General features: G+C 45.0%; 38 protein-coding genes and 1 pseudogene (1 of these 39 only partly in view). 31 read left to right on the forward strand and 8 right to left on the reverse strand.

The genetic code is table 11. The features are described 5' to 3' along the window. The first annotated feature begins 145 nt into the window (after positions 1-145). Both AC1DM9_RS05355 and AC1DM9_RS05360 read left to right on the forward strand, forming a co-directional pair. Positions 146-3,370 (forward strand): glycosyl hydrolase, encoded by a 3,225-nt coding sequence (locus tag AC1DM9_RS05355; protein WP_477578943.1) that lies wholly within the window; start codon positions 146-148, stop codon positions 3,368-3,370. Between the two features lie 165 nt (positions 3,371-3,535). Beyond that, the gene (locus AC1DM9_RS05360; protein WP_477578945.1) at positions 3,536-4,969 is read left to right on the forward strand and encodes a cellulase family glycosylhydrolase; all 1,434 of its coding nucleotides are present in this window, start codon (positions 3,536-3,538) and stop codon (positions 4,967-4,969) included. 138 nt (positions 4,970-5,107) lie between these two features. Here AC1DM9_RS05360 and AC1DM9_RS05365 read toward each other — a convergent pair whose 3' ends face one another. Next, positions 5,108-6,112, reverse strand: coding sequence for a LacI family DNA-binding transcriptional regulator (locus tag AC1DM9_RS05365; protein WP_339203713.1), 1,005 nt, complete (start codon positions 6,110-6,112; stop codon positions 5,108-5,110). Between the two features lie 517 nt (positions 6,113-6,629). Between AC1DM9_RS05365 and AC1DM9_RS05370 the strand changes: the two genes are divergently transcribed. The 14 genes from AC1DM9_RS05370 to hisC all read left to right on the forward strand — a co-directional run bounded on the left by AC1DM9_RS05370 (position 6,630) and on the right by hisC (position 27,161). Next, positions 6,630-7,991: an ABC transporter substrate-binding protein gene (locus AC1DM9_RS05370; RefSeq protein ID WP_477549974.1), complete on the forward strand. Its 1,362-nt coding sequence runs from the start codon at positions 6,630-6,632 to the stop codon at positions 7,989-7,991. A 202-nt stretch (positions 7,992-8,193) separates the two neighbouring features. After that, complete coding sequence (locus AC1DM9_RS05375) at positions 8,194-11,097, forward strand: extracellular solute-binding protein (RefSeq protein WP_477550051.1); 2,904 nt, start codon at positions 8,194-8,196, stop codon at positions 11,095-11,097. Then, positions 11,097-12,020 carry a carbohydrate ABC transporter permease gene (locus AC1DM9_RS05380; RefSeq protein ID WP_076266687.1) on the forward strand — a complete coding sequence of 308 codons (924 nt, stop codon included), beginning with the start codon at positions 11,097-11,099 and terminating at the stop codon, positions 12,018-12,020. Before AC1DM9_RS05375 ends, AC1DM9_RS05380 begins: the two co-directional genes overlap by 1 nt. 4 nt (positions 12,021-12,024) lie before the next feature. After that, positions 12,025-12,891 (forward strand): carbohydrate ABC transporter permease, encoded by an 867-nt coding sequence (locus tag AC1DM9_RS05385; RefSeq protein ID WP_076266688.1) that lies wholly within the window; start codon positions 12,025-12,027, stop codon positions 12,889-12,891. Positions 12,892-12,901: 10 nt separating this feature from the next. Further along, the gene (locus AC1DM9_RS05390; RefSeq protein ID WP_477549975.1) at positions 12,902-14,401 is read left to right on the forward strand and encodes an NHL repeat-containing protein; all 1,500 of its coding nucleotides are present in this window, start codon (positions 12,902-12,904) and stop codon (positions 14,399-14,401) included. Next, positions 14,398-15,018 carry a Yip1 family protein gene (locus tag AC1DM9_RS05395; protein WP_339203708.1) on the forward strand — a complete coding sequence of 207 codons (621 nt, stop codon included), beginning with the start codon at positions 14,398-14,400 and terminating at the stop codon, positions 15,016-15,018. The genes AC1DM9_RS05390 and AC1DM9_RS05395 overlap by 4 nt, the downstream gene beginning before the upstream one ends. A 14-nt stretch (positions 15,019-15,032) precedes the next feature. Beyond that, complete coding sequence (locus tag AC1DM9_RS05400) at positions 15,033-17,609, forward strand: DUF5696 domain-containing protein (protein ID WP_477578947.1); 2,577 nt, start codon at positions 15,033-15,035, stop codon at positions 17,607-17,609. Then, entirely contained in the window at positions 17,609-18,508 is a 900-nt protein-coding gene (locus AC1DM9_RS05405; RefSeq protein WP_441881623.1) for a carbohydrate ABC transporter permease, read from the forward strand. The genes AC1DM9_RS05400 and AC1DM9_RS05405 overlap by 1 nt, the downstream gene beginning before the upstream one ends. A 26-nt stretch (positions 18,509-18,534) precedes the next feature. Beyond that, positions 18,535-19,539, forward strand: coding sequence for a carbohydrate ABC transporter permease (locus AC1DM9_RS05410; RefSeq protein ID WP_441881620.1), 1,005 nt, complete (start codon positions 18,535-18,537; stop codon positions 19,537-19,539). Between the two features lie 61 nt (positions 19,540-19,600). Beyond that, a complete protein-coding gene (locus AC1DM9_RS05415) occupies positions 19,601-20,635 on the forward strand; it encodes a glycosyl hydrolase (RefSeq protein WP_477578949.1) in 1,035 nt (344 codons plus the stop codon). A gap of 55 nt (positions 20,636-20,690) precedes the next feature. Continuing rightward, a complete protein-coding gene (locus AC1DM9_RS05420; RefSeq protein WP_477578951.1) occupies positions 20,691-21,791 on the forward strand; it encodes an SGNH/GDSL hydrolase family protein in 1,101 nt (366 codons plus the stop codon). Next, entirely contained in the window at positions 21,788-23,266 is a 1,479-nt protein-coding gene (locus AC1DM9_RS05425) for a glycosyl hydrolase (protein ID WP_477578953.1), read from the forward strand. Before AC1DM9_RS05420 ends, AC1DM9_RS05425 begins: the two co-directional genes overlap by 4 nt. Before the next feature lie 37 nt (positions 23,267-23,303). Further along, positions 23,304-25,853, forward strand: a complete 2,550-nt coding sequence (locus AC1DM9_RS05430) for a beta-mannosidase (protein WP_477578955.1) — start codon at positions 23,304-23,306, stop codon at positions 25,851-25,853. A gap of 198 nt (positions 25,854-26,051) precedes the next feature. After that, positions 26,052-27,161, forward strand: coding sequence for a histidinol-phosphate transaminase (gene hisC / locus AC1DM9_RS05435; RefSeq protein WP_441881606.1), 1,110 nt, complete (start codon positions 26,052-26,054; stop codon positions 27,159-27,161). Positions 27,162-27,247: 86 nt separating this feature from the next. On the opposite strand, the gene AC1DM9_RS05440 is transcribed toward hisC, so the two are convergent. After that, positions 27,248-28,012: a CAP domain-containing protein gene (locus AC1DM9_RS05440; RefSeq protein WP_441881603.1), complete on the reverse strand. Its 765-nt coding sequence runs from the start codon at positions 28,010-28,012 to the stop codon at positions 27,248-27,250. A gap of 279 nt (positions 28,013-28,291) precedes the next feature. Between AC1DM9_RS05440 and AC1DM9_RS05445 the strand changes: the two genes are divergently transcribed. Both AC1DM9_RS05445 and AC1DM9_RS05450 read left to right on the forward strand, forming a co-directional pair. Next, on the forward strand, positions 28,292-28,492 hold the full coding sequence (locus AC1DM9_RS05445) for a cold-shock protein (RefSeq protein ID WP_054024035.1): 201 nt from the start codon (positions 28,292-28,294) through the stop codon (positions 28,490-28,492). A 125-nt stretch (positions 28,493-28,617) separates the two neighbouring features. Then, positions 28,618-28,809, forward strand: a pseudogene (locus AC1DM9_RS05450) (hypothetical protein); the annotation flags it as partial. Between the two features lie 33 nt (positions 28,810-28,842). Here the strand turns inward: AC1DM9_RS05450 and fabV are convergent. Continuing rightward, on the reverse strand, positions 28,843-30,033 hold the full coding sequence (fabV, locus tag AC1DM9_RS05455) for an enoyl-ACP reductase FabV (protein WP_477578958.1): 1,191 nt from the start codon (positions 30,031-30,033) through the stop codon (positions 28,843-28,845). Between the two features lie 204 nt (positions 30,034-30,237). Next, positions 30,238-30,447, reverse strand: coding sequence for a small, acid-soluble spore protein, alpha/beta type (locus AC1DM9_RS05460; RefSeq protein WP_477578960.1), 210 nt, complete (start codon positions 30,445-30,447; stop codon positions 30,238-30,240). A gap of 133 nt (positions 30,448-30,580) precedes the next feature. Between AC1DM9_RS05460 and AC1DM9_RS05465 the strand changes: the two genes are divergently transcribed. Further along, a complete protein-coding gene (locus AC1DM9_RS05465) occupies positions 30,581-31,222 on the forward strand; it encodes an ATP-dependent DNA ligase (RefSeq protein WP_477578962.1) in 642 nt (213 codons plus the stop codon). A gap of 386 nt (positions 31,223-31,608) precedes the next feature. Beyond that, complete coding sequence (locus tag AC1DM9_RS05470; protein ID WP_477578964.1) at positions 31,609-36,174, forward strand: LamG-like jellyroll fold domain-containing protein; 4,566 nt, start codon at positions 31,609-31,611, stop codon at positions 36,172-36,174. A 210-nt stretch (positions 36,175-36,384) separates the two neighbouring features. Here the strand turns inward: AC1DM9_RS05470 and AC1DM9_RS05475 are convergent, their stop codons facing one another. Together AC1DM9_RS05475 and AC1DM9_RS05480 are read right to left on the reverse strand one after the other, a co-directional pair. Further along, positions 36,385-36,870, reverse strand: a complete 486-nt coding sequence (locus AC1DM9_RS05475) for a C40 family peptidase (protein ID WP_477578965.1) — start codon at positions 36,868-36,870, stop codon at positions 36,385-36,387. A 165-nt stretch (positions 36,871-37,035) separates the two neighbouring features. Beyond that, entirely contained in the window at positions 37,036-38,016 is a 981-nt protein-coding gene (locus tag AC1DM9_RS05480; protein ID WP_441881586.1) for an aldo/keto reductase, read from the reverse strand. 243 nt (positions 38,017-38,259) lie between these two features. Between AC1DM9_RS05480 and AC1DM9_RS05485 the strand changes: the two genes are divergently transcribed. The 7 genes from AC1DM9_RS05485 to AC1DM9_RS05515 all read left to right on the forward strand — a co-directional run bounded on the left by AC1DM9_RS05485 (position 38,260) and on the right by AC1DM9_RS05515 (position 51,884). After that, positions 38,260-39,048 (forward strand): alpha/beta hydrolase, encoded by a 789-nt coding sequence (locus AC1DM9_RS05485; RefSeq protein ID WP_441881583.1) that lies wholly within the window; start codon positions 38,260-38,262, stop codon positions 39,046-39,048. Between the two features lie 181 nt (positions 39,049-39,229). Next, a complete protein-coding gene (locus AC1DM9_RS05490; RefSeq protein WP_441881580.1) occupies positions 39,230-40,723 on the forward strand; it encodes an alpha-N-arabinofuranosidase in 1,494 nt (497 codons plus the stop codon). A gap of 14 nt (positions 40,724-40,737) precedes the next feature. Then, positions 40,738-41,010 carry a DUF6171 family protein gene (locus AC1DM9_RS05495; RefSeq protein WP_441881577.1) on the forward strand — a complete coding sequence of 91 codons (273 nt, stop codon included), beginning with the start codon at positions 40,738-40,740 and terminating at the stop codon, positions 41,008-41,010. Positions 41,011-41,246: 236 nt separating this feature from the next. Continuing rightward, a complete protein-coding gene (locus AC1DM9_RS05500) occupies positions 41,247-42,239 on the forward strand; it encodes an S-layer homology domain-containing protein (RefSeq protein WP_477578968.1) in 993 nt (330 codons plus the stop codon). Continuing rightward, on the forward strand, positions 42,236-42,832 hold the full coding sequence (locus AC1DM9_RS05505; protein WP_477578970.1) for a TlpA family protein disulfide reductase: 597 nt from the start codon (positions 42,236-42,238) through the stop codon (positions 42,830-42,832). The genes AC1DM9_RS05500 and AC1DM9_RS05505 overlap by 4 nt, the downstream gene beginning before the upstream one ends. Before the next feature lie 88 nt (positions 42,833-42,920). Continuing rightward, entirely contained in the window at positions 42,921-47,303 is a 4,383-nt protein-coding gene (locus AC1DM9_RS05510; RefSeq protein ID WP_477578972.1) for a beta-L-arabinofuranosidase domain-containing protein, read from the forward strand. A gap of 78 nt (positions 47,304-47,381) precedes the next feature. Next, a complete protein-coding gene (locus AC1DM9_RS05515; RefSeq protein WP_477578974.1) occupies positions 47,382-51,884 on the forward strand; it encodes a PA14 domain-containing protein in 4,503 nt (1,500 codons plus the stop codon). A 100-nt stretch (positions 51,885-51,984) separates the two neighbouring features. Here AC1DM9_RS05515 and AC1DM9_RS05520 read toward each other — a convergent pair whose 3' ends face one another. Beyond that, positions 51,985-52,758, reverse strand: coding sequence for a cupin domain-containing protein (locus AC1DM9_RS05520; RefSeq protein WP_441881790.1), 774 nt, complete (start codon positions 52,756-52,758; stop codon positions 51,985-51,987). Between the two features lie 142 nt (positions 52,759-52,900). Then, positions 52,901-54,199 (reverse strand): alpha-glucosidase/alpha-galactosidase, encoded by a 1,299-nt coding sequence (gene melA, locus AC1DM9_RS05525; protein ID WP_441881563.1) that lies wholly within the window; start codon positions 54,197-54,199, stop codon positions 52,901-52,903. A gap of 148 nt (positions 54,200-54,347) precedes the next feature. On the opposite strand from melA, the gene AC1DM9_RS05530 reads away from it, so the two are divergent. The 4 genes from AC1DM9_RS05530 to AC1DM9_RS05545 all read left to right on the forward strand — a co-directional run. Further along, on the forward strand, positions 54,348-55,202 hold the full coding sequence (locus AC1DM9_RS05530; protein WP_477578977.1) for an AraC family transcriptional regulator: 855 nt from the start codon (positions 54,348-54,350) through the stop codon (positions 55,200-55,202). Positions 55,203-55,326: 124 nt separating this feature from the next. Next, the gene (locus tag AC1DM9_RS05535; RefSeq protein ID WP_477549988.1) at positions 55,327-55,884 is read left to right on the forward strand and encodes a hypothetical protein; all 558 of its coding nucleotides are present in this window, start codon (positions 55,327-55,329) and stop codon (positions 55,882-55,884) included. A 212-nt stretch (positions 55,885-56,096) separates the two neighbouring features. Then, entirely contained in the window at positions 56,097-57,038 is a 942-nt protein-coding gene (locus tag AC1DM9_RS05540) for an aldo/keto reductase family protein (protein WP_339203683.1), read from the forward strand. A gap of 15 nt (positions 57,039-57,053) precedes the next feature. Next, positions 57,054-57,671 carry the 5' portion of an NAD-dependent epimerase/dehydratase family protein gene (locus tag AC1DM9_RS05545; RefSeq protein WP_477578979.1) on the forward strand. The gene runs 231 nt beyond the window's last position, so only the first 618 of its 849 coding nucleotides appear in the window; it begins with the start codon at positions 57,054-57,056; its stop codon lies off the right edge, out of view.

Raw genomic sequence — 57,671 nt, forward strand, 5'->3', positions numbered from 1 at the left:
GTAACTTAGCTACTTACGTCTACTAAATGTAGAAAGGAGGTGATTCATTTTTGAAAGCGTTTTCTGGCGGGCTGATTATACTATCGCAAGGCGGCACGTCCCAAAAGCATAGCTTCATCATTATGAATTAGAGGTGACGAATGAAATGGATTTTAACTACCGATGGGGAACACGCAAGGTTTTGTTTTATGCTTTGATCCTAACGTTTGTTATGGGGGCCATTCCTCTCTACCCTTATGTAAACGCGACTGCATCTGCTATTAAATATGAAGCAGCTAGTGCAGAAGTAGAGGGCGCTGCACAATTTTTAACTACAACTGCAGAAGGTGACATTCAATATATTGGAAACGGTTACATTTCATTTTTCACTGGTGATCCGGGAGCTGCCACCTTTCATGTTCAAGCAGCAGCAACTGGCTTATATAAGCTGAACATTGGTTATTACTCGCCTTATGGACGGAAGGTAACGTCGCTGCTCGTAAACGGTCAGAGCAACGGGGAGATTGAGCTGCCTGCAATTGCGGAAGCTGGCTCTGTTTCATCAGAAGCTTCCGCAGGGAGAGTTATGCTGAAACAAGGTGACAATACGATTCGCTTTGAAAGAGGCTGGGGTTATTATGGCATTGAATACATTACGCTTGAATCCGCGGATACCGTTACTGTGCCAGATACCAGCCAATATGAAGCGGAAGCGGGGATTTTGGCGGGTGGAGCAGAAATACGCGCTACTGGAAACGGCTATTCCGGCGACGGTTATGTTTTTATTCCTGGAGGATCTGTTCAGATAGATGTATCGGCTTCTGCTGAAGGTTTTTATACGCTGGATTTTGGTTACAGAGCTTCTTACGGCTTCAAAAAGACGCTAATAACCATTAATAAAAATCAAGCCGGGGCTTCAGGGTTTGAAGTTGATCTTAATGAATCAGCTGAATTTGTTGAAATATCGGCAGGTAAGGTTTTTTTGAATGCAGGAAACAACAAGATAACCTTTGATGCCAATTGGAGTTGGTATGACATTGATTATATAAAGCTCACTCCAATGCCTATCGAGAATAAAGAGCATCAGGTTCCAAAGTCGCTGATCAACCCAAATGCAACAAGGGAAGCGCGTGCGCTCATGAATTATTTAGTTGATAACTACGGCAAAAACATCATTTCCGGCCAGCAGGAATTATCTGATGCGGAGTGGATTTATGAAAAAACCGGCAAGCTTCCAGCGATGGTTTCCTTCGACCTTATCGACTATTCTCCTACTCGGGTAGCTCATGGTACGAAGTCAGAGGAAACAGAAAAAATGATGGAGTGGGCGGAAAGAGGCGGGATCGTGTCCCTTTGCTGGCATTGGAATTCGCCAAACGGTTTAATCGATGTGCCGGGCAAAGAATGGTGGAGAGCCTTCTACACCGACTCCACAACGTTTGATGTTGAGTATGCGCTTAGTCATCCGGATTCAGAGGAGTATAAGCTGCTGCTCAGTGACATCGATGTGATTGCCATTCAGCTGAAGAGGCTTCAGGATGCTAGTATTCCTGTTCTATGGAGACCGCTGCATGAGGCAGAGGGAGGCTGGTTCTGGTGGGGCGCCAAAGGACCAGAGTCCGCCAAGCAGCTATATCGATTGATGTATGAGCGGTTAACAAACGAGCATCAATTGAACAATTTGATTTGGGTGTGGAACTCCGTGTCATCCGACTGGTATCCAGGAGATGATGTGGTTGATATTATCAGCACCGACATTTACAACCAAGCAGGCGATTATAGCCCAAATATTAATAAATATGATCGTCTAGTAGATGTCGTCAAGGATCGCAAGCTTGTGGCGCTACCGGAGACCGGAACGATTCCAGATCCTGATTTTCTGCCTTTATATGGTGCAGACTGGAGCTGGTTCAGCACATGGACGGGTGATTTTATTAGAAACGGTATTTATAATACGGCCGAGCATCTTACTCATGTCTTCAACCATGAATATGTCATTACGCTCGATGAGCTGCCGAGCAACTTGTCAACCTATGGCTTGAAAGCGCCAGAGTGGATCAATGCTGAGTTACAAGCAGCAAATGTCAATCAAACGAGCGCCACCTTGTCATGGAGCGGTGCATCAAGCGAGCAGGAAATCTTAAATTATTTGATCTATAAAGACGGTATTCAACTGGATGAGGTGAATGGCTCCAGCAGCAGCTATGAGGTGAGCGGACTAGCAGCTGGTACAAAATATACGTTTAAAGTAGAAGCATCTACACGAGATGGAGTTTGGAGCGTTGGCGGTCCGCAGATTGAAGTAACCACTTTGTCTGAGCCCATCGTTACGCCGTCTAATCCAGATACAAGCCAGCCGCCTGCAGCGGGACCTGGCGGCAAACAAACGATTCAGCTTAATAGCGCGGAGTTTGAGGCAGCTGTCACCAAAGCTCAAAAGGGTACAATCCTTGTTATCGGGACTCCAGCAGCAGGAGCTAAGGAGGTAAAGGTCAATATTCCAGCTGAGCAAATAGCTAAGGCTATAGACAAAGGTCTTGAGCGGATAGAAGTGAATATCGGTTATGCTGCGATTACAATTTCACTATCCGAAATATCAAGCCATTTAAGAGGAACATCTGCAACGATTACGTTCACATTCTCTATTGTCGATCCATCCCAAATGAGCGATCTTGCCAAAGCTAAGCTTGGTGGCGCGCAGGTTTATGACCTGAATCTTGACATTGACGGAAAGAAAATAACAACATTTCATGCAGCATCCTTAAAAGTTGCTTTGAATTATTCACTAGCCTTAGGCGCAAATCCAAACACGATCGTGACATACCACATCAAAGAAAACGGCGAGCTTGAGGTTGTAAAAAACAGCTATTACGATGCAACAACAAAAAAAGTTATTTTTCATCCCACTCATTTCAGTCAATATGCAGCTGCGGCAGTAGATGTTTCATTCAAGGATAAAGGCTCATCCTCAGCAAGACAGGACGCGATCGATTATTTGGCTGCAAGAGGCATCGTACAGGGAAAAGGCAATGGTTTATTTAAGCCTCTTGACCTTGTGACAAGAGCGGAGTTTGTTCAAATCATTATTCAAGCGTTTGATTTGAATGACGATACCGCCAGCAACACATTTAACGACGTTCCGAGTGATGGCTGGTATACCAAGGCTGTTTCAACAGCTCAACAGCTCGGGCTTATTAAAGGAAAAGAAAACGGAAGTTTTGGTCCGCGCGAAGCCATGACTAAACAGGATGCGGCAGTAGTGTTGGAACGCGTCGCCAAGCTTATTGGAAGTCCAGCATTTAAAAGTAATGATTCCATTTTAGCAAAGTCAGTTGTGAACCGTGAGCAAGCGGCTGAAATGGTTTCGAATTTGATGCGGTTTCTCGATTAAGGAAAACGAAGAAAGCAGCAGATGATGAAAGGGGGTGATAGGCTCTCATAAATATGTCAGCCTCTTTAAAGTAACAGGCAGCCAGATCAAACACTAAGAACCGAGACTGCAAAACAAAAAAACAGTTGGAGGGATTTAGTTATTATGATGATCAGGAGATTGAAAATGACGTTTATGCTTGTGCTTATGCTAGCTTTGGTTGTGCCTTTTATTGCAACTGAACAAACCCATGCGGCTAACGGTTTTTATGTAAGCGGCAACAATTTGAAGGATGCAAACGGAAATAACTTTGTCATTCGAGGAGTCAATAACGCTCACGCATGGTTTGATACGCAGGCGTATGATGCTCTGAGCACGATTAGCTCGAAAAAAGTGAACGCTGTTAGAATCGTCTGGACGACAAGCGGTTCGGCATCGCGGTTGCAGCAAATTATCGATCGTTGCAAACAGCTCGGCATGGTTGCCATTGTTGAACTGCATGATGCAACAGGCTCTAACAGCGCAACTGCTTTAAATAATATGGCTAGTTATTTTGCCAGCAGCGCGGTTAAAACGATTTTGACGAACAATGAAAAGTATGTGCTCGTTAATATCGCTAATGAATGGGGCGATGGGAATCTTGCGGATACCGCTTGGCGCGATGCGTACAAGACGGCTATTTCAACCATTCGAAATGCTGGAATTCATAATACGATTATTGTTGACGCCTCAGGCTGGGGACAAAATTCTTCACCAATCAAAGCATACGGCAACGCGCTCCTCACTCATGATCCGGATCATAATGTCATGTTCTCCATTCATATGTACGGCTCATGGAATGATTCTTCTCGGATTGGCACGGAGCTGCAAGCGATTAAAAATTTAGGGTTGGCTGTTATGGTTGGCGAGTTTGGCTATAACTACAACAACGGCAATAATAACTTGGGAAGTCAAGTTAATGCACAAGAGGTGATGAACCAAAGTCAGGCGAAAGGCATTGGTTATATGGCATGGTCATGGACAGGAAATGATTCGGCCAATTCGTGGCTGGATATGACGACAAGTGATTGGCAGACGCTTACTTCATGGGGCAATCTTGTCATTAACGGAACAAATGGCATTTGGGCTACTTCTACAAAAGCTTCTGTGTTTAATAGCAGCAGCAGCTCTACGTTGTACGATTTTGAAGGCGGAAATGCACAAGGCTGGACGGCATCAAACGTTGCTGGCGGACCTTGGTCTGTAACGGAATGGGCGGCAAGCGGCAGCAGCTCGCTCAAAGCAGACATTACGTTAGGCGGCGGTCAATTTTATTTGCAATATGCGGGTGCTAATAATTTCAGCGGAAAATCTTCTGTTTCTGTTAAAGTAAAGCATGCTGCATGGGGAAGCTTTGGCAGCGGCCTGCAGGCGAAGCTGTTTATTAAGACGGGCTCCGCTTACACTTGGTATGACTCAGGAACGGTAAACATCAATTCATCGGGGGCATCTACGATTTCAATGAGCTTATCTGGAGTAGCCAATTTGGGTGATGTGCGTGAAGTAGGCGTTCAGTTCATTTCACCTACTAACTCAAGCGGATCAACTTCGGTTTATGTAGACAGTGTTGTGCTGCAATAACGAAATGGCTGGAGCGATTCACCGACGATTAATTTGTATAATAAAGCAGGGCTTCCCGCATCGCCATTTCGAACGGATTTTTAAACGAAGCACTACTGCGAAAAGAGGATGACCGCGATGGTCATCCTCTTTTTATGTTTAATTTCTGAAAATAATCTCAGCTTGGATAAGGGTCCTCTCGTAGCTCGTTGTTGCGTTGAGTATTCTCCAAAGCATCTGATCAACAGCACGTTTGCCGAGCAGCTCCTTATCTACATTAACAGTAGCCAAAAAAGGAATCTGAGGATGGGTATTGTCGAAGCCGGTGAAAACGAGCGTTTCTGGAATATACATGCCGATATTTTTTAATGTATCTAACGCAAAAGAGGCAAATATATCATTGGCGCAAACAAATACTTCAGGTAAACCATGCTCCTCAATAGCAGCTTTGAATGTATCGTGAAAGTTTTCAATTTCCGGTCCCATTAGGGAAGGAATTTGCTTTAGTTCAATATCATTGTCCTCGAGAGCTGAACGGAAACCAAGGAATCGTTCATAGAAGCTTTGCGCATCTCTAATATTCCCTAAAAATTGATAGTTTTTGTAGCCTTTTGTAATGACGGCATTCATTATTTCTCTCATGCTGGACAAGTTGTCTGTAAAAATCGAGTCGCAGTGAAAGTTTGGATCGTAATGATCGACCATTACGACAGGAATGCCGAGCCGTTTAATATCAAGCAACACAGAGGTAGAAATAGAGCCTACAGTAATAATGCCCATAATAGCTTCAGGGTTTAAAAGTGAGAACATGGAGTCGTTAGTAGGCTCAGTTAATGTAAGGATGTTAATGCCCTTTTGGTTCAGCCTTGTAGATATGCCGTTAAATATTGGACCCCAATATAAGGAATCAGTATTTTGATAACGAACATTTGGGAAAAGCACTAGAATGGTTCCGGACCAGCTTCGTGATTCTGTATCCATCAGTTCGCTTGAAACAGGAGGCGTCTGCGCGTCCTTAAAATAACCAAGCTGTCCTGCAGCTCTTAATATCACTTCTCTTGTTTGTGGACTAACCCCCGATTTCCCGGATAACCCTCGTGAGACTGCGAATTTTGACAACCCTGTGTAATCGGCAATTGATTGAATCGTTACCTTCCGGCGCATAAATTTCATCCTACCTTAATTAGTTAGTTTGCCAAGCCATCTATATGTAAAGAAGTCCATTATTATATGTGAAGAAATGCTAGTCATTATTTTACCGTATTGTTACTAACAATTAAACTTGTTTTTTTATTGCTAAAAAACATTAAACATTATTATTTTATTTAGAGTTTTATTTAGGAAGTTCATTCACCTCAATGCTTTATTATTGTCTTTTTGTTATTTTGTTATGTAGATAAATATAGCTGTTTTTTCAAGGGTATACAAGCGATAAAACGGAATTTAACTTATTTTTTTAAAAATATTAGCGCGTTTGGATAACAAATAAAAAACAATTGACCAGTTTTGTTTTTGGTGTTATATTCGTTATGCAAAAAGAAATAACAAATTACGGAAATCAAATAACGAAAAGGCGGTGAGGTTAGCTGTTGGGTTTTTCAAAGTTTAGGAATGAAAGCGCTTTTAAATGGGGATTTTTACTTTATACCAACTGATGAATGTAAAAATGGGAGGTTCGGTCATGAGAAAAATACAAGGTTTGTCCATTTTGGTGTTATGTTTCATGCTCATACTTACAGCTTGCAGCGGCGGGAACGGCGGAAATAAAGGAACGAATAACGCTCCAAAAGAAAGCGCTGTCACTGATCCGACTGCAGCACCTGAGGAATCCACAGCAACACCAGAACCTGTCGATATGGGTGGACGCGTTATTAAAGTAGCTGCATGGTGGGATTTGACACCAGCAGGTGCAACGGCTTCCGAGAAAGAGCGTCTCGCTAAAATTGAAGAAGTTGAAAAAAAATATAATGTGAAAATCGAATTCATAAACGTTCCTTTTGAAGAATACATGCCGAAGTTTACGGCTACTGTCCTGACAGGTGAGCCTTTCGCAGACATCGTTCAAATGGAATATAAAGCAGCATTGCCGGCTGTATTGAAAGGCCAGCTGCTTCCGATCAGCGAGTTTACAACTTCAGCTAATAACATCAACAACGATGCAAACTTGATGGCCAAAGCGCCTGCTATAGCTGGCGGCGAATATGCATTTGACAATCCAGGCTCAGGCGGTACAGCCATGCACTACAATCGCGATTTGTTCAAAAAGCTTGGCCTTCCGGATCTTCAAGAGCTTTACACAGGCGGCCAATGGAACTGGGACAAGTTTTTGGAAATTGCAAAGCTAGCAACGAAGGATACAGACAATGACGGAAAAATTGACGTTTATGGCTTCTCTGGCTGGTCCATTGATATTTTCCGCAACTTTACGGCTGCAAACGGCGGCAAAATCGTTGACGAAGGAACAGGCGTTCAAGGCTTAACCGATCCAAAAACGATTGAAGCGGCAGAGTTTATGAACCGTTTATACAACGTTGAGAACGTTATGAAAATTAAAACAGGCGACAGAATGAATTATGAAGAGTTCAACACGTTCAAAGACGGCGATGTAGCGATGTTCCAAGCACCGGTATGGAACATTGGTGATTTAACGTTCGATATCGGCGTAGTGCCTATTCCGAACGGCCCTCAAGGAAGTCCTGAGGTTACTTATGCGAACCCAGCACAAGCGGCTAAATTTATTCCAAAAGGCGTAAAAGACGCGCAATTGGTTTACCAAATTTACGAAGAAACATTTGATATTACTCAAACGGAAGAGTTCCCTAGCCAAGAGTGGCTGGAAGGTCTCTACAATCACGAGGAAGATGTAGCTATGCAGCGTGATCATATTACGAACACAGGCCAAATCTTGCTAGATGATGCTTATCCTGAATTCCCGACTGGAAAGTTCGTTACAGATATTATCGTAAATAATCAATCAGTGACTGCGACTGCAGAGAAGTATAAGCCGGAAGCAGAAGCGTCCATAGCCAAGCTTTCTAAGTAATTGAAGGCAGCGGTTTAATGTATAGGTCGGGGGACGTCTTTCATGACTTCCCCCGATTGTATGAGAACGAGGAAAATAAATGCTAGAAGATATATGGGCTTATATTTCACCATCAAACGTGAGCTTCCCCGCCTATGGACGGAGAAACCGTTTATGCATGTAAGGAGGACCTCTGGTGATAAGCAATTTGCGGCTAACCAATATGGCAAGGAAGCTAGTCCCTTTTGTTTTGGCAGTTTTAATGGTGCTTCCGTCAGTGCCTAAGGCGCATGCAGTCGGCAGTTCGGATAATGCGCTGACGGAGGAGTCCGTTCAATCCGGATCGACGAAGATCTCGGCTTATAATGAACAAAAATATCATGATTATGTCTCGCAATATGAGGCGGCTGCCCGTCCAGAGCGGGAAATCGTATTAGAAGCAATCAATTACAGCCATATAGAGGGTGCTGAGTTCGAGAAGCTTAACAACTACGAGGGCATGGACGGATCTTCCTTGTTAACAGGCGAATCGGGCAAAGTGGAATGGTCATTTGATGTGACTGATGCGGGTCTTTATAATCTTTCTTTGCTCTATTATCCCATTGAAGGAAAAAGCTCAGCGATTGAACGGGATTTATTCATTGACGGAAAACGTCCGTTCAGAGAAGCTGCTTTCCTGCAGTTTGACCGTGTTTGGGATAATCAAGCAGCTCAAGTTGTTCAGGACAATCAAGGCAATGATCTCAGACCAAAGCAAGTGGAGAAGCCGAGATGGAGCGAGAAAACATTTCAAGATTCCGATGGTTACGAGAATGAACCTTTCTTATTTTATTTTTCGGAGGGCAAACATACGATTACGCTTGAATCTACACGGGAACCGATGGTCGTTAAACAATTGAAACTATTTCAACAGCCTGCTCCACTACCCTATGAACAGTTGCTTAAGCAGTATGAAGCAGATGGTATGAAGGCGACGAGCGGCCAATTGATTACGATTGAAGGCGAGGCTTCCACAGCAAAGTCTTCACCTACCTTGTATCCGCTAAGCGAGCGTTCAAGTGCTGCAGTATATCCTTACAGCTCTTCAAAAATAAAAATTAATACGATTGGCGGCTTGAATTGGCGTCTTCCTGGTCAATGGATGGAATGGGAAATTGATGTCCCTGAAACGGGGCTTTACCAAATTGCCTTTAAAACGCAGCAAAACTTCGTTAGAGGCATTTATTCAACTCGTACATTAACCATTGACGGTGAAGTTCCTTTTAAGGAAATGGAAAAGGTTGCGTTTCGTTATAAGAGCTCCTATCGGCTTGATGTGATGGGTGGAAAGTCTCCTTATTTATACCGCTTGGAAAAAGGAAAGCATACACTCAGGCTTGAGGTAAGTTTAGGCGAGTTTGCCCCGCTCATTCGAGAGGTTGAAAGCAGTCTTTATAATTTGAATGAAATGTATCGCAAAATATTGATGATTACGGGAACGAAGCCCGATGAATACCGTGATTATCAGATTGAGAAAAAAGTTCCCAACATACTTAACGTTTTTGAAGAAGAAAGTGAACGTCTTAAAACCATTGCCGCGCAGCTCGTCAAATTATCAGGACAATCCAGTGACCAAGAGGCTCTTCTAAAGACGATGTCACTGCAATTGGATGAGATGGTTGAGAAGCCGGATACCATTCCAAGAAGGCTTGGAGCCTACAAGACAAACACGGGCGGACTAGGAACTTGGGTTCAGCAAGCAAGGCAGCAGCCGCTTGAGATCGATGCGCTGTATGTCGCTTCACCAGATAAGAAATTCCCTAAAAAAGGGATGGGTTTCGCTGCGAATCTTAAGCATCAATCTGCAACTTTTATTTCTTCTTTCTTTACGGATTACAATCAGATCGGAAATATTTCTGAGGACGCCGACCAAAGGTCGATTACCGTATGGATCGGAAGCGGACGGGATCAAGCCAACACGATGAAGGCGATGATTGACGAAACCTTTACATCCGTTACCGGCATTAATGTCAACTTGAAGCTGGTAAACATGGGAACACTGCTGCCTGCAACGCTGGCGGGCCAAGGTCCCGACATCGCCATGCAGATTGAAAATGATTTGCCTGTTAACTTTGCGATGCGCAACGCTTCAACTGATTTGACACAGTTTGCTGATTTCGAAGAGGTGAGGGAACGTTTCCGTCCAAGCGCAGTTGTTCCATACAGCTATGATGGCGGGGTTTATGCGTTGCCGGAAACACAAACGTTCAACATGCTCTTTTACCGTAAGGATGTGCTTGATCAGCTGGATCTGGAAATTCCGCAAACTTGGGATGAAGTTTCTAATTTACTAGCCGTTCTAAGTAAAAATCATATGCAATTCGGTTTGCCAGTTGTGGCACAAGCTGCTGTTCAAGGGCAAAACATACCGCCAAACTCGATGTATGCGGCACTATTATTTCAGAATGGCGGACAGCTATACCGCAATGATGGCAAAGAATCCGATCTGGATTCACGCATCGGCATTGAAACATTCAAGCAATGGACGGAGTTTTATACCGACTATAAATTAGAACGGGAATATGATTTCTCCAATCGCTTCCGTACGGGGCAGATGCCAATCGGCATTGCAGATTATACAACCTATAACCAGCTTTCTGTATTTGCGCCAGAAATTCGCGGCATGTGGGGCTTCGCTCCTGTTCCGGGAACCATCCAGAAGGATGGCTCCATTAATCGTGAGGTGCCAAGCGGAGGCAGCGCTGTCGTAATGATGAAGAAGGCGAAGGACAAGGAAGCATCATGGGAGTTCATGAAATGGTGGACCAGCGAAGCGACACAAACGGTGTTTGGTCGTGAAATGGAAGGTTTGATGGGCGCAGCAGCCCGTTATCCAACTGCCAATATTAAGGCACTCGACAGCTTGCCATGGCCGGTTGCCGATTACGAAAACTTGAAGGCGCAATTTGAATGGGTACAAGGGGTGCCGGAAGTGCCAGGCGGATATTTCACAGGCCGGCATTTGTTTAATGCCTTCTATAAGACGGTTGTTGGTCAAGTGCAGGCGCGCGAATCGATTATGGACTATGTCCAATATATGCAGGATGAAATTACGACGAAACGAAAAGAGTTCGGGTTGCCGCAATAATGGAGGGAGGGTCAAGCGTGCAAAATTGGTGGAACCTGAAGCTGCGGGAAGTGAAAGCAAACAAACACTCCTACATATTGCTGGCGCCTTACATGGTTTTGTTCGCCGTGTTTACAGTACTGCCGGTTTTGGTGTCGGTGGTGCTTAGCTTTACGTACTTCAATATGCTGGAGTTTCCAAAGTTTGTCGGCTGGCAGAACTATACGCGCTTATTTCTAGATGATGATGTTTTCCTCATTGCCGTAAAGAACACGCTGTTGTTCGCTGTAATAACGGGACCGATTAGTTATATCGCATGTTTTGTTTTTGCATGGATTATTAATGAGCTGTCTCCAAAGCTGAGAGCGATAATGACTCTCGTATTTTATGCGCCATCGATATCCGGAAACGTGTATTTTATATGGCTGATGATTTTCTCCGGCGATCGTTATGGTATTGCCAACGGTTTTTTATTGAAGCTGGGCATCATCTTGGAGCCGCTTCAATGGTTGAAAAAAGAGGAATACATTTTGCCGATCATCATTCTTGTTCAGCTTTGGCTTAGTCTTGGAACGGGTTTCCTTGCTTTTATTGCAGGTTTGCAAACCGTTGACCGGACATTATATGAGGCTGGCGCAGTCGATGGCGTGAAGAATCGATGGCAGGAGCTTTGGTACATTACATTGCCTTCGATGCGGCCGCAGCTGATGTTCGGGGCAGTCATTCAGATTACGACGGCATTTGCAGTGGCTGATGTTTCAATCGCCCTCGCAGGGTTCCCAAGCGTCAACTATGCAGCTGAGACGATAGTTACTCACTTAATCGATTTCGGTACTACCCGTTTTGAGATGGGTTACGCTTCTGCCATTGCTTCTGTGTTATTCATGATTATGGTGGGATCGAATCTCATCGTTCAAAAACTTCTTCGCAGGGTAGGTGAATAAGTTCATGAACTTCTCCTTTCGAATCCCGAGGAAACGGGTAAATCGATCGTTCTGGGGCAGCTTCTCGCTTTTTGTTTTGCTTACGGCGTTTGGTGCGTTCATGATCGTGCCGCTAATCTATGCGATCAATAATGCCTTTAAACCGTTGGATGAAATATTTATGTTTCCTCCGACATTATTTGTTCGAAACCCGACCATGAACAACTTTATCGATTTATTTGCATTGTTAGGCAATTCATGGGTTCCTTTTTCAAGGTATATTTTCAACACGGTTTTCATTACCGGCATGGGAATCATTGGGCATGTACTGTTAGCGTCGGCAGCTGCTTATCCGCTAGCCAAGCATAAGTTTCCAGGTAAAAGCTTCATGTTCAGCATTGTCGTTTTATCCTTGATGTTTACGCCAGCCGTAACAGCTATTCCAAACTATATGATCATGTCATGGTTAGGCTTGATCGATACGTATTGGGCAGTCATCATTCCTGCTTTTGCTTATTCGCTTGGTCTCTATTTAATGAAGCAATTTATGGAGCAGATTCCTGATGTGCTGTTAGAGGCGGCGAAAATTGATGGAGCAAGCGAATATCGTATTTTCTGGACCATCGTAATGCCCAATGTAAAACCGGCATGGCTGACGCTAATTATTTTGCTTTTCCAAATTCTTTGGGGCAGCGATGGGAATGGCTTCATTTACAGCGAACAGCTTAAATCGCTGCATTTTGCAGCGAATCAAGTTGTGGCAGGCGGTATTGCTCGCGCAGGAGCGGCGGCAGCAGTAGCACTCATTCTGATGAGCGTTCCGATTACGCTGTTCGTTTTCTCGCAAAGCCGAATTATTGAAACGATGGCGACTTCAGGAATGAAAGATTAAAAGGGGGGGAATGCACTTGTCAGCGAAAAAATGGTTTCTCGTCATCGCGGCGGCTTCCCTATTGTTTATTACCGCAGCGCCTGCACCGGCGGCTGCAGCGTCGACGCCATATGAGAGCTACAACTATAACTATTGGGAAGAAGCAGTTCCAGCACCGGCGGCTTATGTACCCAAACGCTCCATATCCGGAGCTGATATTGGCATCGGTGACTTTTTAGAGCCAAAGGATATGGTCGTGTCTGCAAGCGGGCTCATATACATTGTGGACAGCGGCAATGGCCGAATCGTTATTTTAGATGATCAGTGGAAAGTGAAAAACATCATTAACGAATACGAGAAGGACGGAGAAAAGATCGGTTTTAAAAATCCGTCGGGACTATTCGTTGATGAGGAGGAGCAGCTTTATGTTGCGGATACGGACAACGGGCGAGTTGTCGTGTTATCGAGCGACGGTGAAATGCTTCGAATAATCGAGCAGCCCAAATCTGATGTTTTGGCAAGTGATTTTAAATTTATTCCGTTAAAGGTAACGGTAGATAAAGCCAAACGGGTTTATGTCGTAGCGCAAGGCATCTACGAAGGCATCATGCAGTTTGATGAGAAAGGCCAGTTTATCGGATATGTAGGGACAAACAAAGTGCAGCGGGACTATACGGAAGTCATATGGCGCTTGCTTTCAACCAAAGCACAGAAAGCGCAAATGGTGCTGTTTATACCAACCGAGTTTTCGAATATCGATATCGATGCCAAAGGATTTGTCTATGCAACGAACATCGATCCTGACTCTAAGGAACCAGTAAAAAGACTTAATCCATCAGGTGAGGATGTGCTGAAGCGCTTCGGTTACTTCGATGTGTTAGGGGATATTTTGTTCAGGCGCGCTGTTGGTCCTTCCAAGCTGATTGATGTGAAGGTGCTCGAAAACGGAATGTACAGCGTGCTTGACGGAAATCAAGGCAAAGTATTTACCTACAATGATGAAGGCGATTTGCTCTATGTGTATGGCGGTAAGGGAAATCAGATCGGTACGTTTAAAATACCGGTCGCCGTCGAGCATTTGGGTGAAAAACAACTGGTGCTTGATCGTGGGAAAAGCAATATTGTCGTATTTGAGCCAACGAAGTTTGGTGCCAGCGTAAACGAGGCGGTGAAGCTGCATTACACCGGTGAGGATAAGCTGGCGGTACCGATTTGGCAAGAAGTGCTTCGGTTAAACAGCAACTACGATATTGCGTATATAGGCATTGGCAAATCATTGCTGATGGAGCGGAAGAACGGGGAAGCGCTCGAGTATTTCAAGCTGGGCATGGACCGCGATAGTTATTCCGTAGCTTACAAAAGGTACCGCAGGGAAGTAATGAAGGAACATTCAGGAACCTTTCTAACAATGCTGATCGTCCTAGCAGCTGCATGGCTTGCGTTCAAGCTGGTAAGCTCTCGTATGAAAAAGAGGAAGCTTACGATGTCAGACTTTGCATCGCAAACCGCTAAGGAGGGCAGATCGCTATGAAACAGGATTTCATTAAGTTTCCGCTGCATTTAATCGTTCATCCTTTTGACGGCTTCTGGGATATGAAGTATGACGGCAAAGGAAAAGTAAAGGTCGCATTAGCTATTTTGCTGCTTGTCATCGTTTCTGTTATTTTACAAAATCAGTTTGCAGGTTTTCTGGTGAACTATAATGATCCACGTCATTTGAACAGCCTGACTCAGCTCGTTACGATTGTATTTCCTTTCTTTCTTTGGTGTATATCCAATTGGGCGATTACAACCTTAATGGATGGCGAAGGTAAATTCAAAGAAATTGTTATGGCGACGGGTTATGCGCTTGTTCCTATGGTCATTCTTTATGTGCCCATGACCATTGCGAGCCGGTTTATGGTACAGGAAGAAACGGCTTTTTATTATTTAGTTATGTCTATATCCACCATTTGGTTTCTAGCGCTTCTATTTGTCGGTACGATGACGGTTCATCAATATTCGGCGTTTAAAACGATTATTACGATGCTGCTGACGGTAATCGTAATGGGCATTATCGTATTTCTTGGGACGCTCGTGCTGAGTATGATGCAGCAAATTATCGATTTTATTATCAATATTTATCGTGAAATCATTTTCCGTACGTAAAGGAGGCCGCACCCGTGAAAAATCGTAAAAAGCTGGTTGCGGTGCTGGCCTGTACCGCAGCAATTTGTATCTTGGTCTGCTCCGTATTGCTATTCACCAGTCGTGGAGCTAAAGCCGTTAAAGCAGCCGCTTATATGAAAATGACAACTGAGCTGGAAGCTGGAGCCGCAATTAAGGCAATGCCTGATTCTTCAAAAGGTGTGCCAGGCATGCAGCTTGTAGCGGACAATTCCGAATTATCGTTATACTACAGCGCCGAAACGACAGAGGTCGCTGTGAGGGATAAACGGCAAGGCCAAATCTGGTACAGCAATCCGCCCAATCGGAGTGAGGATGCTATCGCATCGGGCTTCGAGAAGGAAATATTGTCTTCTCAGTTGACGGTACTGTTCCGGGATTCAATCGGTACGCTGGATACATTCACCAACTTCACGGAAAGTATCGCAAATAAGCAGTTTACAGCTGAAAGCATTGAGAACGGCATTCGTATCACCTATACGATTGGCGATACGTCAATCGGCGTGGATGCCTTGCCAAGGTATATAAGCAAAGTGCGATTGGAAGAGAAGGTGCTCTCCAAGCTGGATGCACCGACGGCCAAGTATGTGGGATTGCGCTATTATCCGAAAGCGGACAATAAGGAAGTATTAGAGAGACTAGATGCGCAGGTTTCCAAGCCGCTTGTATTGAGCAAAATGACGGCGGCATTCGTCAAGGCTGGTTATTCCGATGAGGATCTCGCTTTCGACAATGAGGAAAACGGCGTTGCAGGCGGCGGCGAATCGAGCAAACCAAACTTCGTTATTCCTTTGGAATACCGCATTGATGGCGGTTCACTGGTTGCATCCGTTCCAGTCAATCAGGTCAAAGAAAGCGGAGGCTATCAAATTCGCAGCATCGAGATGCTTAATTTCTTTGGCGCTGCAGATAAGGAAAACGAAGGATATATGTTCGTGCCGGATGGAACCGGAAGCTTGATCCATCTAAACAACGGCAAGGTAAAGGAAGAGCAATACGTACAAAGAGTATATGGCCTTGATCCGAACGATAACAGCTACCGCCGCGGTCAAGTAAGCGAGAGTGCTAGAATGCCGGTATTTGGGATGAAGGCAGGAAGCGCAGCGTGGTTTGCGGTGATTGAAGAAGGTGATGCTGTTGCCAGCATCGCTGCTGATATCAGCGGTAAAAAAAATTCCTACAATTATATTCACAGCAGCTACTCATTGCGTGGAGAGGATGAGCTTGAGCTTTACACTGGTTCAAAGATTCAAGAAATCCAGCTGTTGAGTGAAGAGATTTATAAAGGCGACATTCAAATTCGGTACAGCTTTCTCTCAGGAGATAAGGCGAGCTATTCAGGAATGGCGGAGCTTTATCGTGACAGGCTTGTAGCTGAAAACAAGCTTCAGCCATTAAAAGATGATGAAAAGCTTCCATTTTATTTGGATATTCTAGGAACGGTCGACAAGCGGAAATCATTCCTTGGTGTACCGTACAGCTCCGTCGTTGCCATGACATCCTTTGAGCAAGCCTCACAAATGGCTGGACAACTGAAGTCGGATGGGATTAATCGATTGCTCATTCGTTACACGGGCTGGTTCGGCAACGGCGTCATTCATCAGACACCAGTAAAGCTGAAAGTGGACAGCGAGCTCGGAAGCAAGTCCAGCTTTATTAAGCTAGCGAATCAGCTGGAGCAATCCGGCGGGATGTTGTTCCCAGATGTAGCCTTTCAGCAAATTTATCATGATGATGGAGGTTTTGTTCCATCCTCTGATGCATCGCGGTTCGTTACACGGGAGGAAGCAGAGCTTTATCCTTATAACCGAGCGCTTAATCGAATGGATATGCTGTTAGGCTCGTATTATTTGTTGTCACCGGCAAAGCTTCCCTACTTCGTTGATACGTTTATGAAGAAGTATGATTCGCTTGGCATGAGGGGAATATCGCTGCGGGACCTTGGCAGCGTGCTGAGCTCGGACTTCCGTACGAGCAGAGTCATTCAACGCGAAACGGCTAAAAAAATCGTTGAGGATGAGCTGAGCAAGGTGGATGAGCGCGTCGATCAAACGATGCTTACGGGCGGAAATGCTTATGTATGGCCATTCGCAGATCATCTTATAAATGTGCCAACGTCATCCAGCGGCTTCGTGCTAACGGATGAGGAAGTTCCATTTTATCAAATGGTTATTCATGGATATGTCGATTATGCCGGCGGTGCGATTAACTTAGAGGATGAGCAGGATATTCAGCAGCAGCTGCTTCGTTCGGTAGAGCTTGGCTCAGCGCCGCATTTTTCATGGAGCTATGAACCATCGTCTAAACTGAAATTCACTCATTTTGACAAGCTGTTCTCTACCCATTACAAAGACTGGTATGATCAAGCGCTGTCGATGTATAAGGAAGCAAACGATGTGCTCTCCGGTGTGAGAAACGCTCAAATGGTGAAGCATATTCGCCATCAAGACGGTGTCGTAGAGATGCAATACAGCAATGGGAAATCAATTATTGTCAATTACACAGATAAGCAAGTCAGCATTAACGGAAACAAAGTTGAAGCTCAAAACTATTGGGTAGGAGGTGAGCGTTAATGAATGGTTATAAGTTAGCTTTGCGGCACAAGCGCTCACTTCTAGGCGTAGCATTTATTTTCCCATGGCTGCTGGGCTTCATATTTATGTTTGCGACACCGCTTATCCAATCCATTAAATTCAGCTTCAGCAAGCTAACGGTGGAACCGACTGGGTTTATATTGGAATCGGTTGGTTGGGCGAATTTTAAAGAAGCGTTGTTCGTGGATGCTACCTTCAATCGGATTTTGACCCAATCCGTTTCTGAAATGGTTTTGAATGTACCGATGATATTATTTTTCAGCCTTTTCTCTGCTACGCTGCTTAATCAGAAGTTTCGTGGCAGAATACTCGCGAGAGCGATATTTTTCCTTCCGGTCATACTCGCTTCCAATGCGATTTCAGCTGCAGAAACAGCGGGGCTTATTAATCTAGTAGGCGATTCATCGGTCGTAAGTGAAATGGGTGAAGCTTCTTCCACCTATAATATTATGTCAATGGTCATGATACTAAGTGAAATAGGATTGCCGCTATCGTTCGTTGACTACATCGTTCAGGCGATTACTAGAATCTATGAGATTATTACAAGCTCTGGCGTGCAAATTCTTATTTTTCTAGCTGCTTTGCAGTCCGTTCCAGGTGCCATGTATGAGGTGGCTAAGATGGAAGGCGCTACAGCCTATGAATCGTTCTGGAAAATCACATTTCCATTAGTTAGCCCGCTCATTTTGACCAATGTCATCTATACGATTATTGATTCATTCTCGGGCAGCGCAGTTACGGATATGATTTTCTCGACGGCATTCACCACGCAAAACTTTGGGCTCAGCGCAGCGATGTCTTGGGTTTACACGTTGATTATAAGCGTTGTTTTGGTCATTATCGGAGTGCTGCTATCGAGAAAAGTACATTACAACTGAGTGATTAACAAAGGAGGAAGCTGCATATGGAGGCTTCACAGGCTGTTCGCAACGAGGACAATAAATATCGGCTGCAGAAAATGAAAAATAAGACGATCGATACGTTGTACGCCATTTTTCGTTACGCGCTTGTTATTGGCATCTCGTACATCATCATTTATCCGCTGCTTATGAAGTTTTCTGTCGCTTTCAAAGACAAAGTCGATATTTACAATCCGACGATTTATATGGTGCCTGTCCACTTTACGCTCGACAACATCAAAATGGCGATGGATATTTTACACTACTTTCCTCTTCTGGGAAACACGCTTGTCTTTGTTATTGTGACTACGCTGCTAACGACAGCTTCTTGCGCGCTTGCTGGGTACGGCTTCGCCCGTTTTAACTTCCCAGGCAGCAATGTGCTGTTCGCTCTGGTCATATTAACGATTCTAGTTCCGACAAGCACGTTGATGGTTCCGATGTATCTTCATTTTAGAAGCTTTGACATACTCGGAGTCATTCATCTAGTGACGGGTAAGGAAGGCGTTAATCTGCTCAATACGTATTGGCCTTCTATTATAACGTCTGCGACAGCAATCGGATTAAAAGCGGGACTGTTCATTTATATTTTCCGCCAGTTTTTTAAAGGAATGCCTAAAGAGATAGAGGAAGCAGCATTGATTGATGGCGCTGGCGGAGTGAAAACATTTTTGAAAATCATGCTGCCGAACGCCATTCCGCCAATCATTACTGTCGTGCTGTTCTGCTTCGTGTGGCAGTATAACGATACCTTTTTCACTTCGCTGTTCATGAGTGAATCCGCACTTATGCCGATTAAGATTTCGACATTGTCAGCCCAAGCCAATGCGTTGCTTCCAGGTTTGCTGGGGGTAGCGGCCGGAGGCGGTAACGTTAAGGCTGATCCGAACCATGTGGCAATGATTATTGATACGGGTATTTTGCTTGCTATCATACCGCTAATCATTTTGTACTTAGTCGTTCAGCGTTATTTCGTTGAAAGTGTGGAGCGGAGCGGTATTATCGGTTAGCAGGCAGTAGGTTAAGTGAGGATATACAAAAAGAAATGCCAAAGAAGGAGAGAAACCATAAATGTTGAATGTGAAGCAGCAATCCCGTTTCATAGTGGAACCTAAGCTCATAAACCCGAATGCAGACGATCAGGCGAAAAGGCTGATGACCTATTTATGCGACATTTATGGAACTCGCATATTGACCGGTCAGCAAATCGGTGTAGTATCAACACCTGAACTTGAAATATTGCATGAAGTGACTGGGAAATACCCAGCTGTTTATGGCTTTGATTTCATGAATTATTCACCCTCGCGCACAGAGCGCGGGGCCACATGCTCCGATACGGATATTGCAATTGATTGGTGGCAAAGCGGCGGCATCGTAACTTTTTGCTGGCATTGGAATGCGCCTAAGGATTTAATTGATTTGGCCCCTGACCGAACGTGGGGCAGCGGTTTCTATACAAAAGCAACGACGTTTGATGTGCAGAAGGCGTTGAGTGATCAAGAGTCAGAGGATTATAAGCTGCTGATCAGAGATATTGATGCGATTTCCTCCGAGCTGAAACGGCTGCAGGATGCAGGGGTGCCTGTATTATGGAGACCACTGCACGAGGCTTCGGGAGGCTGGTTCTGGTGGGGCAGCAAAGGGGCTGAGCCCTGCGTTCAATTGTGGAAGCTGATGTATGACCGAATGACGAACCTGCATAAGTTGAACCATTTGATTTGGGTATGGAATGGACAGCATGCGGATTGGTATCCGGGCGATGAGTACGTCGATATTATTGGAGAAGATATTTATCCTCCTGAGCAAAATTACGAGTCGCAGCTTGATCGTTTCGAGAAGGCACTCGCTTACACAAGCATGAACAAAATTATTGCTTTGTCTGAAAATGGACCGATTCCTGATCCAGATCTTATGCTGCAGGATCGTGCACTCTGGGCATGGAATTGCACGTGGTATGGCAATTTTGTCTACAATACTGTGGATGGACACCGAGTATATGCCGAGAAGTTTACAGATAGGGAACAGCTTATCAAATTTTATAATCACCCTTTCTCGTTAACGAAGGATGAGCTGCCTGATTTGAAAAATTATCAGCTGCGAGAATAGCGGGTGGATGCCATTCATCGCAAGGACTAATACTTGTGCAAGGAGCACGCCATTTATGACTTTGTCGATTTGGAATCACCGAAGCAATCTGCATCGAACGCGGCGCGGAATCCAAGAAGGACGCTTGACGCTTGGCTTTATTGGAGGCTCGATTACCGATGCAAGGCCGCGCCATAACTGGCCGGAGCCAGTCATTGCCTGGTTCACGGAGCAATACCCGGAACTGCGTATCGCGGTTGAAAATGCAGCGATCGGAGCAACGGGCAGCGATTTAGCTGCTTTCCGCGCCAAACGCGATTTAATCGATACGAATTGCGATTTGGTTTTTATTGAATATGCAGTTAATGATGAAGGCGAGCCAACCTTGAAGCGCAATCGCTCGCGCGAAGGATTAATAAGGCAATTGCTCGCTGATGGCCAGCGCGATATCGTCATCGTATACACGTATTCGCAAAATATGTACAGCGCCATTACACAGGGCTTGGTACCGGATACGATTAATGAATTTGAGCGGATAGCAGAGCATTATGATCTTAGCTCGGTATGGATGGGTTTGTATGCTTTTGAGGAAGTCAAGAAAGGCAAGCTGCGCTTTGAAGAATGGCTGCCAGATGGTCTTCATCCGACAAGCAGAGGAAGCTTGAGCTATGGGCAAAGCGTAATTGCTTATCTCCAGAAGGAATTACCGTACGCGGATCACGCGGTGGAGGCTGATCAGGTTTCATACTTGATACCAAAGCCGCTGGATACACAATGCTGGGATGATGTATTCGACTTATCTTTTCATCACATTCATACGAGAGGTTCTTGGGCCATAAGGAGATGGCCTCATCTGGAGTGGATCGATCAAGTGCTCGAGACATCGGCCATTGGAGCAGAGTTGTCCTTCTCCTTCGAGGGAAGAGGACTCGTTCTTGGCTTTGACTTCGGGAGAAGCTCAGCTGAGTTTCGATACCGAATAGATGATGGGGAGTGGCAAGTGATGGAGCGGGAGAGGCCATCATGGGTCCAGGATGATGGGTGGTATCGCTTAAGCTGTTTCGGAGATGATTGGGCGAGCGGCCGTCACCGCTTCGAGCTTGAAGTCATTCATGGCAATCGACCAGAATGCACAGGCACTAATTTCCGACTCGCGAAAGTGGGGATTATCAGATGACCGCCCTTAGGAGCAGGCGAGTTGTCATTAGTGCGTTGGCTGTCAGCTTAGCGCTTCTAGGCGCCGCTTTAGTCGTTATATTGGCTGTTCTGCCAAGCTCAAACAAGGAAGAACCATTTTTGAAATACGAAGCGGAGTCCGGGCTGCTTCAAGGTACTATGGTTTCTCAAGAAGCGGAGGGCTTCTCTGGCTCAGGCTTCGTTACTGATTTTACGGATGAGCAGGACCAGTTATCGTTTGAGGTTGTTGCTCCAAAGGCAATATTATACAATGTATGGGTCAGCTACCGGGCGCCAAATGGCAATAAAGTAGCTAGCATTTCATTGAATAATGAGCCCCACGGCGATTTGGTTTTACAGCCAAATGATCAATTTACGGAGCTCAAGGCAGGGAAGCTTCTTTTACAAGAGGGCACGAATACGATTAGCCTGACTCGAGGCTGGGGTTATTACGATATCGACTATATTAAGCTGCAAAAGACGAAGCCTGAAACGAAACATCAGGTTTCTGGTGAATTAGTGAATGGGAATGCTTCTGCAGAAGCCAAAAAACTAATGAATTATTTGGTGGAAAACTATGGCGAGTCGATGTTGTCGGGTCAAACCGGACTGGATAATGTTTCTTGGATTGAGAAGATTACCGGTAAAGAACCAGCGATGGTCGGGTTTGATTTAATCGATTATTCCAAAACAAGAGCAGAGCACGGAGCTATCTCGTATGAAGTGGAAAAAGCAATTGGCTGGCATAAGCAAGGCGGCATTACAACCTTCTTATGGCATTGGAACGCTCCCACCGGCATAATTGACGAGCCGGGAAAAGAATGGTGGCGGGGGTTTTATGCTGATTCGGTAACCTTTGATTTGGAGAAAGCTTTGAGTGACACTGAATCGGAGGAGTACAAGCTGCTGCTAGCTGATATCGATACGATTGCCGTGCAGCTTCAAAGATTAAAGGATGCCCATGTGCCCGTGTTATTTAGACCGCTTCATGAAGCGGAAGGCGGGTGGTTCTGGTGGGGAGCAAAGGGTCCTGAACCGGCAAAGCAGCTTTACCGAATAGTATACGATCGACTGGCCAATAAGCATGAATTAAACAATCTCATATGGATCTGGAATTCGGTCCAGCCCGAATGGTATCCAGGAGATGACGTAGTGGATATCGTTAGTGTAGATAGTTATCCAGCCCCTGGAGATCATTCTCCCGCCATTAATTATTTTGATAATCTCGTCGCTCTAGTCAGCAATAAAAAACTTGTTGCAATGACCGAAAATGGTTCCATTCCTGACCCGGACTTAATGAAAGCGTATGGTGCGAATTGGAGCTGGTTTGTCACCTGGGAAGGCGATTATTTAAACGATGGAAAACATAACAGCCAAGAGATTTTGAAAAAAATCTACAATCATTCAAATGTGACGACACTGGATGAACTTCCAGACTTGTTTGGCATGAAAAAAGCTGTAGATAAAGAAGAATGACAAGCGATAGGAAGACACATATTCTTAGGAGGACAAAATGAGAGAAACACAACTAGTGCTAAGTAATTGGAAATTCAAAGCTTGTCAGGAGCAAGAATGGATGGAAGCCATCGTGCCTGGCTGCGTTCATACTGATTTACTGCGCAATGGCATCATCAAAGATCCTTTCTATAAAACAAATGAGCATGATTTGCAATGGATTGACAAAATAGATTGGGAATACGAGACTCATTTCGACGTAAATGATCAATTGTTAAATGCCTCAACTATTGAACTCGTATTCGATGGATTAGATACGTATGCAGACGTTTATGTAAATGGCAATCATGTATTGTCAGCAGACAATATGTTTAGAACATGGAAAGCAAATGTAGCGTCTATGGTGAATGCCAAAGATAATGTATTGTTGATTAAATTCCGCTCCCCTGTGCAAGAGGATTTGCCGAAGATCGAGAAGCTTGGCTATAATCTACCAGCTAGTAATGATCAATCAGAGCTTGGCGGACTGGGTGCTCAGAAGATAAGTATTTTTGCAAGAAAAGCGCCTTATCATTATGGCTGGGACTGGGGTCCACGATTCGTTACCAGTGGTATTTGGCGTGAAGCTAGACTAGAGGGCTGGTCCGACAGCAAAATTACGGATGTATATGTGAAGCAGGATCAGGTAAATGCTTCGAAAGCTAGCTTAACAGTAGATGTGGAAATTGAGTCGGAGCATGAATGGAACGGCTTGGTGAAGTTAAGTGCAGGGGGACAAACTTGGGAGCAGGCTGCGCACTTAAAGCAAGGGATCAATGTGATTCAACTGCCTGTTGATATCGAGAATCCGAAGCTTTGGTGGAGCAGAGGACTTGGCGATGCTCATTTATATACATTTACAGCAGAGCTTTGCAAGGATGAAGAGTTGATAGCTGCAAAGTCCGTTCGTACTGGTCTTCGCTCCATTCGATTGGTGCGAGACAAGGATGAGGTAGGAGCCTCGTTTTATTTTGAGCTTAACGGCGTTCCTGTGTTTGCGAAAGGTGCAAACCATATCCCTAATGACAGCTTCATTACAGAAGTAACAGATGATCGATATAGACATGAAATTGTTTCTGCTGCGGAATCGAATATGAACATGCTTCGTGTATGGGGCGGCGGTATATATGAACAGTCGGTGTTCTATGAGCTTTGTGATGAGTACGGCATCTTGGTGTGGCAGGACTTTATGTTCGCATGCAGCATGTATCCTGGCGATGAGGCCTTTCTAGAAAATGTTCGCTTGGAAGCAGAAGAGAATGTGAAGCGGCTGCGCAATCATCCTTCCATCGTGCTGTGGTGCGGCAATAACGAGATTGATTCAGCTTGGGCGCAATTTGATGAGAAGGGCGGCTGGGGCTGGAAAAAAGAATATACATCGGAGCAGCGCGCTGTCATTTGGGCGGACTACGAGGCGGTTTTCCATGACATTTTACCTGATGCGGTTGAAGCCTATGCGCCAGGAACACAATATTGGCCATCCTCACCGCTTATATCGCTGTCGGGGGACATTAACCAGCATGCGCATCCGCTATCTACAGAGGGAGATGTTCATTACTGGGGAGTATGGCACGCAGTTGAGCCATTTGAGAACTACAACCTGAAAATCGGCCGTTTTATGAGTGAATACGGCTTCCAGTCATTCCCTGAGTATGATACGGTGATGAAATTCGCAACGGAGCAGGATTTGGCTCTGGATTCTAAGGTAATGCGCGCGCATCAGAAGAATGGCGACGGCAATCGTCTCATTAAAGAATACATGGATATTTATATGAGCGAGCCTAAGGACTTCCCTGCTTTCCTCTATATGAGTCAGGTGCTGCAAGCAGAAGCGATGAAGATGGCGATTGAGGCGCATCGTCGCAGCATGCCATATTGCATGGGAACGTTATACTGGCAAATGAATGATTGCTGGCCAGTAGCTTCTTGGGCAGGCATGGATTATTACGGAAAATGGAAAGCTATGCAGTATTATGCGAAAAGAAGCTTCGCCGACACAATGCTGTCCTTTGACAAGACAGATGACGGCATTATCAATATTCATGCGGTAACGGATTTGCTGGAAACGTTGAACGGCGAGCTCAGATTAACGCTATACGACTTTGCAGGCGTGTTAATTAAGCAGGAAACGACTCAAGTGTCCATAGCAGGAAATAGTGCAGCAATTGTAAGCTCGATAAACGAGCTGGAATGGCTGACAGGCTGCGAAGCAAAGCGTGTTGTATTGTATGCAGAGCTGACCCAAGGCGGTAAGCTGATAGACAGCAAGGAACATTATTTCGTAAAAGCGAAAGAACAGAAGCTTGCTTCAGCGGTTATTCGAATTTCAGAGGTTCAAGGCAGCAACGGTACGTCGTTCGCGCTGGAGACGGATGTGCTTGCTAAGCAGGTATGGATTACTGCAGAGCACGAGGGCATGTTCACGGACAATTTCTTTGATTTGATACCAGGTGTAGCTAAAATCGTAGAGTTCCGCTTGCGCGAAAGTGGAGAAGCAGCAAGTAAGCCAGCTGCAGCGGGCAAGGTACAAGCTCGTTCAATGATCGATTTTTTGGCTGAGGAAAAATAAAACGAAGTGAAAAAAACAAATAAAAAGGAGGCGCCTATAAGGGGTGCCTCCTTTTCTTAATGTTCAATACGATACTGCTGGAGCGGGAATTTGGTCATTATTTCGACAATCTTATCTCGCATTAACTCTTTACTGCGAGAAAGGATTAATGTATTATCGTAATAAAGGTTTTGACTTTATTTAGTAAGGGTGAAATGTATGAACGAGAAAATTGAAGTTAAACCACGAAAGGCTTTGGAAGTGATGAAGCCCTACTCGCCAGGTAAACCGATTTGGGAGGTTCAGAGCGAATATGGCCTGCAGCATGTAATTAAGCTGGCCTCAAATGAAAATCCATTAGGACCTTCTCCAAAAGCGATTGAAGCCATCCAAACCGCCTTGACTGATCTTCATCGTTATCCTGACAACCAGTCTCAATTATTGAAGAAAACCATTGCCGATTATTACGACCTCCATGCAGATCAAGTCATTGTTACTAACGGCGGAGATGAGCTCATCACGCTTGTAGCAGAAGCTTTTTTGGATGCGGGTGATGAAATTATTGTGCCGGGACCTACATTTAGTGAATATGAGTTTGGTGCTCAGCTGATGGGAGCTAAAACAATCGTTGTCCCGCTCAATGATGCTTTTCAATATGATGCAGAAGCTATTGTTGCTGCAGTGACTGATCGTACCAAAATTATATATCTATGTTCTCCAAATAATCCAACAGGTACTTATGTAGCTCAAAAAGATTTGAAATATATACTCGATTCAATCCCAAAACGTATCATGGTTATGCTCGATACAGCTTACAGCCACTACGTTTCGGAGGAGCTGTATTCGGATGGAATGGCATTTGTAAGAGCAGGCTACCCGCTCATCGTGCTAAAAACCTTTTCGAAAATTTACGGTCTTGCAGGTATTCGAGTAGGTTATGGGGCTGCTCCTCAGCAAATTATTCAGAGCATTCTTCAAGTGAAGGAGCCGTTTAATGTTAATGCACTTGCCCAGACAGCTGCAGCTGCAGCGATCGGTGATGAAGAGCATGTTTTAAGTTCGCAAGCACTGGTTGCCAAGGAACGTGAGCGTATGTACGCTTCATTTGACCAGCTTGGAATCAAATATACGCAAAGTATGACTAACTTTGTACTTGCTGAGCTTGGGCCAGAATCGGAGTCCATCTACATGCGTTTAATGGCTAAAGGGATTATCGTTCGCCACGGAAAAACGTGGGGCTTGCCGCTCCATGTGCGTATCTCAATAGGTATGCCCGAAGAAAATGATCAGTTTATTGCCGCATTAAGCGAAATACTTGGTTCGGTTTAATCTTTAGTAAATAATTATGCTGCGATTTTAGTAAGAGCAGCCAACGAGTGGAAATTCGTCGGCTGCTCTTTTTTTGATCGATGCGATTAACCAGTAAATTCTTGAACCCATGCACCTTGGTAATACCCTACTCCAATTTTAGTGAAACTGGATTTCAAAATATTTGCGCGGTGCCCAGGGCTGTTCATCCAATCCTTCATTACTTGATCAGGAGTAGGCTGACCTTTAGCAATATTTTCACCAGCAGAACTGTACGTAATATTGAATTGTTTCATCATGTCGAAGGGAGAACCATAAGTTGGTGAATTATGATCAAAGTAGTTGTTGTTAATCATATCCTGTGCTTTGACCAAAGCCATTTTGGATAAAGAGCCATCCATGCTGAGTGCAGGCAACCCTGATTTTGATCGTTCAGAATTGACCAGTTGGAGCACCTGTTGTTCATATTGTCCAGAGGAAGAAGGAGCTTTCTCCGCTGGATTTTGAGTCGTTGGATTCTGAGTGGTCGGGTTTTGAGTTGTTGGATTCTGTGTCGTTGGTTGTTGAGCTGGGTTTTGACCAGGGTATTGAGACGGAAATGGATAAGGGTACTTATTAACGAGTCCATTTGCTCCATCGCCCAACAGCCAATCTGGAATGTTGTTATACTGCGAGCCCTTCATTGAAACAGTAGGATTCTTCATCATCGGTGTAGAGATTGAAGAGGCCTGGGTTGTGTGTGGCGTTGACGTAATAATAGGTGTTTTGGTTGATGTGTAACCAAGAGCAGAGTGCTTATTGGTTGACATCCTTGGATTTGACGAACAGCCTACAGCTAAAATAAGTAAAGCTAAAATGAAAAATTTCCGCATGTACATACTCCTCAACGTTAGAATAGTGTGCTTGCTACCCGATATATAATTTCCTGACCAAGCGGTTGTTATCCCGGAGAAAAAAGGGATTTGATCTTTTTTAAAATGAAGACTTGCTTATTACAAATGCCTATGGTATATTATCAATACAAACAACAAATTTAACCTTGAATTCACTCATTGAAAAGGTTGTCATTTGTATGATGATATCTTTTTCAATGTGTGATTTTTAGTTTTTCTGGAAAAAACATGTTAATATACTTTTGGAGGTAATCAATTATGGAACAAGGTACAGTAAAATGGTTTAACGCAGAGAAAGGCTTCGGTTTTATCGAAGTAGAAGGCGGCAATGACGTATTCGTACATTTCTCCGCAATCCAAGGCGACGGTTTCAAATCACTTGACGAAGGTCAACGCGTTGAGTTCAACGTAACTCAAGGCAACCGTGGACCACAAGCAGAAAACGTTGTAAAACTATAGTATTAAATCAAAACCCCTTAACTTCGGTTAAGGGGTTTTTTTTATACATTAATCAAGTTATAAATTTTCGGAGTGGGAGCAGGACTACCACTCTGTTTTTGTTTTTGGTAAGGTATAGGTATGTAGACGAAGGGAGAATCCAAGGAGGCAGCCAATCTATTCAAGCCTTAGCCAGAATGATTGGGCCAATCATTGGAGGTCAAATCTATGTATCATTTGGTCATGCCGCACCCGCTTTTATGGGTATGATCCTTATAGCAGTGGCCATACCAGTAATGTATTTGCACCAGCAAACACAAAAAAACCAACTCGAGTGAATAAACGCTCGAATTGGTTTTATAGTGGAAATATTAGCGAAGATTTGGAATGTTTACTTCTGGATTAACGTCTGYTTCATAATCGATGCCATCTGTCTCGAAACCGAATAGCTGGAAAAATTCACGACGATAACCTTCAAGATCAGAAAGATCATAAACATTTTCTGTAGAGAGCTTAGCCCAAACATCGGCAACCTCAGCTTGGATTTCTGGTCTCATCTCCCAATCATCAACGCGGATAAGGCCTTTTTCATCAACCAGTGTCTCATTTTTGCCGTATAGACGATCTGAGAATAAACGATACATTTGCTCAATGCAGCCCTCATGAATGCCTTTTTCTTTCATCACTTTATAAAGGGCGGAAATATAAAGCGGCACCACTGGAATCGCGGAGCTTGATTGCGTTACGAGCGCTTTGTTAACGGAAACGAATGCGCGACCGCCATTTGTGCTGAGCTGTTCATTAAGGCGGTGAGCCGTAGCTTCCAGATCATTTTTAGCAGCGCCAATTGTACCTTCACGATAAACTGCATGTGTAATTTCAGGTCCAATGTAAGAGTAAGCAACTGTAGTTGCGCCTTCAGCAAGTGCTCCAGCTTTCTCAAGCTCGTCAATCCACATCTGCCAGTCCTCGCCGCCCATAACAGCAATCGTTTGACGAAGCTCGTCTTCTGTTGCAGGCTCGATTGTAGCTTGCGTTACATCGCCGTTATGGAAGTTAACGGTTTTGTTCGAATACGTGCCGCCAAGCGGCTTGATAACGGAAGAGAACGTTTCGCCTGTTTTTGGATGCGTACGGCGCGGGGAAGCAACGCTGTAGACAACAAGATCAATTTGACCTAGTTCCGTACGGATCAAGTCGATTGTTTTTGCTTTAATTTCATCAGAGAAAGCATCTCCAACGATGCTGAAAGATTTGCGTCCAGCAGCTGCAGCAGCTTCCTCGAAAGCAGCGGAATTGTACCAGCCAGCGGATGCTGTGCGTGCGCCTTCAGCAGCTTTGTCAAAATAAACGCCAATTGTATTAGCGCCAGCAGCGAAAGAAGAAACGATACGTGAAGCAAGACCATAACCTGTTGAAGCTCCAATGACGAGCACGTTGCGCGGGCCTTCAATGCTTGGTTGAGCGTTTACGTAATCGATTTGACGCTGTACTTGTTGTGCGCAGCCCTCAGGATGTGCTGTCGTACAAATAAAGCCACGTGTTTTTGGTTGAATAATCATATTAGAATATTCCTTTCCATAATGGAATTTGTTTGTATGCGTTATGTAACGGGACAACTCTCTCCCATTTTACCGATTTTTATTGAAGAAGGGAAGTTCTCCATTCGTGACAAAAGCATTTATTTGCACAATTTCTTATTTTTTCTCAAATAAATAAGCGCCAAGAAAGCATCTCTGCATTCTTGGCGCTTATTTATGTAGAAATTAACGATGTCCTGACAGCTGCTGTTCAGCCATTTGAACGAGCCGGCGTGTAATTAATCCGCCGATAGAGCCCATATCGCGAGTGGTCATGTTGCCATAATATCCGTCTTGCGGAAGTTGAATGCCAAGCTCTTGGGCCACTTCATATTTAAGCTGCTCTAGAGCTGCACGGGCTTGCGGTATAAGAAGTTGATTCGTACGATTTGCCATCTTTTCTCAGCCTCCTTCTTGAACCTATTATGTGGATACGAGTGAGAGTTTATTCATATCATTCACCTAAATTTACCTCCTATTTTTGAAGTGAAATCATGCTAAAATGGTTAAACGGAAAGGGGGCGCCGTAATGTTTGTGGAACCCATGTTATTAACGGAATATGAAAAACCTTTTGATGATGATGATTTTATATTTGAACCCCTATTGGATGGACACCGCCTGCAGCTCTCCTTTATGGGAAGCAAGGCTGCTTTATATACTCGGCATTTCAATGAAGTTACGCGGCAGTATCCCGAATTACATAATGTACCGTTGAGGGAGCCTGCGGATGTTCTGTTAGATGGCGAGGTAACCTATGTAAACCCATTTACAGGAGCGATTGAGTTCGAGTCGCTGCAGGAACGTTTCAGGTTGAAGAAGGAGCCGAGTATCCGTGAAGCCAAAAGGACGAAGCCAGTCCAGTTTTTTGTATTTGATATTCTTTATTACAACGGGCTTGATTTAAGGCAAAAACCGCTGCTTGAGCGAAAGCGGCTGCTGGAATATATTTTGGAGGATAATGCCTATTTCAAAAAGATGCTGTACGTGGAGCGAGAGGGTGCAGCTATTTTTGATCTTGTAAGAAGATCGGATTTGGAAGGCATTGCCTGCAAGCGCAAGGATAGCACCTACGCTGAGGGTCGTCAGGAGAGCTGGCTAAAGGTGATAAATGATAATTATAAATCGTTATCGATGGCTTCAGATCAGAAAAAAACCTCAATTGCTGAGTAAAGGTATTATTAATATTTTTATTAATAACAACGAATACACGTAAATGATTTTATAGTGAGTGAGATGAATGCTGTCGGCAAAAGCTGATGGCATTTTTTTGCGTTTATTTCTAAAACGAAGGAATGGAATACTGCCGTACTAGAGGGGGGAGTGGGAGTGAAACTAACTTACATCATTTATATATTTTCTATTGACGATTTACAGCGTTTGTCGTTACAATGTAAACGTTAATAAAATTAGTAATCGATTAGTTTAATTATTATTCGTTGGTTAAAGGTTAGGCAGGAATAGGGAATGTGAGGTGAATGGGAGCGTATCGTTCGATTTACTGATGATGCCATCATGATGAATGAAACATGATTTTCAATCGAAAGGGGAGTTATGCRATGCTCAAATATTTTAGCAAACGGATTGCAGTGGTTCTTGTTTGTTTATTACTTGTACCTGCACCATTAATTGTGGCTGCTGAAGGTAATACAGAACCCGTTCAGAGTACCTTGAATCATGCAAACCAAAGCAAAATCAAATCCGATGTGAAAGGCCACTGGGCGGAAAAGGATTTTACAGCGTGGTACGAGAAACAGCTTATTCAGGGTTATGGAGATGGGAAATTTAAACCAGATCAAGCGATTAGTCGAGTGGAATTTATGACTCTGATGAATCGGGTTTTTCGTTTTGTTGATGAGGAAGAGATTGTTTTCTCTGATGTATCTGCATCGAGTTCTTTTTACAGTGAAATGAAAAAGGCGGTTGCGGCAGGATATATTTCCGGTTACAGCGACGGAACGATCCGTCCGGGCGATTCGATTTCTCGTCAAGAGGCTGCCGTTATCTTAGTTAGAGTATTTCGATTGAGTAGTGCGGCCAAAAATGAAAGCGCTCTTACGGATCTGGGCTCATTGCCTTCATGGAGTAAGGAAGCCGTGAATGCGCTCGTTATGGAAGGGTACGCAACAGGATATAAAGATCAAACATTTAAACCAAATAACAAGATTACAAGAGCTGAGGCGCTGCGTCTAATAAACAATATTTCTGGAGAGATATTGAATCAAGCGGGCACATATACGGATGTTTCAAGCAAAAACATAATCATTAATACAGCGAATATTACGTTAAAAGATACAACTATTGAAGGAGATCTATATTTAACCGAAGGCATCGCCGAAGGGGATGTCATACTCGACAATGTCAAAGTAAAAGGAGTAGTGAAAGTATTTGGAGGAGGCCAAAACAGCATTAAAATAAATGATTCGGATATCGCGCAAATTTTTGTTGATAAAAAGAATGGCAAGCTGCGAATGGTTACGCAAGGAACAACAACCGTTGGTCAAGTATTCACCATTTCAGGCGTTAAGCTTGAAGAGGCTGCTGGTTTAACTGGTGATGGCTTCATAAATGTATTGATTGACAAGGATACAGCAGCGGATGCAACCATTGAGCTGGATGGAAACTTCGATAAGGTTGAGATTTCTGCATTATCTTTACCTGCTATTAAATTGTTGAAAGGTATCATAAGTAAAATGATAGTGGAGCAAAAAGCAGCCTTGCATGTGAATGAGGCCGCAGAAATTAAAGAGATTATCATTCTGTTTGACGGTAAGCTCAAAGTTACAGGCAAAGGCAAAGTGACAAGCAATAGTGAGAATGAGGCTAAGCTTGAGCGAGAGGCAGCGACATTTCCTGCTTCTGGTGGTAATGGTGGTGGAAATGAAACACCTGCACCATCAACAACTCCTACTCCTACTCCTACTTCGACACCGACGCCGACGCCGACTTTTGAAAATGTATCGGTTCACGATCCATCCGTTATTAAAGTTGACGAAACGTATTACGTATTTGGCTCGCATTTGGCGGCTGCCAAATCGAATGATCTCATGAGCTGGTCGTTAATCGATTCAGGCGTGACGGAAACGAATAAACTGTTCAAGAGTGCTGAAAGCAATGTGAAAAAGGAATTGGCTGAGGCGCTCGGCTGGGCAGAAACGGATACGCTATGGGCTGCTGATGTCATTCAGCTTGCAGATGGCAAGTTTTACATGTATTACAATGCATGCAAAGGAGATCAACCGCTCTCAGCACTCGGGGTTGCAGTTGCGGATAATATCGAAGGGCCATATGTGAATAAAGGCATCTTCCTGAAATCAGGCAAAGGAATAAGCGCTGAAGGTACGGCTTATGACGGTACAAAACATCCGAATGCTGTTGATCCCGATACGTTTTTTGATAAGGATGGCCGATTATGGATGGTTTATGGCTCATACTCAGGCGGAATTTTTATTTTAGAGATGAATGCCGAAACCGGTTTTCCATTAGAAAATCAAGGTTATGGCAAACGATTGATGGGTCAAAATCACAGCCGTATTGAAGCGCCTTACATCCAATATCATCCGAATAGCGGCTACTATTATTTATTTGTGACATTTGGAGGATTAGATTCAGTTGGCGGCTACAATATGAGAATATCTCGTTCCTTAAAGCCGGATGGACCTTATGTGGATTATGAAGGTCAGGATATGATTCAGGCTCACGGTCCAGAGGGTTCATTCTTTAAAGATGCGGCAATTGAACCGTATGGCGTGAAGAGCTTTGGTAATTTTATTTTCAGCAACTTAAATGGACAAGCGAACTTCCCTACCTATGGTTATGTATCTGCAGGCCATAACTCGACTTACTACGATGAATCAAATGGTAAGCTGTTCAACATCTTTCACAGTCGGTTCCCTTACCGCGGGGAAGGCCATGAGGTTCGTGTGCATCAGATGTTTATGAACGAAGATGGCTGGCCAGTGGTCGCTCCACATCGTTACACGGGTGAGACGATTGGCAAAATTTCCGAAAGCGATGTCGTTGGCGCTTATCATTATATTAACCACGGCAAAGAGATTACGAAGGAGATTAAACCTTCTGTTTACATTAAGCTGGAGCAGGACGGCAAAATTACAGGGGCTGTGACCGGAACTTGGGAACTAGATGGCGACTATTATGCGAACCTGAAAGTTGATGAGCTTGTAAATGACGTTCCTGTTCAGACGACATACAAAGGGATATTCATTCGCCAATGGGACCCTACTTCGAATGTATACATCTTGGCTTTTAGCGCTTTGTCAGGCAAAGGCGCTGCTGTTTGGGGAAGTCAATTGGCAGCGTTAACTGATCAAGAACTCGCTGCGAATGCAGTTAATAGGTTAACGCTAGGCGATACAAGCCGCATATATAATGATGTCAGCCTTCCTGTGAAAGCTGCAAACCATTGGCCGATTACATGGGAGTCTTCGAATGTATCAGTCGTAACGGCAAGTGGGGCTGTAACAAGGCCTAGCGCAGGTTCCGGCGATGCAGCGGTGCAATTAACAGCAACGATAACGTTAGGCAGCGCAACCGCATCCAAAACGTTCACACTTATAGTTCAACAGCATAATGAAAGTCCGCTAGCCGATGGATTAGTTGCTCAGTACAATTTTGAGAATAATCTTGAAGAGATGACGGGCATAATGGCGGCAGGAACGATCACGGGCGACCGAATTGATCGTACAGGCGGAGAAATTTCGTTTGTAGATGGAACGACGGGCAAAGGAAAGGCAGCTAGCTTTAACGGCGCGTCAGGTGTTCTTTTGCCGGAGGGCTTAATTTCAACAAATGAATATACCGTATCGATGTGGCTGAACCCTGCCGAGGCAGCAAACATTGCTCCAGCTTTCTTCGGTGCACAAACGCCGCAAAGCTGGATCAGCTTTATGCCAAGAGGGCATGATTTTGCGAAAAATAATACGATGCTGTGGTCAGGTGAAGCTTGGTATGATGCATCTACAGGTATCCAAATCAAGCTGAATGAGTGGACACATATTGCATTTACAGTGAAAAACGGCGAGACACAAATATTCATCAACGGGATTAAGAAATATTCCGGTACAGGAATGCCAAATGTGTTTACAGACAAGCACGGTTTGTTTGCACTAGGGGTCAATTATTGGGACACCCCTTATAAAGGTCTCATCGATGAGGTTCGTATTTACGATGTGGCTTTACATGCAGAGAAAATAGGGTGGTTGGCTTTTGGAGAGCCGGATGCCTCTGTTCTAGTTGCACAAATTCAGCTTGATGCTGCGGAGAAGTCGCTAGCGATTGGCACAACTTATTTGCCTGAAGTCAATGTTTTACCAGTGAATGCAGCTAATAAGTCGATTACTTGGTCTTCAGCCGATTCCAGCATCGCTATCGTGAATGCAGCTACAGGGCAAGTAACAGCAGTTGCACTCGGAACAACTACAATAACTGCAACAGCTGATGACGCCGGACATAAAACAGCGACCTATGTTGTACATGTAACGGATGGTGAAAATGCTTATTATGCTTTTAACTCGAATCTAATGGATTCATTAGGGCGTGTATCTGCGGGTACGATTACAGGAAATAGAGTAGATAATACGGGAGGCAGCATTACGTTTGGAACAGGCATTTTGGGGTCGGCGGCTGTATTAGACGGCGCTTCAGGCATTCGTCTGCCAGACGGTATAATAGAAGGCAATGTTTATTCGGTATCCATGTGGCTTAATCCTGCGGAGGCGACCAACTTTGCGACAGCATTTTTTGGATCAAGAACGAATGAAAGCTGGATCAGCTTCGTGCCAAGAGGCCCAGTCAACAGCAACACGATGCTTTGGTCTGGCACTGCTTGGTATGATGCGAGTACAGGGCTGAAAATCAGCATTGGACAATGGACGCATATTGCATTTACCGTTAATAACGGCACAGCCAAGGTGTATATTAATGGAAAAGAAAAGTTTGCAGGCTCCGGCTTCCCAAATGTGTTTACTAATAATAGCGGTGTATTTGGCGTGGGGGTAAACTATTGGGATACTCCGTTTAAAGGCGCAGTAGATGAGTTGAAAATTTATAGTAAAGCGCTGACGGCAGAGCAAATAGCTGCTGAATTTGCACTCAGCAGCCGTTAAAAAAATAATGAAATAGACATGCAAACCTAATGAAGGTACTGCATGTCTATTTTTTATTCATTTCATCCATAATAGAAAGAATATAATCTTATTGTTTCATATCCCGTATATATGGTTAAGAATGTTATAGAAGCTAGCGATTGATTCACGATAAACAGAAAAAAGCTGCTATCGCAAAGGGCGATAACAGCCAAGTTCTATATTATAAAATTAATTTGTGACGCGTCTTGCTGTAACATAACTTTTGGACCAGTAGCTGGAGGTCATGTCCGACACGGTAACACCAGTGCTTGTAGCGCTGTGGATAATTTTGTTGTTGCCTGCATAAATAGCGACATGGCTGATCGTCTTGCCATTCGTTTTAAAGAAGACAAGATCGCCCATGCTGAGTGAACCCTTAGGAACCTTCTCGCCAACCGTAGCTTGTGCTACAGATGTGCGTGGAAGAGAAACATCAAGTCCTTTGAACAAAAATTGAGTAAAAGATGAACAGTCAAATGCGTATGTAACGCCTGCCGGTGCACCGAATTTATATGGAGTGCCGATAAATTCTTTTCCTGTAGAAACAAGATTAAGTGTTTCAGGTGTAGCTGCATGTGCCTTTGGAGCAAAAATTCCGATTGTGAATGCCGATATGACGATAGCGCTGCAAATGCCTGCTTTGGCAATCGATTTCAGTAGGTGTAATTTTCTCATGCTGTCAGGTTGTCCCTCCGCGTTTCGTTTTATGTATTATGACTATAACACATCCGCAAAAGGGCTATTTTCACTCATGAGAACGAAAGGGCAGGTATTATAAGGATTATGAGCGATTATGAGAATTAAATGAAAAAATATTAATAATCCGCGTATTCCCGCGAATTAAGGCATATTTATGCCTCTTGCGCTTACTAGAAGCGTGTACCATTGCTCTCTCGTCATAAGTTCCGATTGCTTCACCGCATCCTTGCAGGCTGCTATCCGCTTAGGATTAACAGTGCCGATTACAGGCTGAATGCGAGCGGGATGCTTCATTAACCAAGCTAGTACGATGGCTTCCGGTGTCGTTTCATTTTCTTCAGCTATTTGTTGTACGAGAGCAGCTGTTTTCAATTCTGACTCCGTTGCGTTCTCGGATACTCTTCCAGAAAATTTCCCCTGTGCCAGAGGCCCCCATGCTTGAATTTGTATATTTTCCATTTGCATCAATTCCATAAGACCTTCAGCAAAGTTGTCTTTTAAACCTGCCTTTTGATTGACATGCACACCTTGATCGATGAAATCATGACGGAGTAGACTCATTTCCAGCTGATTTACGACAATAGGATCAGGCAGCGAGCGCTGCAGGAAACGAATTTGTCCCGGGCTCATATTGGATACGCCAAAGTTGCGAACCTTGCCGGATAATTTCAGCTTCGTAAAAGCTTCTGCAATTTCATCCGGCTCCATAAGCGGATCAGGGCGATGAAGCAGCAAAACATCTAAGTATTCTGTGCCAAGCCTCTCCAATATGCCATCGACAGACGATAAGATATGCTCTTGCGAGAAATTGAAGCGTCCAGGTAAAATGCCATCGGATAGCTGAATGCCTACTTTAGATTGAATAACGAGCTGCTCACGAAGCTTGGGCTGCTTTTTAAGAATTTGACCGAATACGGATTCTGCTTTGCCTCTTGTGTAAATGTCCGCATGATCATACATCGTAATGCCGATTGATAGCGCGGCTTCTATCGCTTCCTCTGCTTGCTTGATATGATCAGGTGTAATCGGGTCTGCAAGATCCCAGCTTCCGCCAAACCCCATACAGCCTAACACGAGACGGCTGTCGGATATTCCACGACGCTCTATTGGCATCATTTTCATTCGTAATCAACCTCCAAAATTTATATTCACTCTGTGACGACTTCTATTATACCTTTCTATTTCTGTACATATAAGCACTGAAAAAAAGTTCACTAACTAACCTTAGGGCGTATAGGACATGGAAGCATCGCCGTTTCATATGATAGATTGCAAGCGCTTCATATAGATGCTACATTACTAGTATTACATATCATTAGAGTAAGTTGATAAACAGAGCATATCTATTAATAGGAGGAATATCGTTTGGCACTCATTACTTGCAACTTTTTTTCTGAGGCACTGGGCCTCAGTACATCGATGACCGTTATTTTGCCGCAGCAGACGACATCGCAAATTGGTATGAATAATCGCAGCAGTCAGAAGCTTCATAAAACGTTATATTTACTGCATGGCTTGTCTGATGATGATACCATTTGGATGCGCAGAACTTCTATTGAACGTTATGTAGCCGAGCAGGGTTTTGCGGTTATCATGCCGAATGTGCATCAAAGCTTTTATACGGATATGGCATATGGCAATAAATATTGGACGTTTCTAACCGAAGAGCTTCCGGCCGTTGCTCGTTCTTTCTTCCCTCTATCTGATGCCCGTGAAGATAATTTTGTCGCGGGCTTATCGATGGGCGGTTATGGAGCATTCAAATGGGCATTAAGGCATCCGGATCGTTTTGCCGCAGCTGGCAGCTTATCCGGTGCGCTGGATATGGCGGATATGGTGAAACGGAGCGAAATGACTGATCTGAAGCGTCTGTTCCATCTCATATATGGTGATAAAGAAATTAAAGGCACGGATGATGATTTGCTGCATCTTGTAGCGGGGAGTGCCAAGCTGGATTCGGCGGCTAAGCCTCTGCTCTATCAATGCTGTGGTACGGAGGATTTTCTATACAATGATAATATCGCCTTCCGTAATGCGAGCGAGCAGGCGAATTATCCTTTAACTTATGTTGAAGGTCCAGGCAATCATGAATGGAGCTATTGGGACACGCATATCCAGCAGTTCTTAGAATGGCTGCCAAAACAAAACGAATAAGAAGGAAGCTATCATGCCGAGAGGCTGGTAGCTTTTTTTTATTCGAAGGGTTGCAAAATGTATCCGCTACCATTATGATTTGGTTAGGATTAATGTATGAGTATATGGATGAATAAATGTATTAATCCAACTATTTATCAAAGTCTATTTATTCTATTATATTGAAGCGAGGTCGATTTATTTGGCAAACCGTATAACCATTAACGCTGATTTGGCTGCAGGTACGATTAATCGCAATATTTATGGACATTTCTCTGAGCATTTGGGACGTTGTATTTATGAAGGGATATGGGTAGGCGAGGATTCTCCTATTCCGAACACAAACGGGATTCGCAATGATGTAGTCGCAGCGCTTAAGCAGCTGAAAATTCCAGTTCTTCGTTGGCCGGGCGGCTGCTTCGCGGACGAATATCATTGGAAGGATGGCATTGGACCACGTGAGTCGCGCAAGCAGATGATCAACACCCACTGGGGCGGTGTTGTTGAGAACAATCATTTTGGCACGCATGAGTTTTTGATGCTGTGTGAAATGCTGGAATGCGAGCCTTATATCTCAGGCAACGTGGGCAGCGGCACCGTTCAGGAAATGTCGGAGTGGGTAGAGTACATGACATTTGACGGCGTATCGCCAATGGCAGAATTGCGTACAGAAAACGGCAGGGAAAAGCCGTGGAACGTGAAATATTTTGGCGTCGGCAACGAGAACTGGGGCTGCGGCGGCAACATGCGTCCTGAATATTATGCAGATCTGTATCGCAGATATCAAACCTATGTGCGCAATTATGGCGATAACAAAATCCATAAGATCGCTTGCGGTCCAAACGTAGATGATTACCGCTGGATGGACGTTGTCATGCGGGAAGCACATGGGATGATGGATGCGATATCGCTGCATTATTACACCATTCCAGGGGAGTTTTGGACACAAAAAGGTCCAGCAACAGGTTTCTCCGAGGATGAATGGTACGGTACATTGAAGAAAACATTTTATATGGACGAGCTGATTACACGTCATTCGGCTATTATGGATCGTTATGATCCGAAGAAGCGAGTTGGCCTTATTGTTGATGAATGGGGTACGTGGTACGATGTGGAGCCGGGTACAAATCCAGGGTTCCTGTATCAGCAAAACACGATTCGTGATGCGCTGGTTGCTGGAATTACGCTTCATATCTTCCACGATCATTGTGACCGGGTACAAATGGCTAACATTGCTCAGGTGATCAATGTGCTGCAATCGGTCATTTTGACTGAGGGAGAGAAAATGGTGCTGACGCCAACGTATCACGTTTTTGATATGTATAAGGTGCATCAGGATGCAACGCTTCTTACCACGTCAATTGACAGTCAGGATTATGCGCACAATGACCAGAAGATTCCGCAAGTATCCGTATCTGCTTCAAAGGACGCGAGTGGCCGCATCCATGTAAGCTTGTGTAATTTGGACAATCAGTCCGGAGCGGATGTGGAGATTGATCTTCGCGGCCTAGCAGGTGCAGGGCTTAAGGTTTCGGGTACAGAGCTTTCAGCTTCCGCTAAGGACGCGCACAACACGTTTGAAAATCCGGAAGCTGTTGCGCCAACCGCATTTCAAGCTTTCACTGTTAATGGGTCAAAAATTAGCGCGAAGCTCTCGCCAATGTCGGTAACGGTGCTAGAGCTGATCTCGGAATAGGGATACCACCAGCAATGAGCAGCAAAAATGCGTGCAAAGGCTGTCGTGATGATTACCTTGTCACTGATGAGCAGATCGATCGGATTTTGGCGGCGCCGATGTTCCAGTCCGAAATTAGTGTGCCGGATGATGTGTACGAGCAGCGCTTGAAGCAATGTAGAAACTGCCCGAAGTTTCAATATGGTACGACATGTATCGTATGCGGGTGTTTCGTACGTATTGCCGCCAAATATAAAGAACGTGCTTGTCCGAATCCTGGGGATAGCCGCTGGTCGAAATATGCATGAAAATATATGAATAAGGATCTTAGAGCTGCTCTCTGTCTATATAGAGAGCAGCTCTATTTATTTTTAAAAAGGAACGGCGGAAATTCATAACTTTTAACCTGATATTGCAAATACATTCCAAATTCATCTTTGTACAATAAAACTATCGATTGGATTGCTAAATGGTTATGCACATCTCTCATTACTATTCTATGTAGATGAAAGGGACGATTTCATTGAAGAAATGTAAGCGTTTTATGTCGGCTGGTTTGATCGTTTTATTGCTTGCTATGGCACTCCCAAGCTTTGCGTTTGCAGCGGATACGCCGGTGTTCGCACTTACCCAGGAGAAATCGGATAAAGATATTAAAATCGTCGTTACTGCGGATAAGCTAACCGATATGTACGCTTATGAGGTAAAGCTGTCATTTGATGCAAAGAAGCTTCGTTTTAAAAGTGCCAGCAGCAGCATTGCAGGATTCTCGATATCGCCGATCGTCGAAGGCAATCAAATTGTGTTTGCTGCGACGAAGATAGGGAACAAAGCAGGCGAGAATGGTAAAAGCGTATTATCCAGCTTTCTATTCGAGCCAATCGGAAATGGGGATACCGAGGTAAAGCTCACGGATGCGAAGCTTGTAAAAAGTACCCTCGATTCCAGTACGCTGAAGCCTAATGTGAAGCTTACCGCTAACCTAGGAAATTCAGCGGTGTCATTCAAAGATATTGCGGGACACTGGGCAATCGCATCCATTGAGCGGGCTGTTCAGCTAGGGTTTGTTAATGGTTATACGGACGGAACCTTCAAACCAAATGCACAGGTTACCCGCGCGGAATTTGCAGCGATGCTCGTCAGAGCACTAGATTTGAAAGCTGACCTTGCAACAGATGTATCGTTTAAAGATGCAGGCAGCATACCAAGCTGGGCTTCCGCTTTTGTTGGTACTGCAGTAGAAGCTGCCATTATAACAGGGTACGAGGACAATACATTCCGCCCTAGCAAGCCAATTAATCGCGCGGAGATTGCGGTAATGGTTGTTAGAGCACTCGAATGGAAGGTTGATCAGGCGAAAAGATCGTCATTTGCAGATCGGAGCCAAATTCCAGCTTGGGCGGAGCCTTCTGTAGCGATGGCTGCTGAAGCGGGCATCATCAAAGGCAGAGGCGAAAATAAGTTTGCACCAAGCGCTAATGCGACTCGGGCTGAAGCCGTTACTCTCTTGCTTGCTTTGATTGACTCAAAGCAATGAAAAAAACGATTCTAGTGATTTCCGTTTTTTTGTCAGCTACGGTCTTGGGTTTGTTTTTCATATTAAATTCGGATCAAACGAGCGGCAATGCAGGCGATAAGCTGGATGCATCCGCGCTGGAGAGCGTATTAAGTTTGAATCAGGAAGCTGCTTTGCACCGCAAAGCGACTTCTGGAGTGAAGGCGCCTGCCTTTACGCTCAAGGATCTGAACGGAGCAACCCACACCGTAGCGGGTGCAGAAGATAAACCGATTGTATTGCAGTTTTGGGCGAGCTGGTGTGAGGCATGCAGTGTTGAAGCTCCCACCTTAAAGAAGCTGCATGAGAGATATGAAGATAAGGTCGATTTCTACGGCGTGAATCTATCATCAGAAGAAAAACAAGCAAGCGCCATTGAAACGTTCATCGAGGAAAATGAATGGCGGTTTACGAATTTACTGGATGCCAATAAACGTGCCTCTTATTTATACGAGCTGCATGCGCTGCCAACTACATTTATTATCGATACGGACGACACGGTACTGGATACGTTTCATTTGATTGATCCGATGGAGTTTGAGAGCAAGCTGGAAATGTTAACGGAGGGGAGGTGAGCTTGCATCATCTACTAGCAGCTGAATTGAAACGCAAGCTTAGCATGAGCTTGCGATTGCAAGAACTAAGATTGAGGAGTGAAGCTGGATGCGGTTCAGTGCCAGGCTGAAATCAATGATTGTTTTGCCGCTCATTTTTTCAATGTATGTAAGCATCTTTCTGCCAGCAGTTCATGTAGAAGCTGCGACTGGAGCAGAGCCGGTTTTTTTCGAGGATCATTTCAATCGTTCCATCATTAATGAAAATTGGGCGGTCATCGATGGAATATGGTCAACGGCAAATGGCAAAATGACCGGAGAAAGCGGATCAGGATCTAAAGCTTTGGTTAAGCAAACCGAAATACAAGATGGCACCGTGGAGGCAGATATAAGCCTTGCCAGTCGAAACGGTGATGCGGGATTGCTTTTCCGAACGGTTAGCGCAGCGCCAGGGGCGGACAATGTGAAAGGTTATTACGCAGGCATTTCCGCGCAAGGAACGGGCAGCGTATTTCTAGGCCGTATGGACAACAAATGGACTGAGCTGAAGCGGACTTCGATAGCGATTAATCCTAATGTAGTTTATCACTTTAAAGTTAGCGTTGCCGGGTCGCAAATTAAGTTTTATGTCAATGATAAGCTGGTGTTGGAACAATCGGATACGACCTATACGAAAGGTCAGGTCGGCGTAAGGCTTTACCAATCCCAGCCGACCTATGACAATCTCAAACTTTCAAATGATAAGGGGGAGCTCGCATTTACGGATTCATTTGATGCCCCAGCGGATGGGCTCACATTGCCGAGTTGGCATGCTGCTCAAGGGGAGTGGAAATTGCAATCGGGCGGGATAACCGTAAACGCCGGCGCAAATCAGGCTTTGCTCGTAAAAGATACGGTGTTCACCGATTTTACAGTGGAGACTGATATTAAGCTGCCGCTAGCTTCGGGTACGGCAGGACTTTTGTTTCGAACTAAGCTAAGCGGTGAGGGAAAGGAACCCAAAGGTTATTTTGCAGGACTGCGAAATGATGGAAACTTGGTACTTCGCCGTCTAACGGATAAGTGGACTGATCTTAAAGTCGTTAAGGCACTGGATACGGTCACTGCGAACAAGTTTTATCAATTGAAGGTCGTAACCTATGGGAATGGCATCAAAATATATGTGGACGATATGCATAATTCCATTCTGGAATACACCGATGACAGTGAACAAAAGTTTACCTCCGGCGGCATTGGGGTATGGGCGGATGAGTCTGAGCCACTATTTGACAATTTTATTGCAACTGATTATGCCGTACCGGCGGAGTCGTTCCAAGAGCTGGTCAAAAATAAAGATCCGCTTGTACAAACACCGTTTGTGCCGCTTCCGCTTGGATCGGTCAAAGCTGATGGTTGGCTGCTTAAGCAATTAGAGCTAATGAAGGATGGTGCAACCGGCTACGCAGAGGATTTATACGGAGAGCTTAGCACAAATTCGGAGTGGCTGGGTGGAACAGCGCCAGAATCGAATTGGGAACGCCCTATCTATTATGTGAAGGGATTGGTCGCGCTCGCTTATACGCTTGACGATCCGGAGCTGATTGCAAAATCGCAAAAATGGGTCAATTGGATGTTGAATAGCCAGCGTGATGACGGCTTCTTCGGTCCTGCCAGCGACAATGATTGGTGGCCGCGCATGGTTGCTATTTATGTGCTCAAGGATTATTACGAGGCGACAAATGATAAGCGAGCGATCTCCTTTCTTACGAATTATTTTCACTACCAGCTGAACAATCTAGACCAGCGTCCGCTTAGGGATTGGGGACAAATCCGCAGCGGCGACAATATGAATGTCGTGCTCTGGCTGTACAACCGTACAGGAGATGAGTTTCTGCTGCAGCTCGCTGAGAAGCTGCATAAGCAAGGCGGCGATGAAACTGACATTTTTACGAACGACCATTTTTTAACAGCCGCTAAGATTAATCCTGATAACTTTTACTCGCAGCATACAGTCAACGTCAATCAATCGATTAAAACCCCCTCTATTTATTATCAACTATCGAACAATGAAGCAGATAAGCTTGCATTTCAAGCAGGCGTAGAGCATCTGAATCAATCACACAATCAAATTACCGGCATGAATTCAGGAACAGAGATGCTCGCAGGGTTAGCTTCAACGCAAGGGGTTGAGCTTTGTGCCATTGTGGAGCGGGTACACAGCAACGCGGTTGCCGCCATGATTACCGGTGATCCGGCAATCGGAGATGCGCTGGAGAAAATTACTTTTAATTCGCTTCCGGGTGCTATGAGCAAGGATATTAAAACCCATCAATACTATTCGCTGCCGAATCAAGTACAAAGCGGCGTAACCGATCATGGCTTTAAGCAAAATTACGGAAATGGCACCGTACAGTCGCCTTATTCGGGTTATCCTTGCTGTCGTTTCAATATGCATATGGGCTGGCCTTATTTTGTGGAGGACATGTGGGCGGGTACTTCGGATGGCGGGCTTGGCGTTATTGCCTATGGACCGAGCCGTGTATCAGCCAAAATCAATGGAGTGAATGTAACCGTTAAGGAAACGACGAACTATCCGTTCGAGGATCAAATTCGGTTTACGATTGAGGAAGCGTCCAAGAGTGTGAATTTCCCGCTGAAGCTGCGTATTCCGGAATGGACGGACAAAGCAGTTATCACGGTGAATGGGCAGCCGCAAGAGGCCGTGGTATCCGGGCAATATTTTACGATTGATCGGCAATGGACAAAAGGCGATACCGTTGTTTTGACGCTGCCAATGGAGCTCAAAACGTCGACTTGGGTCAACAATTCGATTGGCATCGAACGAGGCCCGCTCGTATTCTCTCTGAAAATCGATGAGAACTGGGTAGAACAGTCTAATCCAGCGCCGCAAGTGAAGGCGCCTGGCTTCAAGGAATACAGCATCAATGCGCAGTCGCCTTGGAATTATGGTTTGCTGCTTGATCGCGACAACCCAGCAGACTCGATTCAGGTCGTCGTATCCGATATGCCGGAAAATCCGTTCATACAGGAGACTACCCCGATAAAGCTAATTGTGAAAGGAAAGAGAATCCCGTCATGGGGCAAAGCAGCTAACGGGGTATCAGCCGCAGAGCCGCCGGTGGGTCCTGTATATTCCGCAGAGCCTACGGAGGAAATTACGCTTGTTCCGTTTGGAGCGGAAAACCTGCGGGTTACTTATTTCCCTGAGGTGACTGAGGAAACGGGCATTCAACCTTATAAATACGAGGCGGAAAACGCCCAGCTGTTCAAGGCGTCGGCTCGCAGCAATAATGTGCATGCATCAGGCTCAAGCTACGTTGGCGGCATCGATTATGCCGACAGCTACGTTAACTTTAACCAGGTTGAGGTTCCAGCAGCAGGGACGTACAAAATGTTTATTTGGTACGCGCAAAATACGGGGAATTATCAGCCAGCTGCTGCAAAAATTATGGTTAATGAAGGCGAAGAGCAGTCCTTGCAGCTCGCAGGGACGATTAATTGGGGCCGATTTATGGCTTCAAGCGTCAACGTTGAGCTGAAGGAAGGGGTTAACTCGATCAAGTTTATGCGGGGTTCTGGACCAAATCCAGGCTTTTATGAGCTAGACTACATCGCATTGTCAGCAGTCAGCAAAGAAGCTGTTGAGCCTTCGGATCAAGGGACAGCTGTACTGACAGGTGCTGCAAACRTACCGAGCGGTGCTGATCTGAATCTTACCTTAGCGGTTCGAAATGTTACGGACAGCGTATATCAGAGTGTTTATGCACAGGACGTTACGGTAACCTTTGATCCAAGCAAACTCAGCTTCTCGGGTGCGACGCCACTACGGGAAGGGCTGAAAGTGCTTGAGCCTAAAGAGCTTGAGCCGGGCAAAATTCGGATATTAGCCTTTGGAGAGGGGGCAGCCCTTTCGCCAAACGAAGACTGGCTGAAGTTGACTTTCCGAGCTGGCATAGCAGATGAAACGGTAAATACCTCTATAACGGTAACCGACGTTAAGCTTGCAAACGCAGAAGGGCAGGAGCTGCTTCTGCTTGAAGCTCAGCATCATCTTCAGATACAGGCAGCTCCGGGTGATAAGTCTGCACTGCTGGCGGCATTATCGCAAGCGCAAGCTTTGTATGATGGAGCGGAAACAGGAACAGAACCGGGACAATATCCTCCTGCGATGAAGCAGCAGCTGCAATCGGCTATCAACAAAGCGAAGCTGGCTGCTGATGAGGAGAAGGCAACGAAAGCTGAAATTGCTGACGCGATTACGAAGCTGAATGCTGCAGTAGAAGATTTCCTTGCCGGTGTCATCAAGCCAAGTAACGGTGACGTGAATCATGATAATAAAATTACAGTTGGCGATTTGGCAATTGTAGCATATTCGTATGGCAAATCCAGCAGCGATCCGAATTGGCAGCAGTTCCAAAAGGCAGATTTGAATCATGATGGCAAAGTGGATATTGAGGATCTTGCATTACTCGCTCGTTTGATTCTTGGCTAAACGGTACAAGGGGGAAGGCGCATCACTTCCTCCACTAGATTTGGGTATCGATACTATGAATCTTTGGAGGTTCCGTTCATGTTGAATATAAGAAAAACAATGAGTACGCTTGTGGCATTATCTATGATATTTAGTATAGTAGCTTCCGCAATCTCCTTTGCACCCCGGGCTGCGGCAGCAGATGCAGGGGGAATGGCAGCTTCGCAGCAGCATGGGCTGATGGCTGAATATTTCACTGCGGGAGGGCCGCCCAATTTTGCTTTTGGAACCTTTAAAGGAGCTGGCTACGATTCGAATTTGGACATTTCCAATTTAGAGCCGGCCATCAAAATGTTTACAGGACAAGAAGATCGCGTCGGCATCAGATGGACGGGTTTCATTCAGCCTAAGCTCTCTGAGGACTATACCTTTTACATTACAGGTGATAATGGCTTCCGCCTTTGGGTTGATAATAAGCTTACGATCGACCACTGGATAGCGGACTGGGACAAAGAGCAAACTTCAAAGCCTGTCACTTTGGTTGCAGGTCAGAAATACAGCATTAAGCTGGAGTTGTTCGAAGACACAGGCGGCTCGAATGTTCACCTGCGCTGGTCTAGCAAGAGCTTAGCGAAGGAGGCAGTTCCAACAGAAGCGTTTTATTTGCCAGACGGTTTCGCGCTTGGAGGTATCGTGTCCGAGGATGGTTTGCAAGTTGAGCTGCCATTCCAAGAATCTTTGAAGCCAATCACTGCTGAATTTGTTAAGCATCTGAAATTGCGTATCGTGACGGGCGATTTGCCTATTCTGTCGGCAGCTTTGAAGGATGGGGACGATAAAGTCGTCACCGTACTGCTGAAAGATCCAATGTACTCTAAGGATGTAGGCAATGTTAAAGTAATCTACGATGGCAAAGGCGGACTGGAAACGGTGGCGGGAGCAGCTGTAGCTAGCTTCGATAAACCTGTCTACAATGGTTCGAAATATCAGATCATGTCCCCATGGGCGGAGGATGTAGACAAAGAAAACGTACTGCCTGAATACCCAAGACCACAATTAGCGCGTGAAAAATGGATGAATTTGAATGGGGAATGGGAGTTCCAAGCAGCCCAGAAGGGAGAAGCTGTTCCTGTAGGTCAAGTGCTGAAGGAGAAAATTCTCGTTCCGTTTGCAGCAGAAGCGAAGCTTTCGGGCATTAACCGCGTTGAGGATCTCATGTGGTATAAGCGCTCCTTTACCGTTCCTGAGAGCTGGGATGGTGAGCGAGTGAAGCTGAATTTTGGCGCGGTTGATTACTTGGCAACGGTGTATGTGAATGGACAATCGGTAGGCAGCCATAAGGGAGGTTATACCTCATTTAGCTTTGATATTACGGATTATCTTGTGCCTGGGGACAATGAGCTTATCGTGCATGTTCTGGATGAGACGGATATGGGAGCAGACCAAGCGGTTGGCAAGCAAACGGTCAAAAAACTCGGCGGCATTTGGTATACCTCCGTATCGGGTATATGGCAAACGGTGTGGCTTGAGCCTGTAGCTGCTGCACATATCGATAAACTCGACATGGCAACAGATATTCAAAACGGCATCTTGAAGCTGAAGGCAGCTGCTATCGGCGTTGAAGGGCAAACGATTGAAGCGGTTGTTTTGGAAAATGGAAAAGTGGTGGGAACCGCAACAGGAGCAGCTGGAGCTGAGATTGCTGTGGCAGTTCCAAATGCACGGCTTTGGTCCCCAGATGATCCTTATCTATATGATTTAAAGGTGTATCTGAAGGATGGAGCACAAACGGTAGACGAGGTTTCAAGCTATTTTGGCATGAGAGAGATTACGCTCGGCAAGGTAGACGGTATAACAAGGCCGCTAGTAAATGGGAAATTCGTCTTCCAAATGGGGCCGCTCGATCAAGGTTTTTGGCCGGACGGCATTTACACGGCACCTACGGACGAAGCCTTGAAATTTGATATTGAGGCGGTCAAACGCGTCGGCATGAATACGATCCGCAAGCATATTAAGGTGGAGCCCGCTCGCTGGTATTATTGGGCAGATAAGCTAGGCGTACTCGTATGGCAGGATATGCCGAGCCTTGAGGATCGTCAAGGAAATAAAGGGTCAGATATTACACAAGCAACGAAGACGCAGTGGTTTAAAGAATACAAAGAGATGGTCGATCAATTGCGCAGCGTAACATCGATCATTGTGTGGACGGTGTTTAATGAAGGCTGGGGACAATTCGATCAAGGTGGACAACTGACGAAGGATGCTACCAGTTATGTAAAAAGCCTTGATTCGACTAGGCTCGTCAACAGCACAAGCGGCTGGTGGGATGCGGGCGTCGGCGATTTGAATGATATTCATCGCTATCCTGATCCCGGCGCTCCGAATTACAGCGATACAAGGGCAGCTGTGCTTGGCGAATATGGCGGTTTAGGCTTGCATGTCCCAGGGCATGAATGGAGCCCACTCGTATTCTCCTATCAATTAATGAATAGCAAAGAACAGCTGACTTCTACTTATATCGCCTACATCAACAGGCTGAAGCAGCTGAAGGAATCAGGCCTGAGCGCAGCCATATACACACAAATTACAGATGTGGAATATGAAATCAACGGTTTACTGTCTTACGATCGCAAGGTTGAAAAAATGGATTTTGATCGGATTGCAACTGCACACCGTGAGCTCATCGGCACAGCAACCAAAGGGGATTTGCTCGCTGAAATTGCCAGAGCAGAAGGCATGCTGAATCTCGCGAAAATGGGTTCAGGAGCCGGCGAATATGAGCAATCGACTGCTGATTCCTTTAAGGCTGTCATTGATTCAGCCCGCGAGACAGCTCAAGATGAGGCTGCAATGCCTGCTCAAATCCAAACAGCCCTTAAATCTCTCCAAAACGCGCGTGAGCAATTTTTTGTATCGGTAAACGATCCCCTTCCGGCGGGTTCTTCCGTTGATCCGTTTAATGAGGCGACGTTAGACAGTGCTTGGTCTGTCTTTAAGGCAGACAACTCCAAATGGTCGCTGACACGCAAACCTGGCTTTTTAAGCTTGGACACTTCACCAGGCGACACGTTCGGAAATTCAAATAACTTGCCGAACATATTTTTAAAGGATGCGCCAGCAGGCGACTTCGTCATTACAACAAAAGTGGAAGCTCCTGTACGCAAAAACTTCCAGCAATCAGGCCTGTTCATTTGGCAAAATGAGGACAATTACGTCAAGCTGGGCCATGTTTGGGATACGGAAGCTACAACTGGCAAAAGCCTCGAAACCGCATATGAGAAAAATGCGGTTTATGTTAAAGCGACAAACATGGTTAGCCATCCAGGTTACGATACGTCCTATTTGCAAATCAAAAAGGTAGGCAATGTCGTTTCTACTTTCTATTGGGATGGCAGCGCATGGAAACCTGCGGCAGACCCGATGACTGTTAATTTAAGCAATTTGAAAATCGGTTTCTATGGTCTATCTTCGGGTGATAAAACGTCAATCCAAGCGAATTTCGATTATTTCTCGGTTGGTCCTGCTCAATTGTCGGATAAAACAGCGCTTCAAGCGGCAGTTGTATCTGCTGAAGCCAAACTTAATTCCGCTGTTGCAGGCACAGAACCCGGTCAAAATCCGCAGTCTGCAAAAGATGCATTTGCTGCTTCAATCGAAACAGCTAAAGACGTATTGGCTCTTGCAACTGCAGATCAAGCGGCAGTAGATGCAGCGTTGGCGGCGCTCGGCAAATCGGTTGCTGACTTCGCAGCTTCTGTTGTACCTCCTGCTGTGAAAGACGCGACAGCTACGATTGCCGGAGCGGCACTGGTGAAAGCGGGTCAATCCTTCGATGCAACGGTTGGATTGTCAGGCGTAACGGAGGAGAAATATTCAAAGCTGTATGCGCAAATTTTAACAGTTAGCTTCGATGCTGCGAAATTAACGCTGACTGGCGCAGCCTCCTTGCAGCAGGATTTCAGCATCCTTGAGCAAAAGGTTATCGAGCCAGGCAAGGTGAGGATTGTAGCGGCAGGTCAAGGCAAAGGCATTGATGCCAATTCGGAATGGCTGAAGCTGAGCTTCTTGGCAGCTGTTACGGGGAGCACAGGCAATACAGCCATTCAAATTAGTGACTTTAATGTTGCAAATAGCTTGGGAGAAGAACTTGAAGCAAAATCTGCTTCCCATACGCTGCAAATTAGTGCCGTTGTTGATGTGACGGGCTTAAATCAGGCGATAGCCGCAGCGGAAGCCATTTATGATGGAGCGATAGTCGGCACACAGCCTGGTCAATATCCGGCAGCAGCAAAAGCAGCGTTCGGTGAAGCCATTGCGGCAGCGAAAGCCGTTGCCGTTAACCCGAATGCAAGCGAAGCGCAAGTGAGCGCAGCTATTACTCAGTTAAGTGCGGCAGTGACGACGTTCCAAGCATCCAAATTGTCAGGCGATATTAATAACGACAATAAGGTATCAATTGGCGACCTCGGCATCGTAGCAGCTGCATATGGCAAAACAAGCGCAGATCCGAATTGGTCGCAATATAAGAAATCCGATCTAAATGCGGATGGCAAAATTGATATTGTGGATATCGCGATGCTTGCAAGATGGATTCTGGGGTAACATTTCGTTAGATTTTGCTTACAATAAAGAAGAGGGTGACCCGAAGCAACGGACTGCTTGGGTTCCCTCTTTTTTTGTCGGTTTCTGTGGGTTTAAGTTATTAATATGGATGCTGATAATATTGCTGGCCATACATTTGATTGTAATAGCCTTGGTTAGGTTTAGCTTGGTTCGACTGTATAGCTTGATTAGGCTGATATGCTTTATTGGACGGCAACGTTTGGTTTGGCTGCAATACTTGATTGGATTGCAATACTTGATTCGATTGCACTGGAGCTTGCTGCTGCATTGGAGCTTGATTAGGCTTTTGCATATTTTTGCTTTGGCCTTGTACGGGATTATAGCTGCAATTGCTCGGAGGTCCCAGAATAACGGTGTCTTTTAAAGGTGCTAATGCATTTTCTAATTTTTCTTGATCTAAGCAGTAGGTATACGCAAGGATATTGGTTGGAGTTAATCTTAAAATATCGGAGCCAAAAATAACTTCTGGGATTGGCGCATCAAAGATGGCTAGCAGATGAGTATTATCGACGGTCGCCATTTCATAGTGCCACCAGCCTTGCGGAATGTTGACGACTTGAGCAGGCTGTACCAAGTAATGAAGGAACTCGTTCGTAAAAGGGTTCATAAGCGCAATTTCTGCTGATCCTGATATGCAATATACGAGCTCGGAGGCATTCTGATGGTAATGAGGCTCAACGACATTGCTTTTGCTAAGGTATATATCAAGAAGCGACGAATTGCCTAACGTATTCAATTGCTTCACTGAAAGCAAGTTGATGTAGTTGTATGGATCTTTTTTGAAAAAAGTACTATTGTTCAAATCATAAGCAAATTCCGTCTGTGGAGACGTATAGTCCATATAAGAAGTCATTTGTAAATCCTGCCCCTCTTCCATTAGCTGGTAAATGTTTACTGGGATAGGATATGTGTTTGCCCATATGATGGTGAAGGTTACTGGAAAAAAACAAGGCAGACAAGTGCATGAATAACGATGCACTCGTCTGCCTATTCGTTTATTTATAGCTTGGAAGCCAGCTGCCATGCGCTTCGATGAGCTCATCACAAAGCGATACAATGTCATCCATAGACAATTCTGCTGAGGTATGCGGATCAAGCATTGCTGCGTGATAAATATGATCTCGCTTGCCAGTAATTGCCGCTTCAATCGTTAATAGCTGCGTGTTGATGTTCGTACGGTTTAATGCTGCAAGCTGTGGCGGAAGGTCGCCAACATAGGTTGGTGTAACGCCATTCGCATCCACGAGGCATGGTACTTCTACGCAAGCTTCCTTCGGAAGATTCGTAATAAGCCCAGTATTCATCACGTTGCCGCCAATTTTGAACGGGTTGTTCGTTTCAATTGCTTCGAGAATGTACGAAGCATATTCATGGCTGCGGCAGTGCTCAAGCTTGCTGTCATTAATAAGTGAATCGCGCATGGATTTCCAGCCTTCAATTTGACTAACACAGCGGCGAGGATACTCATCGAGAGGAATGTTGAAACGCTCGATCAGCTCTGGATAGTTCCGTTTGATGAAGTATGGATGGTATTCCGCATTGTGCTCGGAAGATTCGGTGATGTAGTAGCCGAATTTCAGCATGAGCTCGTAACGAACCATATCATGGTGTTTCTCCAATTGCTTCTCGGCTGCACGGCGTTTGATTTCCGGGTAAAGATCAACTCCGTCTTTGCTTGCTTCAAGCAGCCATGCCATATGGTTGATACCTGCAATTTTGTACTTAACGCCCGTTGTGTCCATACCCAAATGATCAAATAAATGCGGTACGCAAACTTGTACACTATGGCATAAGCCAACCGTTTTCACGCCGCCATAGGTGTTCATGACATTCGTGAGCACGGCCATTGGGTTGGTGTAGTTAAGGAACAGGGCATCTGGACAAACCTCGTTAATATCGCGAGCGAAATCCAGCATCACAGGAATCGTGCGTAGATTACGGAAAATGCCGCCAATGCCTACGGTATCGGCAATCGTTTGGCGCAAGCCGTATTTTTTTGGAATCTCGAAATCGGTAATCGTACACGGATCATAGCCGCCTACTTGAATGGCGTTTACGATGTATTTTGCACCGCGAAGCGCTTCTTTCCGGTCGGTATAAGCTTTAATCTCGCAAGTGCTTTCACTTGTTTTTTTAATATTAAGCAGCATTTGCTCGGAATCGAGAAGACGCTCCGCATCAATGTCAAATAAAGCGATTTCAAAACCTTGCAGTGCAGGTGTCTGCATGACATCTCCAAGAATGTTTTTGGCAAAAACACTGCTTCCTGCGCCGATAAAAGTAATTTTAGACATTAGACAATAGCCTCCTATTGGATGATTGCTGACTCCTTTAGTATAAGGAGAACAACTGCAAATGAATATGGAAGGAACGAAGCATTATATGGAGAAATGTTGCATCATTTAGTATGCTTAGAGAAGTCAGCTTATTGGAGGTGCATAGATGGAAACGCATCATCGTATAACCATGAGTATTAATACAGCTCCGCTGAAAGGCGAAATGTCGGTCTTGTTCAGCGGAATCGGCGAACCGGTCGCGGGCCATTTTATAGGACCGGCTGTTCATGATTATTATTTAATTCACATTGTACTGGATGGGGAAGGCACATTTGAAACGCTGGGGAAGACGTACTCTTGCAGCGCGGGGGATGCCTTCATCATTTTTCCGGATATTCTGGTCAAATACGAGGCAAGCCTGCACAATCCTTGGAAATATACATGGGTAGCCTTCTCGGGAGATATCGTGGAAGCTTCTCTTAGTTCGATTGGGATTACGCCAGACCTCGCTGTTATACGTGGATTTTCGCTACCGACGATTTATCGGATGTTTCGTAAAATACGCAAAGGTATGGAGAAAACGAATGCCCCAGCGCTTGGCAATATGGAGGCTTCGGGTTGGCTGAGATTAATATTTCATGAGCTTGGACGAATGAACCTTACGAGAATAACCGAAGAGATCGTACCAGAATCTCGTTCTTACCGCCAAATTGATCAGGCAATTCGCCTCATATCGCTCCAATATGGACAGCAGCTTTCTATTGAAGGAATCGCTCAAACACTCGGCTATCATCGCGCGCATTTAACGAGGCTGTTCAAGGATGCGACGGGGCTGCCGCCCATGCAATATTTACAAAAGGTACGAATGAAGAAAGCAGAGGAACTGCTTGAAGGCGAGCTTACGATCGCCCAGATTGCCTCATCTGTTGGATTTAATGACCCGCTCTTTTTTACGAAGCAATTTCACAAATGGAGCGGACAATCGCCTACGGAATTTCGGAAAAGCTTGAATAAGCAATAGAACGATAAACGAGCGGAAAATAGATAGGTGGGCATTCGAATGCAGTGGATAATTTCTCCATAAATGCAACCTAAGTAATCATTAAAGAGTCTATGATGATGAGGATGAAGAGGAGGGATTTTTGGTGAGGTTAAAGATTTGGTTTGTTTTGCTAGCAGCGGTTTGCATTCTTAGTGCTTGCGAAAAGGAAGAGAATAATGGAACAACGGATAGCAGTTGGAAAGTGGTCTCTAGCGAATCAGAGGAAATGCAAGCCTCTTATCAAGAAAAACAGTTATCAGATGATATGAACGAGGTAATTTCAAATTATATTATTCAAAAATATGATTCCGTCTCCTCTCAAACGGAAAAACAGTTTGAGGTGCATGAGGTTTATGGCACAAGCGAATCATCGGGCATCATTACGGTGTATATGCATTCCTATTTTGGCGGATTTAATAAATTTTCGGGTCTAGAAATTCAAGCAGGGCATTCCATGCCTGCGGTCATTCGCTTGAAGAAAAAAGCAGCGGGATATGTTGTAACCGAATATACTGAACCGAAAGACGGCAGTCTTTATCAATCTTCGTTGAAAAAAATGTTTCCCAAAAAGTATTTGGATATAATGCATAATAAAAGCGGCATTTTAGAGATTTTGCAAAAAGAAATGGATAGCAAAGTACAGCAATGGTTGGACGAATAGTATTGCCAATCACCCGTACCAACGGGTTTATTTTAAGATAAAAATCAAGAAACTAGCAGTTACTTTAAGTATAGTATGTATATCTCATATAATATAGTGACCTTTTTTTCACTACTTACATAATGATACAAACTTCTCTAGAATAGAGATGCGAGTGTGCTTAAGGCAGCATTTCGATTGCTATTTTACAATTCATAAGGAGATGAGTAGAGATGCAATTTCGTCATTTAGGGAAAAGTGGATTGAAGGTTAGCGAGATCAGTCTGGGAAGCTGGTTGACATACGGCGGTTACGTAGAACGTGAAAATGCGGTGAAAGCGATTCAAACAGCCTACGGGCTTGGCATTAATTTTTTTGATACAGCGAATGTATATGAGAGAGGGGAAGCAGAGAAGCTGATGGGAGAAGCGCTTCGTGCTTTTCCACGGGAATCTTATGTGCTCGCAACTAAAGTGTTTGGACAGATGGGTGATGGCCCAAATGATCGGGGACTATCCCGTAAACATATTATGGAGCAGTGCAATGCCAGCCTGAAACGGCTTGGAGCAGATTATGTGGATCTATATTACTGCCACCGCCATGATCCAAGTACGCCTATGGAAGAGACGCTTCGTGCGCTTGACGATCTGGTACGCCAAGGCAAAGTGCTGTATGTTGGCGTTAGCGAGTGGACAACCGCGCAAATGGTGGAAGCGCATGCAATTGCTGATCGTTACTTGCTCGACCGAATCGTAGTTAACCAACCGATTTATAATATGTTTAACCGTTATATCGAGAAGGAAGTCATTCCTTACGGAGAGCGCGGCGGTATTGGACAAGTCGTGTTCTCGCCGCTCGCTCAAGGACTGCTGACGGGCAAATACAGTTCCGTGAATGATGTGCCTGCGGACAGCCGTGCAGCGAAGCTTGATGGCATGCGCAAAGGTGTGACGGAAGAGAAAATCAATAAAGTGCGCGAGCTGAGCGTGGTGGCAGCAGAGCTGGAATTAACGGTTGGTCAGCTGGCGCTTGCTTGGATTTTGCGCCAGCCGAATGTATCTAGTGCACTCGTTGGAGCTAGCAATCCTGCACAGGTGGAAGAGAACGTGAAGGCATCGGGTGTCGTGCTAAGCGCTGATATTACGGAGCGGATTGAACAAATATTAGGAGCATAAGAAGGAGTGAATGAAGTGCCGAAAGTAGTTGTTACAGGCGGCAGCGGCATGCTGGGGAAATGGGTAGTTAAGCATTTTGTTGAGCAGGGATACGAGGTTGTGAATGCGGATGTGAAACATCCAGCCGAACCGCTATGCCGAACTGTAATCGTTGATTTGAACCATTTGGGTGAAGTGTACGGCGTATTGGCTGGGGCGGATGCCGTTGTGCATTTGGCTGCCATTCCAGTTGCGTATTCGCATCCGAATGAGGTTACCTTTCACAACAATGTGATGTCTACCTACAACATATTGGAAGCTGCAGCGGGTCTTGGCATCCGCAAGGCAGTTATCGCTTCGAGCGAATCCTCTTATGGCCTCGTATTTGCCAAAGAGAAGTTCGGGCCTAAGTATGTTCCCGTCGATGAAGAGCATCCGCAGCTTCCTGATGACAGCTATGGCTTGTCCAAAATCGTAAATGAACAAACAGCGGATATGATAAACCGTAGAACAGGCATGCAGGTTGTTTCATTCCGCCTAGGCAACGTTATTGCACCAGAAGCGTATGAGCGATTCGAGTCATTTATCCATGATCCCGAGCAGCGCGAGCGTATTCTATGGAGCTACATTGATACGAGAGATGCGGCGGAAGCT

This window comes from Paenibacillus sp. 01T431 (genome assembly GCF_056398625.1).

Bases quoted from the DNA above. Each gene is read 5' to 3' on its own strand.
- AC1DM9_RS05355 (WP_477578943.1), top strand. From the start codon at position 146: ATGGATTTTAACTACCGATGGGGAACACGCAAGGTTTTGTTTTATGCT.
- AC1DM9_RS05360 (WP_477578945.1), top strand. From the start codon at position 3,536: ATGACGTTTATGCTTGTGCTTATGCTAGCTTTGGTTGTGCCTTTTATT.
- AC1DM9_RS05365 (WP_339203713.1), bottom strand. From the start codon at position 6,112: ATGCGCCGGAAGGTAACGATTCAATCAATTGCCGATTACACAGGGTTG.
- AC1DM9_RS05370 (WP_477549974.1), top strand. From the start codon at position 6,630: ATGAGAAAAATACAAGGTTTGTCCATTTTGGTGTTATGTTTCATGCTC.
- AC1DM9_RS05375 (WP_477550051.1), top strand. From the start codon at position 8,194: ATGGCAAGGAAGCTAGTCCCTTTTGTTTTGGCAGTTTTAATGGTGCTT.
- AC1DM9_RS05380 (WP_076266687.1), top strand. From the start codon at position 11,097: ATGGAGGGAGGGTCAAGCGTGCAAAATTGGTGGAACCTGAAGCTGCGG.
- AC1DM9_RS05385 (WP_076266688.1), top strand. From the start codon at position 12,025: ATGAACTTCTCCTTTCGAATCCCGAGGAAACGGGTAAATCGATCGTTC.
- AC1DM9_RS05390 (WP_477549975.1), top strand. From the start codon at position 12,902: ATGCACTTGTCAGCGAAAAAATGGTTTCTCGTCATCGCGGCGGCTTCC.
- AC1DM9_RS05395 (WP_339203708.1), top strand. From the start codon at position 14,398: ATGAAACAGGATTTCATTAAGTTTCCGCTGCATTTAATCGTTCATCCT.
- AC1DM9_RS05405 (WP_441881623.1), top strand. From the start codon at position 17,609: ATGAATGGTTATAAGTTAGCTTTGCGGCACAAGCGCTCACTTCTAGGC.
- AC1DM9_RS05410 (WP_441881620.1), top strand. From the start codon at position 18,535: ATGGAGGCTTCACAGGCTGTTCGCAACGAGGACAATAAATATCGGCTG.
- AC1DM9_RS05415 (WP_477578949.1), top strand. From the start codon at position 19,601: ATGTTGAATGTGAAGCAGCAATCCCGTTTCATAGTGGAACCTAAGCTC.
- AC1DM9_RS05420 (WP_477578951.1), top strand. From the start codon at position 20,691: ATGACTTTGTCGATTTGGAATCACCGAAGCAATCTGCATCGAACGCGG.
- AC1DM9_RS05425 (WP_477578953.1), top strand. From the start codon at position 21,788: ATGACCGCCCTTAGGAGCAGGCGAGTTGTCATTAGTGCGTTGGCTGTC.
- AC1DM9_RS05430 (WP_477578955.1), top strand. From the start codon at position 23,304: ATGAGAGAAACACAACTAGTGCTAAGTAATTGGAAATTCAAAGCTTGT.
- hisC (WP_441881606.1), top strand. From the start codon at position 26,052: ATGAACGAGAAAATTGAAGTTAAACCACGAAAGGCTTTGGAAGTGATG.
- AC1DM9_RS05440 (WP_441881603.1), bottom strand. From the start codon at position 28,012: ATGCGGAAATTTTTCATTTTAGCTTTACTTATTTTAGCTGTAGGCTGT.
- AC1DM9_RS05445 (WP_054024035.1), top strand. From the start codon at position 28,292: ATGGAACAAGGTACAGTAAAATGGTTTAACGCAGAGAAAGGCTTCGGT.
- AC1DM9_RS05460 (WP_477578960.1), bottom strand. From the start codon at position 30,447: ATGGCAAATCGTACGAATCAACTTCTTATACCGCAAGCCCGTGCAGCT.
- AC1DM9_RS05465 (WP_477578962.1), top strand. From the start codon at position 30,581: ATGTTTGTGGAACCCATGTTATTAACGGAATATGAAAAACCTTTTGAT.
- AC1DM9_RS05470 (WP_477578964.1), top strand. From the start codon at position 31,609: ATGCTCAAATATTTTAGCAAACGGATTGCAGTGGTTCTTGTTTGTTTA.
- AC1DM9_RS05475 (WP_477578965.1), bottom strand. From the start codon at position 36,870: ATGAGAAAATTACACCTACTGAAATCGATTGCCAAAGCAGGCATTTGC.
- AC1DM9_RS05480 (WP_441881586.1), bottom strand. From the start codon at position 38,016: ATGAAAATGATGCCAATAGAGCGTCGTGGAATATCCGACAGCCGTCTC.
- AC1DM9_RS05495 (WP_441881577.1), top strand. From the start codon at position 40,738: ATGAGCAGCAAAAATGCGTGCAAAGGCTGTCGTGATGATTACCTTGTC.
- AC1DM9_RS05500 (WP_477578968.1), top strand. From the start codon at position 41,247: ATGTCGGCTGGTTTGATCGTTTTATTGCTTGCTATGGCACTCCCAAGC.
- AC1DM9_RS05505 (WP_477578970.1), top strand. From the start codon at position 42,236: ATGAAAAAAACGATTCTAGTGATTTCCGTTTTTTTGTCAGCTACGGTC.
- AC1DM9_RS05515 (WP_477578974.1), top strand. From the start codon at position 47,382: ATGTTGAATATAAGAAAAACAATGAGTACGCTTGTGGCATTATCTATG.
- AC1DM9_RS05520 (WP_441881790.1), bottom strand. From the start codon at position 52,758: ATGACTTCTTATATGGACTATACGTCTCCACAGACGGAATTTGCTTAT.
- melA (WP_441881563.1), bottom strand. From the start codon at position 54,199: ATGTCTAAAATTACTTTTATCGGCGCAGGAAGCAGTGTTTTTGCCAAA.
- AC1DM9_RS05530 (WP_477578977.1), top strand. From the start codon at position 54,348: ATGGAAACGCATCATCGTATAACCATGAGTATTAATACAGCTCCGCTG.
- AC1DM9_RS05540 (WP_339203683.1), top strand. From the start codon at position 56,097: ATGCAATTTCGTCATTTAGGGAAAAGTGGATTGAAGGTTAGCGAGATC.